The 57,671-nt window shown below is 46.9% G+C and carries 47 protein-coding genes (2 of these 47 only partly in view); 37 read left to right on the forward strand and 10 right to left on the reverse strand.

The genetic code is table 11. From position 1 onward, the window contains the following. Positions 1 to 245, forward strand: the final stretch of a protein-coding gene (locus JNUCC31_RS26215) for an alpha-galactosidase (protein ID WP_192266013.1). Its footprint begins 1,876 nt before the window's first position; the window shows 245 of its 2,121 coding nt (coding positions 1,877-2,121); the start codon falls outside the window, past its left edge; the stop codon is at positions 243 to 245. Positions 246 to 311: 66 nt separating this feature from the next. Here JNUCC31_RS26215 and JNUCC31_RS26220 read toward each other — a convergent pair whose 3' ends face one another. Then, the gene (locus tag JNUCC31_RS26220; RefSeq protein WP_228469253.1) at positions 312 to 2,039 is read right to left on the reverse strand and encodes a cache domain-containing sensor histidine kinase; all 1,728 of its coding nucleotides are present in this window, start codon (positions 2,037 to 2,039) and stop codon (positions 312 to 314) included. A gap of 254 nt (positions 2,040 to 2,293) precedes the next feature. Between JNUCC31_RS26220 and JNUCC31_RS26225 the strand changes: the two genes are divergently transcribed. The 3 genes from JNUCC31_RS26225 (at position 2,294) to JNUCC31_RS26235 (ending at position 5,906) form a co-directional block, all read left to right on the forward strand. After that, complete coding sequence (locus JNUCC31_RS26225; RefSeq protein WP_192266017.1) at positions 2,294 to 3,250, forward strand: ABC transporter permease; 957 nt, start codon at positions 2,294 to 2,296, stop codon at positions 3,248 to 3,250. A 28-nt stretch (positions 3,251 to 3,278) separates the two neighbouring features. Beyond that, positions 3,279 to 4,169 (forward strand): carbohydrate ABC transporter permease, encoded by an 891-nt coding sequence (locus tag JNUCC31_RS26230; RefSeq protein WP_029880772.1) that lies wholly within the window; start codon positions 3,279 to 3,281, stop codon positions 4,167 to 4,169. A 132-nt stretch (positions 4,170 to 4,301) separates the two neighbouring features. Then, positions 4,302 to 5,906, forward strand: coding sequence for an extracellular solute-binding protein (locus JNUCC31_RS26235; protein ID WP_192266019.1), 1,605 nt, complete (start codon positions 4,302 to 4,304; stop codon positions 5,904 to 5,906). A gap of 89 nt (positions 5,907 to 5,995) precedes the next feature. On the opposite strand, the gene JNUCC31_RS26240 is transcribed toward JNUCC31_RS26235, so the two are convergent. Continuing rightward, complete coding sequence (locus tag JNUCC31_RS26240) at positions 5,996 to 8,434, reverse strand: glycosyl hydrolase family 95 catalytic domain-containing protein (protein ID WP_192266021.1); 2,439 nt, start codon at positions 8,432 to 8,434, stop codon at positions 5,996 to 5,998. A gap of 208 nt (positions 8,435 to 8,642) precedes the next feature. On the opposite strand from JNUCC31_RS26240, the gene JNUCC31_RS26245 reads away from it, so the two are divergent. Next, the gene (locus JNUCC31_RS26245) at positions 8,643 to 9,530 is read left to right on the forward strand and encodes an AraC family transcriptional regulator (protein WP_192266023.1); all 888 of its coding nucleotides are present in this window, start codon (positions 8,643 to 8,645) and stop codon (positions 9,528 to 9,530) included. Between the two features lie 93 nt (positions 9,531 to 9,623). Continuing rightward, positions 9,624 to 10,511 carry a divergent polysaccharide deacetylase family protein gene (locus tag JNUCC31_RS26250; protein ID WP_228469254.1) on the forward strand — a complete coding sequence of 296 codons (888 nt, stop codon included), beginning with the start codon at positions 9,624 to 9,626 and terminating at the stop codon, positions 10,509 to 10,511. Here JNUCC31_RS26250 and JNUCC31_RS26255 read toward each other — a convergent pair. Next, complete coding sequence (locus JNUCC31_RS26255) at positions 10,486 to 11,244, reverse strand: N-acetylmuramoyl-L-alanine amidase (protein WP_192266025.1); 759 nt, start codon at positions 11,242 to 11,244, stop codon at positions 10,486 to 10,488. The two genes, JNUCC31_RS26250 and JNUCC31_RS26255, sit on opposite strands and share 26 nt — an antisense overlap. Before the next feature lie 195 nt (positions 11,245 to 11,439). Between JNUCC31_RS26255 and JNUCC31_RS26260 the strand changes: the two genes are divergently transcribed. Continuing rightward, positions 11,440 to 11,664: a YqzE family protein gene (locus tag JNUCC31_RS26260; protein WP_192266028.1), complete on the forward strand. Its 225-nt coding sequence runs from the start codon at positions 11,440 to 11,442 to the stop codon at positions 11,662 to 11,664. Between the two features lie 96 nt (positions 11,665 to 11,760). Here the strand turns inward: JNUCC31_RS26260 and JNUCC31_RS26265 are convergent, their stop codons facing one another. The 3 genes from JNUCC31_RS26265 to JNUCC31_RS26275 all read right to left on the reverse strand — a co-directional run bounded on the left by JNUCC31_RS26265 (position 11,761) and on the right by JNUCC31_RS26275 (position 15,985). Then, a complete protein-coding gene (locus JNUCC31_RS26265) occupies positions 11,761 to 12,816 on the reverse strand; it encodes a hypothetical protein (protein WP_192266030.1) in 1,056 nt (351 codons plus the stop codon). Positions 12,817 to 12,998: 182 nt separating this feature from the next. Further along, the gene (locus JNUCC31_RS26270) at positions 12,999 to 14,222 is read right to left on the reverse strand and encodes a YqhG family protein (RefSeq protein ID WP_228469255.1); all 1,224 of its coding nucleotides are present in this window, start codon (positions 14,220 to 14,222) and stop codon (positions 12,999 to 13,001) included. A 2-nt stretch (positions 14,223 to 14,224) separates the two neighbouring features. Next, entirely contained in the window at positions 14,225 to 15,985 is a 1,761-nt protein-coding gene (locus JNUCC31_RS26275) for a DEAD/DEAH box helicase (RefSeq protein ID WP_192266033.1), read from the reverse strand. Positions 15,986 to 16,420: 435 nt separating this feature from the next. Between JNUCC31_RS26275 and JNUCC31_RS26280 the strand changes: the two genes are divergently transcribed. The 21 genes from JNUCC31_RS26280 (at position 16,421) to JNUCC31_RS26380 (ending at position 41,065) form a co-directional block, all read left to right on the forward strand. After that, on the forward strand, positions 16,421 to 17,224 hold the full coding sequence (locus JNUCC31_RS26280; protein WP_192266035.1) for an inositol monophosphatase family protein: 804 nt from the start codon (positions 16,421 to 16,423) through the stop codon (positions 17,222 to 17,224). Positions 17,225 to 17,449: 225 nt separating this feature from the next. Next, positions 17,450 to 18,238, forward strand: coding sequence for a DeoR/GlpR family DNA-binding transcription regulator (locus tag JNUCC31_RS26285; RefSeq protein ID WP_192266038.1), 789 nt, complete (start codon positions 17,450 to 17,452; stop codon positions 18,236 to 18,238). 184 nt (positions 18,239 to 18,422) lie between these two features. After that, on the forward strand, positions 18,423 to 19,640 hold the full coding sequence (locus tag JNUCC31_RS26290) for a pyridoxal phosphate-dependent aminotransferase (protein WP_192266040.1): 1,218 nt from the start codon (positions 18,423 to 18,425) through the stop codon (positions 19,638 to 19,640). 103 nt (positions 19,641 to 19,743) lie between these two features. After that, positions 19,744 to 20,640: a carbohydrate ABC transporter permease gene (locus JNUCC31_RS26295; protein ID WP_228469256.1), complete on the forward strand. Its 897-nt coding sequence runs from the start codon at positions 19,744 to 19,746 to the stop codon at positions 20,638 to 20,640. Further along, positions 20,637 to 21,476: a carbohydrate ABC transporter permease gene (locus JNUCC31_RS26300; protein WP_228469257.1), complete on the forward strand. Its 840-nt coding sequence runs from the start codon at positions 20,637 to 20,639 to the stop codon at positions 21,474 to 21,476. Before JNUCC31_RS26295 ends, JNUCC31_RS26300 begins: the two co-directional genes overlap by 4 nt. Before the next feature lie 25 nt (positions 21,477 to 21,501). After that, positions 21,502 to 22,827, forward strand: coding sequence for an ABC transporter substrate-binding protein (locus tag JNUCC31_RS26305; RefSeq protein ID WP_228469258.1), 1,326 nt, complete (start codon positions 21,502 to 21,504; stop codon positions 22,825 to 22,827). 50 nt (positions 22,828 to 22,877) lie between these two features. Continuing rightward, positions 22,878 to 24,386 carry an alkaline phosphatase family protein gene (locus JNUCC31_RS26310; protein ID WP_192266046.1) on the forward strand — a complete coding sequence of 503 codons (1,509 nt, stop codon included), beginning with the start codon at positions 22,878 to 22,880 and terminating at the stop codon, positions 24,384 to 24,386. Positions 24,387 to 24,392: 6 nt separating this feature from the next. Beyond that, entirely contained in the window at positions 24,393 to 25,532 is a 1,140-nt protein-coding gene (locus JNUCC31_RS26315) for a M20 family metallopeptidase (protein ID WP_192266048.1), read from the forward strand. A 67-nt stretch (positions 25,533 to 25,599) separates the two neighbouring features. Continuing rightward, positions 25,600 to 26,346: an HpcH/HpaI aldolase family protein gene (locus JNUCC31_RS26320; protein ID WP_192273355.1), complete on the forward strand. Its 747-nt coding sequence runs from the start codon at positions 25,600 to 25,602 to the stop codon at positions 26,344 to 26,346. Between the two features lie 376 nt (positions 26,347 to 26,722). Further along, positions 26,723 to 27,853 carry an ROK family protein gene (locus JNUCC31_RS26325; RefSeq protein ID WP_192266051.1) on the forward strand — a complete coding sequence of 377 codons (1,131 nt, stop codon included), beginning with the start codon at positions 26,723 to 26,725 and terminating at the stop codon, positions 27,851 to 27,853. A gap of 12 nt (positions 27,854 to 27,865) precedes the next feature. After that, the gene (locus tag JNUCC31_RS26330; protein ID WP_192266053.1) at positions 27,866 to 28,576 is read left to right on the forward strand and encodes a 6-phosphogluconolactonase; all 711 of its coding nucleotides are present in this window, start codon (positions 27,866 to 27,868) and stop codon (positions 28,574 to 28,576) included. Between the two features lie 25 nt (positions 28,577 to 28,601). Then, positions 28,602 to 29,513 (forward strand): ROK family protein, encoded by a 912-nt coding sequence (locus JNUCC31_RS26335; RefSeq protein ID WP_192266055.1) that lies wholly within the window; start codon positions 28,602 to 28,604, stop codon positions 29,511 to 29,513. Positions 29,514 to 29,518: 5 nt separating this feature from the next. Then, positions 29,519 to 30,904 (forward strand): family 4 glycosyl hydrolase, encoded by a 1,386-nt coding sequence (locus tag JNUCC31_RS26340; protein WP_192266057.1) that lies wholly within the window; start codon positions 29,519 to 29,521, stop codon positions 30,902 to 30,904. Positions 30,905 to 30,914: 10 nt separating this feature from the next. Continuing rightward, the gene (locus tag JNUCC31_RS26345; protein ID WP_192266060.1) at positions 30,915 to 33,038 is read left to right on the forward strand and encodes a glycoside hydrolase family 3 N-terminal domain-containing protein; all 2,124 of its coding nucleotides are present in this window, start codon (positions 30,915 to 30,917) and stop codon (positions 33,036 to 33,038) included. A 191-nt stretch (positions 33,039 to 33,229) separates the two neighbouring features. After that, positions 33,230 to 34,141, forward strand: a complete 912-nt coding sequence (locus JNUCC31_RS26350) for an ABC transporter permease (RefSeq protein ID WP_192266062.1) — start codon at positions 33,230 to 33,232, stop codon at positions 34,139 to 34,141. A 15-nt stretch (positions 34,142 to 34,156) separates the two neighbouring features. Beyond that, a complete protein-coding gene (locus JNUCC31_RS26355; protein WP_192266064.1) occupies positions 34,157 to 35,029 on the forward strand; it encodes a carbohydrate ABC transporter permease in 873 nt (290 codons plus the stop codon). A 23-nt stretch (positions 35,030 to 35,052) separates the two neighbouring features. After that, on the forward strand, positions 35,053 to 36,675 hold the full coding sequence (locus JNUCC31_RS26360) for a type 2 periplasmic-binding domain-containing protein (RefSeq protein WP_228469259.1): 1,623 nt from the start codon (positions 35,053 to 35,055) through the stop codon (positions 36,673 to 36,675). Between the two features lie 310 nt (positions 36,676 to 36,985). After that, positions 36,986 to 38,524 carry a spore germination protein gene (locus JNUCC31_RS26365; RefSeq protein WP_228469260.1) on the forward strand — a complete coding sequence of 513 codons (1,539 nt, stop codon included), beginning with the start codon at positions 36,986 to 36,988 and terminating at the stop codon, positions 38,522 to 38,524. 33 nt (positions 38,525 to 38,557) lie between these two features. After that, the gene (locus JNUCC31_RS26370) at positions 38,558 to 39,715 is read left to right on the forward strand and encodes a Ger(x)C family spore germination protein (protein ID WP_228469261.1); all 1,158 of its coding nucleotides are present in this window, start codon (positions 38,558 to 38,560) and stop codon (positions 39,713 to 39,715) included. 18 nt (positions 39,716 to 39,733) lie between these two features. Beyond that, on the forward strand, positions 39,734 to 39,952 hold the full coding sequence (locus JNUCC31_RS26375; protein WP_192266068.1) for a hypothetical protein: 219 nt from the start codon (positions 39,734 to 39,736) through the stop codon (positions 39,950 to 39,952). Positions 39,953 to 39,970: 18 nt separating this feature from the next. Continuing rightward, on the forward strand, positions 39,971 to 41,065 hold the full coding sequence (locus tag JNUCC31_RS26380; protein ID WP_192266070.1) for a GerAB/ArcD/ProY family transporter: 1,095 nt from the start codon (positions 39,971 to 39,973) through the stop codon (positions 41,063 to 41,065). 105 nt (positions 41,066 to 41,170) lie between these two features. Here JNUCC31_RS26380 and catA read toward each other — a convergent pair whose 3' ends face one another. Beyond that, positions 41,171 to 41,821 (reverse strand): type A chloramphenicol O-acetyltransferase, encoded by a 651-nt coding sequence (gene catA / locus JNUCC31_RS26385; RefSeq protein ID WP_192266072.1) that lies wholly within the window; start codon positions 41,819 to 41,821, stop codon positions 41,171 to 41,173. Between the two features lie 255 nt (positions 41,822 to 42,076). On the opposite strand from catA, the gene JNUCC31_RS26390 reads away from it, so the two are divergent. From JNUCC31_RS26390 to JNUCC31_RS26425, 8 genes are all read left to right on the forward strand, one after another. Beyond that, on the forward strand, positions 42,077 to 42,637 hold the full coding sequence (locus JNUCC31_RS26390; protein WP_192266074.1) for a flavin reductase family protein: 561 nt from the start codon (positions 42,077 to 42,079) through the stop codon (positions 42,635 to 42,637). Between the two features lie 506 nt (positions 42,638 to 43,143). Then, positions 43,144 to 45,243, forward strand: coding sequence for an acyltransferase family protein (locus JNUCC31_RS26395; protein ID WP_192266076.1), 2,100 nt, complete (start codon positions 43,144 to 43,146; stop codon positions 45,241 to 45,243). A 191-nt stretch (positions 45,244 to 45,434) separates the two neighbouring features. Further along, positions 45,435 to 46,751, forward strand: coding sequence for an extracellular solute-binding protein (locus tag JNUCC31_RS26400; protein WP_192266078.1), 1,317 nt, complete (start codon positions 45,435 to 45,437; stop codon positions 46,749 to 46,751). A 162-nt stretch (positions 46,752 to 46,913) separates the two neighbouring features. After that, positions 46,914 to 47,792: a carbohydrate ABC transporter permease gene (locus JNUCC31_RS26405; RefSeq protein WP_062322023.1), complete on the forward strand. Its 879-nt coding sequence runs from the start codon at positions 46,914 to 46,916 to the stop codon at positions 47,790 to 47,792. Positions 47,793 to 47,831: 39 nt separating this feature from the next. After that, complete coding sequence (locus JNUCC31_RS26410) at positions 47,832 to 48,686, forward strand: carbohydrate ABC transporter permease (protein WP_062322288.1); 855 nt, start codon at positions 47,832 to 47,834, stop codon at positions 48,684 to 48,686. A gap of 30 nt (positions 48,687 to 48,716) precedes the next feature. Next, positions 48,717 to 50,522: a cache domain-containing sensor histidine kinase gene (locus JNUCC31_RS26415; RefSeq protein WP_192266083.1), complete on the forward strand. Its 1,806-nt coding sequence runs from the start codon at positions 48,717 to 48,719 to the stop codon at positions 50,520 to 50,522. After that, positions 50,519 to 52,096: a helix-turn-helix domain-containing protein gene (locus JNUCC31_RS26420; RefSeq protein ID WP_192266085.1), complete on the forward strand. Its 1,578-nt coding sequence runs from the start codon at positions 50,519 to 50,521 to the stop codon at positions 52,094 to 52,096. Before JNUCC31_RS26415 ends, JNUCC31_RS26420 begins: the two co-directional genes overlap by 4 nt. An 86-nt stretch (positions 52,097 to 52,182) precedes the next feature. After that, positions 52,183 to 54,759, forward strand: a complete 2,577-nt coding sequence (locus JNUCC31_RS26425) for a beta-mannosidase (protein ID WP_192266088.1) — start codon at positions 52,183 to 52,185, stop codon at positions 54,757 to 54,759. Positions 54,760 to 54,867: 108 nt separating this feature from the next. Here the strand turns inward: JNUCC31_RS26425 and JNUCC31_RS26430 are convergent, their stop codons facing one another. Beyond that, positions 54,868 to 55,974 (reverse strand): FAD-dependent monooxygenase, encoded by a 1,107-nt coding sequence (locus JNUCC31_RS26430; protein WP_192266091.1) that lies wholly within the window; start codon positions 55,972 to 55,974, stop codon positions 54,868 to 54,870. A 254-nt stretch (positions 55,975 to 56,228) separates the two neighbouring features. Further along, positions 56,229 to 56,753: an NAD(P)H-dependent oxidoreductase gene (locus JNUCC31_RS26435; protein ID WP_192266093.1), complete on the reverse strand. Its 525-nt coding sequence runs from the start codon at positions 56,751 to 56,753 to the stop codon at positions 56,229 to 56,231. Between the two features lie 189 nt (positions 56,754 to 56,942). On the opposite strand from JNUCC31_RS26435, the gene JNUCC31_RS26440 reads away from it, so the two are divergent. Beyond that, on the forward strand, positions 56,943 to 57,425 hold the full coding sequence (locus JNUCC31_RS26440) for a MarR family winged helix-turn-helix transcriptional regulator (protein WP_192266095.1): 483 nt from the start codon (positions 56,943 to 56,945) through the stop codon (positions 57,423 to 57,425). Positions 57,426 to 57,509: 84 nt separating this feature from the next. On the opposite strand, the gene JNUCC31_RS26445 is transcribed toward JNUCC31_RS26440, so the two are convergent. Then, positions 57,510 to 57,671, reverse strand: the 3' portion of a protein-coding gene (locus tag JNUCC31_RS26445) for a hypothetical protein (protein WP_192266097.1). 138 nt of this gene lie beyond the right edge of the window; only the last 162 of its 300 coding nucleotides appear in the window; its start codon lies off the right edge, out of view; the stop codon is at positions 57,510 to 57,512.

Raw genomic sequence — 57,671 nt, forward strand, 5'->3', positions numbered from 1 at the left:
TTACCGCTGTCCAGTACAGCGATGCAGCAGGAAGTGACCATGTGCTGTTCGCCTTTCTTCACTCGCAGAAGCTGGGTGAACCGTTGCCAAGACTCCGTTTGGCAGGTCTTCAGGCTGACAAGACCTATCTCATTGAAGAGTTGGGGTTATCGGTCAGTGGGCGTGCGTTAATGAACATCGGAGTGGAGTTGCCCCTACGCGGCGATTTCGACAGCCTGGTGTATCGCATCCGTGAGCAAGAATAACGTTCTGGAAGAACTGTTTAAAAGGAGTGCTTTGTAGGCCGATAACGGCTGCATCGCACTCCTTTTTTATTGAATCTCTTTTTGTGGCAGACGGATCTGGACCGTGGTTCCCATGCCTAGTTTGCTAAACACTTTGACACCGTAGTATTCACCAAATTTCAGCTTAATTCGCCGATCCACATTTGAAATGCCATAGCCTCGTCCTTCTTTTTCTTCAAACAAAGCCTCAAGCTTCTCTCGCCGCATGCCCATTCCATCGTCTATAACCGATAAGATGATACTATTGTTCTCGATGACACCCTTGATATGGATATTTAGGGGCCGATCCTGATTCCAAAGAGCGTGAATCACTGCATTCTCCACAAAAGGCTGTAACGCAAGCTTCACGGTCGAGTAGGGCAGGATGGACTGATCTATCGTATAGATGATGTTCAGCTTGCCCTTAAATCGAATAAGTTGAATAGCATTATAGCTCTGGGTTAGCTTCAACTCCTCATTGATGGTCAGGATACTCTTTCCTTTATTCAGGGAGATCCGATAAAACTTGGCCAGATGAAGGACCATATCCTGAATCTGGGGATCCTGATGCTTGACGGCCAGAGAGGAGATCGAGCCGAGTGTATTATACAGAAAATGAGGATTGATTTGAGCTTGAAGCAGGTCCAGTTCAGCTTCCTTGCTCTGCAGCTCTTTCTGGTAGACTTCGGTAACCAGACTTTTCAACCGGGTTGTCATCTGCTCAAATGCAAAGTGAAGCTGTCCGATCTCATCACTGCCCATTTGCTCCTCATGGGCAGGGTTGAAATCTCCCCGTTCAATGCGGCGAATCATTCGTATTAACGTCCTGATGCGTTTGCTGAACAGTGAAGCGGTAATATAGATGAGCAACAGCGCCACGCCGATGAAGCCCAGTGAAATTTTGATAATAAGCTGAGAGAGAGATTTGGCATCCTTGATAATACTGTCATACGGGAAGATGGATACCGTTTTCCAGCCATTTTTGAGCGTGTTATAAACGGCTAGAGCCTTCACGCCTTGATACGTTGTATCAAATCTTCCTGAAGCCGTATCGTCAAAATTTTGATGAAGAAGTTCGGGCAGGCTTGTATTAATTAACTGTTTGTCGGCGGAGGACAGAATCATACCTTTGTCATTTATGATGAAAATATCTTTGCCGCCTGCTTCCTTTTCCATTAAGGAATAGATGACAGACTCGGAGATTTGAAAGACCAGCATCCCATAAGGATACTGATTACTATTGTTGTTCAGCAGTCGTGCGAGCGTAAACATGGCAGGACCGTTCTCTGTCTGCGGCGATGAGAGATGAATGATGTTTCCATAGGATTGTTGCAGCTTGTGGAACAGCTCCGTGTTTTGAACTTCGGGTGTAATCGGCCGGATATAATAATTGTCTTTGGGCAGCGATGGATTGTCCGAATAAATGAAGGCGCTATCAAAATCAGGGTAGGCAGCCATCACGGTGTCGATACGATTGCCAATATAATTATAGACGTCCAGATACGATGGATCATCCTGATACTCGTTCGTCAAGTAATTGGCAAGTCGGTTATCCAAATAAATGGAGGCGGAAATATGTTCGTAGCTGTCCAGTTTGTTCTCCAGATTTTTAGTGATTTGAGCGGTTGAGTTCGTCATGTTGATATAGATCTGCTCGGTGAGTTTGATTTTGGTAAGTTCATAGGAAAAGTAAACCAACAGCATCATTGGAATGATGGTGACCAGAACAAATACCATAAACAGTTTGGAACGAAAGCTCAGATTAACAAAAGGCATATATAAGTATTTTCTATAAAATTGGCGCATCAGGAAGCCCTCTCTTGACTGAATATTCGTTGCACAGTTCATCATAGCAGAGTGAATATGGAAATCCAATCCTCTCTTTTACGCAGAAACATCTTTAAAAAGCGGTATCTTTCGGAGAATTCGACTATGGCGGGCAATCAGCGTCAAATTTATGATGAATAGGAGAGAAGTTGAATCCAGATATGGCCTACCATGCTGCTGTATAGAAAAAGGGAGGGTATTTAATGCATAAGGTAAGCGCTATCAAAACAGTCAGGAGCAATAATCTGATAAGCAGACTAAAAGAGCAAAAATGGTTATTCGTGCTTATGCTTCCTGCCTTCATTGCGACATTGCTATTTTCCTATGGTCCGATGTTTGGACTATATATGGCGTTTACGAATTATCAGCCGGGTGGGGGATCATTTTTTTACCAGTTCTTCCATGCTGAATTTGTAGGTTTCCAGTGGTTTGAGTATTTCTTTACTACAGGGGATTTCTATCGGGTTATGCGAAATACGCTTGCCACAAGTTTGCTGACATTGTTCTTTGGATTTCCTGCGCCGATCATTCTCGCGCTTGTACTAAATGAAGCAAGACAGGGATTTTTCAAACGTTTTGTACAGACGGTTTCCTATCTGCCGCATTTTATCTCATGGGTTATCGCAGCCAACATTGTAATTACGCTGCTGGCTTCCGATGGAATGCTTAACAATATTCTGGTTATGCTGGGCATGGTCAAGGAACCTGTCGCATTTTTGCAGAACGGGCCTCTATTCTGGTGGATTATCGCCCTGTCGAACATGTGGAAAGAAATGGGTTTTAGCGCCATAATGTATCTCGCTGCAATCGCCTCCATTAATCCGGAGCTCTACGAAGCGGCCAGGGTGGACGGAGCCAGCCGATTTAGGCAAATGTGGCATATTACGCTGCCATCCATGCGTCCTACCATTGTCATATTGGCTATTCTCGCGGTCGGAGGCATTTTGAATGCGGGATTTGAACAGCAATACCTGCTGCAAAATAATACCGTACTTGAATACTCCGAAGTAATTGATATTTATGCCTACAAATACGGACTGCAGAACAGCATGTTCTCTTACGGGGCTGCCGTGGGAATGTTCAAATCCGTTGTTGCCTTTATTCTTGTCCTCATCGTGAACCGGATTTCCAGAAAAGTGAACGACCAGGCGTTGTTCTAATTAGAAGAGACAGAGGGGAGCGCTTGTGATGATTCTGAACAGATTCGGGGATCGTATTTTCAAAATTATTGTGTATTTCATTCTTATTCTCGTATTACTGGTTACATTTCTTCCGTTTTGGAATATACTCGTTCTTTCATTGAACAGCGCGGAGGATACAGTACGAGGCGGCGTCTACCTGTGGCCCAGAGACCTGACCCTGGACAGCTATCAGCAGATTTTGAAGGATAGCGAGATTTTGAACGGGCTGTGGGTAACCGTCAAGCGGACTCTGATTGGTGCACCGCTGTCGGTTCTGGTCATTACGATGCTTGCGTATCCGCTAAGTCGGCGGAATCTGATTGGACGCAAAGGATGGAACCTGTACTTTATCTTTACCATGTATTTCAGTGGTGGACTCATTCCATTCTACATGGTGCTTAAGGCACTGAACATGATCGATACATTCTCGGTGTTCATTTTGCCAAGTTTGATGAATGTCTTCTATATGATTATTGTCCGTACCTTTATGGAGCAGCTGCCCCATGAGATTGAAGAATCGGCGAGGGTGGATGGGGCTAACGATCTGACGATTTTCTTCCGAATTGTGATGCCGCTGACAACACCTGTGCTTGCAACAGTGGGCCTCTTTCAAGCCATTGGACATTGGAATGCCTGGTTTGATTCCTATGCGTTCACCTACAGCTCGGACCTGAAAACTCTTCAAGCCGTGCTTGTCAAAATATTGAATCAATTTCAGACCGGCGGCATGATTTCACAAACGCAAATGCTGGCCAACTCGGCCAAGCGGAATGCCGTTTCAAGCGATACCATTCGAATGGCTGCTACCATGGTAGCGACCTTACCGATCGTTATGGTGTACCCGTTCCTGCAAAAATACTTTGTTAAAGGCATGACTTTGGGAGCGGTGAAGAGTTAATCTGTTTCATGATCCGGTTGCAGGGAAGGCTTGTCCGGTGGCCTCTCCTGAAAGGGGGTGGGCAAAGATCGTTTTGGAAATGCTCAATCTAGCACTGCAGGAATTTATTCATTGGGAGGAATTAGGGTGTCAATGACAAAGACAAAAAAATGGATGACCATGGGGATTACGGCTGCATTAGTCGTTGGTTTGCTGGCGGGCTGCTCCTCCAATGATGGGGAGAACAATACAGCAGGTAAAGACGGGGAACAAGGGCCGATTACGCTGACCTGGTTTGATGGCAATACCAAAGGAGAACCTTTTACCGATGCGGTTGCCCAGGAAATTACCAAAAAGACGGGCATAGAGATTTCCATCCAGCAGCCAACGGGTAATCCAACAGAAAAACTGAGCCTGATGCTGGCGAGTGGTGACTATCCCGATGTGGTGGTCATGAGCCGGGGAGATGCTTCCCTTGATAAGTACATTTCAAGCGGCGCATTCATTCCACTGGATGAGTTGATTGAGAAATATGGTTCTGATTTGAAAGAAATGTACGGCGAAACTTTGACCAAAACACGTTATACAGACAGCAAGAACTACTATCTGGCAAACTGGTACGGTCTCGACAGTGATCCGGTCTTCGGTATGCTGATGAGGCAGAGCCTGCTGGAAGAGTTTCTTCCAGACAAGGCAGATGGTTCAAAGCCACTCACAACGGACGAGTTTGAGACACTCCTGAAAAATTTCAAAGAAAAATACAACACGATTGATGGCAAAGAGTCCATTCCGATGACGATGAACGGTGAGAACATGGGCGCGAATCTGGGGACATTTAAAGGCATGTGGGGCTTAAAAACGTATTATGACAACAATGGACGTCTGCAATATGATGTCAAGGACCCCAAATATCGTGAAATGCTGTTATACATGAATCGATTATATAGAGAAGGTTTGATTGAGAAGGAATTTGCGATTAGTAAAACGCAAACATGGATTCAAAAGCTGACGACTGGCGCGGTATTCGCTACCCCAGGTGCATATTGGGACCCAGGTAACGGTAATGCGGCCCTGAAGAAGGATGGCGGAGAGAAGAATCAGTTATTTGCATATAAAGTTGTTGCTCCAGGTGTAGATCCGGCTCAAACGACATTTGGTCCAAGAAGTTCGCTTGGATGGGATGCGATCGCTATTACCAAAAATAACAAGCACCCGGAAGAGACAATGAAGCTCTTTAATTATCTGGCGAGTGATGAAGGACAGCATTTGCTGCTGTGGGGTAAGGAAGGCGAACAGTATACCATGGTAGATGGCAAGCGCCAACCGGACCCTGCGTTCCTGCAAAGCTTCAAGGATAACTGGGATGACACGGTGAAGAAAAGCGGCGTTCGCAAATGGTTATGGTTTATCAAAAATGGTCTGGACCCGAATGGACAGCCGTATGATATGGCGGTCAAATTCCAGCGCAGTGAAGTGGATGAACTGGCCATTAAGAGTCTTGGCGATTCCGTATGGGATACAGCGCAGTATGATAACCTGAATCCGGATGGGGGAACACCTCAAGCACTGACGGCCCAGAAGGTGAAGGATATTATGGATCAGAGCATTACGAGAGCTATTATCGCTCCAAGTGAAGCTGAGGCCAATTCCGTATTCGACAAGATGCTGGAGGATATGAAAAAAGCTGGCGATGAGAAAGTGGAGGATATTATCAACGAGAAATATGCTCAGCGTATGGAGCTGTGGTCTTCCAAATAACCTGAATGTTTATAACAAGATTGTATAACAGGAGCGTCCCGGGGTGATTCGGGACGCTCTTGGTTATATCTTTCTTTTGGTAAGATACGCTACACCTGCGCTTTAACCATGGTGATGATATCTCCTGCTACTGTCGAGATTTTTCCAACCTGACCAGATAACATACATTGTTCACCGGAAGGGAGGGTGCACAATGCCCCTTCTGTCCATGGGATATAGAAGGATAGTGAGGTACCAGCTTCACTCTCAATCTCGATCCAATCCGTCTCCCCATCTACAAAAGCCGCACTTACAAGGAAGCCTCCCACAGCACGGAGCGTATGGAATTCTGCCTTCTGTTCGTTCGGCCAGTTGGGGAAGAAGCGCAGGTTACCATTATAACTTTGAAGAAGGCATTCATTGATAACGGCAGGCAGGGAAAAATTTTCGAACCAGATGCCCATACGGGACATGAAATCGAAGTTCTCCGTGTCAGCATAGCGACCACCGCTCATTAGGACCCGATCTGTGCAAGTGCCGTTTGGTAGCAGACAATACTGAATCTGGCGCTTGAACCGTTCCAGATCCAGCAAACCAAGCCGGGCTCCTGCAAGATGATAGAACACGAGTTCATTCCCACCTTCGTTTCGATGGTTAAGGTAGGCGTTCACTGCGGTCCGGTATTCTTCTTCGGGTGAATGAAGCCCATGGTCTTCGCCTGGAAATATCGTCGTGATCGGAATCGGTACGTTATAGATTACATCGGGGTTCTCGCCCTCCACCGACACAAAGACTGGACCGTTCCGGGATTCGGCTATGGGATAAGAAGGAAAATGGTTCAAGATCTGCTCTACATTGTCCAGCAGCTTCTGCTCGGTTTCTACCATCTCAAGAATATCACAGGCCTGTGTGAAAGCATTGAACAGAAATCGCGTCAGTGTCAGGTCGATCAGGCTGTCTTTGTTTTTGGCAAAGCCGGGTGCAATCTCATATAACTCCGGCACAACCGTCGGAAAAATGTGATAATTGTCGTCTCCCCAGTGTTCACCCCGTGCTTCCGGACGTTTCATGTAATCGACCATGAACAGTACAGCTTCTTTCATGGGTTGAAATGCACGATTACGCAGAAACGTCTCGTCCATGGAATAGAGATAGTGCCACCATAGACTTTGCACCGTCCAAGGCGTCTCACAGATTTCCCATCCCCAGTGCGGGACAGGGTAGGGCATTATGGACATTTCAACAGGATAGGCGGAGTGTGGAAAATAAGCTCCACTCAGTCCGTAATAATCTCGCGCCCACGTCCGGCTGACAGGAAGTACATGATCAACCATATCCACGTAAGGAAGATGTTTATCGAGATGGTTGCTGGAGAATGCAACCCAGAACGGCTGCTGCGTGTTGTAATTCATGTGGTAATCCCCATGCCAGTCTGCACCGATGGTACGGTAGCTCCAATTGGCGAACAGGCCAGGACAGGTAACGCCTGCTCTCACGGCACAATTAAAAAAATACAGATTGTGATACCAGATACGCTCCAGGAACTCATCTTCCAGTGCGACGGAGGAGAGGCTCCAATAATCACGCCACATTGCCTTCGACTCTTCCTTAGCTTGATTAAAGTAAGATAGATCTGGCGGGTGGGCCTCATCATCGAGATCGCTATAAAAGCCTTCCCACAGCTCTGCGCATGCCAAAAAGCCGTGTTCATCTGTTCCCGGAGAATCGAAATTTACTTCTGAATTCTTCGTAAGGAGGGGGTGTTCTTCGTTCTTACCTATACCAGATACGCTTACAGCAAGCCGGAAAGCTTTATCTTTCACCTGAGTTATATAAGGTACAGACGGGTGTTCCACATGCGGCAAAATTTGTGTAAATGACTGTCCGCCCGTCACTGTGTTGGTCATAACTTCTGCGTGTGGGAATTCAGGTGGTGTTTCGGGATCTGGAATTAGCTTGATCTCCTCGAATAAGGGAACCAACGCACCTGTTGCAGCATCGCTTGCTTTCATCCAGACTCGTTCGTGTGATCCTTCCACAAATAGCTCGAATATGGCAGGTTTGCCATCCATCAGGAAATCAATCGTGCAAAGGCCATTTGCAATATCAATGGTATGGCCAATAACTTCGGCCTTTCGCCGATCATATCGCAGCAGCAGTGATCCGCAGGGCATGGGCTTTGGATAAGCTTTACTGTAATTTTGGCCGGCCAGCTCACAATATTGTTTGTACCATGGATGATCCGTTAATTGCACCAAATCAGCTGGCAGAGCAGCCAATCTTTCATAGACCTCTTGGAAAGTCAGTAGCTCGTCTTTGTGATCTTCAGCGAGACGAATATCCCAGACATTGTTATGTCCAAAATGGAGCATTACGGCATCCGGGCGGGTTGTTACGACAATACCCAGTCCTCCGTTGCCTAACAGTGCGCCTTCAAAAAAGTCCGGCGCAGGACCAGTGAAGGAAACGGGATGCTGCTTGGCACGTTCATAGCCTCTGTTCTTATTTATCTCGTGTCTTCTCTTCATTTGCTTATCATTCTTCTGCATAAATGTCCTCCTCGTGAAGTATGCGATGTACAGTTATTACTGTATTGGAACAGCAGTTTGCTGTATTTAGCAAGACGTCCACGATTTGCACGATAGTCAGATCAATTGGTGCTCTGCTGAGATGTACCTCTAGTCCCGAATTGTACCTTTCGACAATGGAGATGAATGGGTAACATCGAGAGAAACGGAGTCGGAAAGGAACCTTCCTATGAATTTTGCTTCCTTGCATCCCTATGTATATCTGGCGACACGATACCCATTTGTAAAAGGACAGTCGAGTTCTCAGCGAATTTGCTATACCAGCTCTATTTACTTGATCAGCGAAGGGTACGGGATATTGACTACAAATGGTCAGAGCAGCAGGCTGGGTCCGGGTTCGCTGGTCTATATCGCAGCAGGGCAACTGCATGAGTGGGTAGCTGATCTGAAGAACCCAATGGTACACCTATGTTGTTATTTCGATTGGCACTATGTGGAGAGGGGAACGGATTTTAATACAGTTTGTCCGATTTGTTATCCCCCGCAGGTGCTGCAGCAGGCATTTGTGGGCCCTTCTTTTCCTTACGCGCTTAGGGAAATTTCAAAGGTGGAGTCATTGCGGATTTGGCAGGATCTCTTCCGGGATTTTTATAAGAGTGGGGTGTTCATCAATGAACAGACGTTTATGCGCAGTTTGACGATTCAACGTAATTTCCAGACATTCATCGACTATTTTTTGAACTGTTGCATGCTGAGGGAGGATTTCATTCCAGATCAGCGAATAAGCCAAATGTTGCACATGATTGAGCAGGATTTGTTGCATGAAGCCCCCAAACCGCTGAAGGTCTATTACCAAAAGCTGAATATGAGCCGTGGTCATTTTTTTGAACTATTTAGAAAATCTACCGGATATTCTCCCATCCAATATATGAACCGATTACGCATAGGACTGGCTAAGGACGATCTGCTGCACACGACGCTAAGTATCACACAAATAGCGGAAAAATATCACTTTAGCTCCGTTCATTACTTCTCCAGGCTTTTTCATCGACTAACGGGTCAAACCCCGCGTCAATATCGCTTGTCTGCTTGTGCTAGTTCAATCCTGCAATCTTAAGTTTTTCATTGGAATGAACAGGCTTTTTTGGTCTACATATTCCCCCTTCATTGTTCAAATAATGATGGAACAGAACAAAGGAGGGAACGACGGATGAATAAGGCCGGGCGAAAAGGGTGGTCATGCTCTTGGAGAATGAAGATGTCATTGGTGTTAGTCGGCTCGATATTAATAGTCAATGGGGGAAACCTGCCTTCCAGTAGTGCGGATTCGCAACATGTACCACATCAGGTTTCTTCACATACTTCCGGAGACAAATCACAGCATAAACGAATGGCGATCATTATTGATGATGTTGGGAATAACATGAAAGGAACGGCAGAAATTTTGGCGACTCCTGTGAAGCTAACGGTGGCTGTAATGCCTTTTTTGCAAACGACAAAGAAAGATGCGATCGCAGCACATGAAAAAGGGATGGATGTGATTGTCCACATGCCCATGGAGCCCAAAAAAGGAAGGCCTGAATGGTTGGGTCCAGGTGCGATCACATCCAATCTGACGGACGAAGAAGTCCGTGACCGTGTAGAGAAAGCCATTGATGATGTCCCCTATGCGATTGGCATGAACAATCATATGGGATCCAAAATTACGTCCGATAAACGCATCATGTCTATTGTATTGGACGTTTGTCAAGAGCGTGGATTGTTTTTTGTCGATAGCCGGACCAACTTTCGCTCCGTGGTGGGCGAATTGGCAGTGACTAAAGGCATGCCTCCAGTCGGGAATGACATTTTTTTGGATGATCATAATTCCAAACAGCGTATTCGTAAACAGATGGATCTTGCGGCTCAGCGCGCTCTTGACAAAGATGTATGTGTCGTTATTGGGCATGTTGGACATACCGGAATGAACACATCAGCCGTAGTTCATGAATCCGTTTCCCGGCTCAAAGGTCAGATTGAGTTCGTCGGTATAGGCGATCTGGTTCGTGATGTGTGGCATTGGAAGCCTGAGCTTAAACTGCCGACAGATAATAAATAATGCCGCTTGCTATGGCCTGTGCGATCCGTTTCTGTTCTTTCGGATCGCTAATCATGGCACGATCACGGGCATTGCTTAGAAATCCGGTTTCGACGATTACAGCCGGTTGCTTTACATGATTCAACAGATAAAAGGGTTTACCCCATGCAACGTTATGTTTGGTCTCGTACAATTGATTAAGTTGACTCTGAATGGAGTCTGCGAGCAGATAGCTGCGTCCCTCGTTCTGATGTAAAACGACCGGACCTCGGGAGGTCGACCGTGGGCTCCAGTTGGCATGGATGCTGACAACGATATCGGTGCTTATCTCTTCGCTGAGGCTTTTGCGTTGAGCCAAATCCCTGAGGTGACGTGAGCGGCTGTTCAGCCAGCGATTTTCGTCACTAAGTGCATAATCGCCGAATCGGTTAATAATGACTGCATAACCCTTGCTGCGAAGCAGGAGGTACACCTTTTGGCTAATAGCAAGATTGATGTCTTTTTCCAGAACACCATGGTCCGTTGTTCCACCGTCAATGCCGCCGTGTCCCACATCCAACAGGATAACAGGTGCTGCAAACGCATGGTGGGAGGAGTGATAGGCATCCCCATCCGTTACCGGCAGCATGGATGAGCTTATGGGTGATTGTTTTGATTGGAGTGAAGCGAATTGCTCCGTGGCGACGTGAGAAGTCAGGGGGACGCAACTAATACTGATTAGCAATGCCATCGATGCGGCCAGCAGCTTATACATGAGAATACACGCTCCTTCTTGAAATCGGCTTCTATAAGCAATAGAGCCTGGATGGATACCTTTGGCATTAGACTGTGCATTCTTTTATTTTTCATACTCTTTGCAGCAAAAAAAATGTTTATCTCGGATCTCTTTTGCACACAATAGGGATAACACATAAGCCCCGGCTTTACCGGAGCTACGGGAGGCAAGATTATGGCCAAAAGTGACGAGTTGGTGAAATACATTACTGAGCGAGTCGTTCATTATATCGACACACCCAAAGATGAACGTAAAGGACGCACCAAGATCAAAGAGCCTTGGACGATGAAGTGGTTCGGAATGATTCCTTTTGCTGTATCCCTATGGGTTGGGAAAAAGGAAAAAGCAATGAATTCGCCGGAAAACAGGGAGAAACGAAGCTCTTCGGGTAAAGCATAATTATGGATCAGCTTTTATATCTGATCTCAACGTAAAAGACGCATTCCTAGGAAACCAGAGGAAGGCGTCTTATTTGTTTTGCACATCGGCCACTTCTTAACTGGGATGTTTAGGATTAAAGGCGTAGAAATGCCCATCCCGTATTAAGGTCTGCAGAGGAACAAATCGTCTTACCGAAGTATGACCACCAATAGCTACATATTGTAATAACGCTGTTCCACGATCATTACGCCAGATCTGATACCCGCTGACAGGCAGAGGGCCTCCATAGAAAACATTTTGATGATTTGCAGAGAAAACAATCGCTTTATAATCTTTCCATTGCTCATTCAACGACTTAACTCCAGTAATGGATACAGCCTTGGATGTGATCCATAACAGGTTATCCGCAGGATTAAACATGGGCTGCAGATACATGGAATCTACAGATCGCAGGGAACCTTGAGGTGAGACTGACGGGATGACAGCTGTTTGTCCAGACATTGTGGTCATTGAATGAGGGCGTTTCGTGTTCTGTGAGCCCACATCGAGTTCTTTCAGAACACCTTCTGGCAAGGTATCGCCGTTGGTTGCGTCAATATAGATTGCAGCAGCATGGGGTCTATCCACTTTCCAATAAGCGAGCAGGGGAGGAGCGTAACACCATTTTAGCTCTCCTCCTTCTGTACTAAGCTCTTGCAGGGTCAATTGATGTTTATCCAAAACTTGATTCAACAAGGAACTGCTGTATGGCCGTTGTCCTCCCTGACCATACTCACTGAGCTGTAATTGCCCCTGGTCGTTCTCTGAAATAATCATATAACCAACGGGGGACCCTTCAACATCAGCGTAAACAAGCCAACTGCGCGTGCCGGGACCGAGGGGGTAAAAGTCCAATTCAGCCTGTTTCCAACGTTTCCCGGTCGCTTCAGACCCAAGAATGAGCGCTTGTTCGTGTGCAAACTGTTGAACCGTATCTGGGGCCATTATATCTGAATAAAGCACAGCCGTACTTTGGGCAATGGTTAAGGGTTGCATCGATTCAGATGCATCTTGAATACCAGCACCTTCAGCTTGCAGTAAGGGGAGCAGGGTGATTACACACAGAAGGCACACAGCAATACCTGTAATTCGTCGTATTACGTTCCACGCAGGGTGGAAGGGTTGTTTCATGCGAACACCACCTCTTCTGGAGTACATATCATGACGAATTGGAGCTGTATTCGTTACATGATCGTTTCTAGTTTCATTCTAGAGGACAAGCTGTGCAAAGGTTGCTGCAACCTGTCGGGCTGCCACTCATGAATAAACACTACTTTTGCCGTCATTTGAGGGAAAAGTAGTGTCCTCGTCGTCTATCTCAAATGAAACATGCCGCTGCTAATGGCGGTCACCTTCACTTTAGGCTCATATTGCCAAATCATCTCGGTACGGCGTGTCTCGTATTGAAGCTTCATGGCCTCACGGTCCATCACTGCTTGTCGGGCTTTATCCTGTTCAGGGTCCGTTTCCGTGTCCGGTTCTGCCTGAACAGCAGATTCAGCTGCGAGTTCGACATCGGATCCGATCATCACGCCAGCAGGTTCAATGGGCTGTAAATGTACATTCTGGTTTCGAGAGGGCTCGGAGCGATCAGGCTGAATAGGGGTAGATGATCCCGCCTGATCCTTACCAGAAGCATTAACCTCTCTACTGGAATCAGAGAGCGTATCTACGTCGACCTCAGGAGTGTCTTCTCTAAGAACTGCTTCATAGTAGGTATCCACAACAGCGAGTTCCAGATCAAGCCGCTCTTTGGCTTTCTCAGCCCAGCTATAATCGAGTTCCAATAAGCGGTTCGTCAAATGAGATTCCAGAGCAGCCCCGGCATCGGCTAGCGATACTTTGGCGGTCTGTACGTGCATATTCTCTGCCAGTCTTGGACTGAGGTCACGTTTGTTCAGCTTGGAGCCGAATTTCTCGACAATCTCCCCTGTGCGAAGGGAGATTCCAATAAAATGCAGTTCCTCTCGCTTTAAATCACAGGCAAACTCCACTTTGAAGCAGACACCAAGCCATGGTTCATATACCGCTGGTGCGGTGGCGCGCAATTGCCGTTTGGCAGCCTGTTCGAACAGATTTACATATTCGCCACCTTCACGGGCTGCATTGAAAATCTGTTGTAACCTGCGGCTGCCATATACCACATCCTCTTTCAAAATCCGTCCTGGCCCTAGTTGAGGGAGAGAAGGGACAATGCCGAAGTACCGACCTAGAATGGTATCTTTGGGAGCCTCGGGGCTACCTGGATTTGCACCTGGTGAGGGTGGTGGGGCTAACTGTGCAGCTTTGGCTTCAGCAGCTTCCATTGCCTGCTGATGGGCGTCCGGATCAAATACAAACGTAAAGGACATTGTCTCCGCAGGTGCTCCGGTTCGCTCGACAAATCCCCAATAATACGGACGGTTGGTTAACGCCTTGTCGGCTTCTGGTGAAAGTTTAACGGTTACATGGGCAGGAGATCGCTCCATGATCTGACAATCGAGTGTTTCCAGGTAAGTGAGCACGTAAGCTTGCACTTCATGGGGCGACATGGTCATGATCAGAGACCTCCTTTGCGAAGATCAACCCCGGTCACGACCGGAGCCTGACTTGCAACTTCACGCTGAATGGAGTTCAGCGATTGTCCAAGTGAATCCATTTTACGGCGTATATCCTCTTCATTTTGGGACTCAAGCATAATTTTGTACAAACTTTTCTCAATGGATTCCTTCTTCTCCAGCCGTTCCAGAATGACATCCAGTCCACCAATGACCATCTCAAACATATTGATCTTTTCATGCAGCAGATTCAGAATGTGTTCTTCAATGGTACCCGTCGTCGACAGGTTGTAGATATTGACGTCATTTTGCTGTCCCAATCGGTGTACGCGGCCGATCCGCTGCTCTACACGCATGGGATTCCAGGGCAGATCGAAGTTGATCATGTGATGGCAGAATTGAAGATTGATTCCCTCACCGCCTGCTTCGGTTGCAATCATCGCCTGTACGCGGCCGCGGAAGAGGTCCATCATCCAGTCTTTTTTCCCCCGATTCATACCGCCTCGGTAAGGAACTGCGGTAAGACCGTTGTTGCGAAAATAATTGAGCAAGTACTCTTGTGTGGCACGGTATTCGGTGAAAATGATAACTTTCTCATTCATGTCACGAACGAGTTCCATCGTTTTCTCGGCTTTGGTATTTTCCTTGATCGCTTTAATGTGCGCAACCAGTTCCCATATCTTGTCCCGCAGCGGAGAGTCCAGTGGAAGTTTCTTTGACAGATTGACCAGTGTTACAAATACGGCATCCCGGCTGCTGCACACTTCACGCTGCAAGGTGACCAGGGAAAGCATGCTGCTCAGGTTGCCGCCCGCTTCCTGATACTGATCTTTCACAAAGGAAGTTACACCATCATATAGGGCCTGTTCTTCGGCCGATAGCTGCAAATTCACATTAGACACGTTCCGTTTGGTGAATTGAACAGGTCCTTCGCCGCGGCGGTTACGGATCATGACTTTGGATAACTCATCCTTGAGCTGCTCCTGATTTTTCGGAATACGTTTGTCCACTACAAAATTGGCCGCAAAATCACCTTGACGACCAAGCTGTCCCGGCTTGAGCAGGTTAATGAGATTAAACAGCTCGCTCATGTCATTCTGTACCGGCGTAGCCGTGAGCAAAAGGCAGTACTTTTTCCGCAACTTCAGCATGAATTGATAGTTGGTCGTTTTTTTATTTTTGAGCTTATGAGCCTCGTCGATAATAATCATGTCGTAATCCGTATTCAGCAGCATATCTTTATGCGGGTCACGCTTCGCTGTATCCATGGAGGCAACCACGATTTCATTTTGCCAGGAATAGGCTTTTTTCTGTGCAATCGCAGGGATGCCAAATTTGGAATTCAGTTCCCGGACCCATTGCAGTACAAGGGACGCAGGTACGAGAATCAGAACTTTGGATACGAGTCCACGGACCATATATTCTTTCAGAATCAGCCCAGCTTCAATTGTTTTACCTAGTCCAACCTCATCGGCTAGAATGGCACGGCCTGACATTTCAAATAATACTTTGCGTGCCGTATCCATCTGGTGTGGAAGCGGGGTGAGTCCCTGTAAATGCTTCAGGCACTGGATTTCATCAAAGTTGGGAATCAAATTCGTCTCTTCCGCTTGAATGGCAAGTTGAAAGAGTCTGTAATCACCCCATGGGCCGCCTTTATCGAGTCTGGACTCCAGTTGGGTCAGCCAACTACGGTCGAATTCAAGTGGAACGGGTAATTCTGCTGCAGGTTGATTGAGATGATGCGGGCTTTTCCGGTTCATGATGCTTCCTCCCCTGCCATACGTGATGACGTTTTATTCGTAGCTTATAGTATGGACGAATGAGAGGAAGTTCATAACCATGGTCGGAATTCGACGTGGTGATGCCAAGATGCCAAAAAAAGTTCACAGATTTCGTATGAGGGCCTGTGGTGGAAAAGCCATGTGGAGAGCAGTGCCCGGGAAAACGAGGCTAGTACAAGTGAAGATGAAGGAGGTTTTAACTATACAATATCGAATCGTATATTAACGCAAAAAAACACCTTGTATTGAAAATCGAAAGAAAAGCGATGGAATGGAAGGCTTCAAGAACCACAAAGTAACGGGGTAACCCTATGATTATGCTAACGGACTACGATAATGGAGAGGTTTGTAATCGTCGCAGTAAAATCTTGTAAGTGATATGTAGACCATCAGAACTTAAACGGAGGTATATAAATGTCTAATCAATACCTTAACGTTCTCAAAGAATGTGTCATCGAGACAGGAAAAAATAGTTTGCGGCACTTGGAAGGACATATTGATGCAGGTTCGAAAGCATCGCATAAAGAATTAGTTACATTCGTAGACCGCCAAAATGAGCAAATGGTAGTACAACGAATAAAGAAAGACTTTCCTCATCACAAAATTATGGGTGAGGAAAGTTATACAGGGGAAGTTTTTGAGCCGAATGACTTCATTTGGATTGTTGATCCCATCGACGGGACAACTAACTATGTGCATCAGAAACAATGTTTTGCGATTTCAATCGCTTTATACCAGAATGGACAAGGGATTTGTGGGGCCGTTTATAATCCTTCTAATGATGAACTCTTTTGGGCAGAGAAAGGTTCAGGTGCCTATCTGAACAATAAACGACTTTTGATGAATTCTTCATCAGTGGCATTAAGCAATTCATTAATTTCTACATACATTCGATATGATCAGAATGAAAAGAAACTTGGATTTGAAAGTTTTGTACAACATATAGCCAATGAGTCAAGAGGAATACGCATGATTGGATGCGGCTCTCTGGAATTGGCTTACGTGGCCTGCGGACGATTCAATGTGTATTTTAGTTCTCTTCAGAAACCGTGGGATTTTGCGGCAGGTAAATTGTTAGTCGAAGAAGCTGGCGGTAAAATTACTTGTTTGAACGGAGATCAGATTAATATACATCTTTCAGGTAGTAGTATTCTTGCTGCCAGTATGGAACTTCATCAGGAAATTTTAGATATTTCTAAGAGAATCTTATCCACATAACATTTAGTATATATATCGATCCTAATCTTATCCACTTTATAAAGGTTTGTGCACTAAAGGAGAACAATAGTTGAATGAATGAAACGGAAGCCCTTTTTGATATGTGGTTTTTATATTGTAAATGGCCAAAAACAAAGTTAAATATGTCATTTCCCCATGGATTCTTTGGTGTGATTCAGTTAAGATAAATGCAATAGAATGTCATACAGAGTATGGAGGGTAAGCATGCATTCTTCCTATAGCGAAGTGGAGAAAAGAAGGAAAGAGATATTGAAGGAACTGGAGGAGCACGACAAAGTTTATGTAAAAGAGCTTGCCGAAAAATTCGGCGTGACAACCGAGACGATTCGGCGAGATCTGGACAAATTAGAGAGTCTGAACAAACTAAAAAAAATATTTGGCGGAGCGATCAAAACGAGCCATCAAAAGCTGGAATGGATATATAACGATCGAGAGTCGATCAATCTGGAGGTTAAAAGAAAACTGGCTGTCGAGGCCGCAAATTGGGTGGAGGACAATGATATTATATTCCTTCAGGCAGGAAGCACTGTTGCCCAAATGCCGCCATTCTTAAGAGACAAAAAGGAGCTTACGGTGGTCAGCAATTCCGTTCCGATCATATTTGAATTCGCTCAATATAAGCGAAATGGCGAATTTGACGGGAGAGTGATTCAGATCGGCGGAGAGCTTCAAGTTTCTTCCATGGGGATGGGAGGGGTACTCGCTCAAGACATGTTAAGGGACATTACCGTAAACAAAGCTTTTTTTTCCTGCGGAGGCTTTACGCCTGAAAATATCAGTACGTTTCAAAGCGAGAGCGCGCAAATGACGAAAAGCCTTCTCACTCAAAGCCAAAAGAAAGTGCTGGTAGCGGATGCTTCAAAAATGGGCGTCAAGCATCTGTATAAAGTATCTTCCCTGCTTGAAGTGGACATGATTATTACGGATACGGACTTGCCAGAAGAATGGAAACCACACACTGATTTGTCCTCACTAAAATGGATTTCTATTTAAATTCAAGAGAATTGCTATAAAAACAACACCTCGTTTGGAAACAAACGAGGTGTTGTTTTTATTTTGGTTTATATTGGTTTTTATAAAATTTACAATAATAATATGTTGTTTTTACACCTATATTACATTTGGATGTTAAGATTCCATTGTAGAAACCACATGAAACGAAAGGGGAAGTCAACCATTGAATTATCAACTGAGTCATCGTGCCCGCACGCTAAATCCTTATATCGGAGCGGAATTAAGAGATAAAGTCGAAGCACTTCGCCGATCAGGCCGCAAGCTTATCGCTCTTAACGTGGGTGAACCGGATTTTCCCACACCGATCCATATCGCTTATGCAGGTATAGAAGCGATTATCAAAGGCGTAACGAAGTATACGCCCGTGCAGGGGACACATGATGTTCGGCAGGCTGTTTGCGACAAACTGAAGAGAGACAACGATCTTAGTTATAGCCCGGAGGAGGTGGTCATCACCACTGGAGCCAAACAAGCCGTGGCGAATGCGTTGCTCTCGATTTGCAACGAGGGCGACGAAGTTCTTTTACCGATACCCTGCTGGGGGAGTTACCCGGAAATGATCGCATACGCAGGGGCGGTCCCTGTGTTTGTTGAAACCGAACCGGAACAAGACTTTCAGCTCAACGTGGAGCGGCTTGCCAGTAAAATAACTTCCAGGACGCGGGCTATTTTGCTGACAAATCCCAATAATCCGACCGGAACGGTGCTTGATCAAGAAACGTTGTATGCCATCGGCATGATCGCTGTTCGACATGATCTTTACATTATTGCGGATGAAATCTATGAATATTTGAACTATGGCGAGAAAGTTCCCTTGATCGCTGCTTTGAGCGAGGAAATTAAAGCACGGACGATTACGATCAACGGGTTATCCAAGGCGTATGCCATGACGGGCTGGCGAATCGGTTACGCCTGCGGCCCATTGCCTGTGATTCGCGCCATGACGGTCATTCAAAGCTACACCACCTCCAATCCAAGCTCGATCGGTCAATATGCGGCGATTGCGGCGCTCAAAGATGAGGGGGATTCGGTTCAGGAAATGACAAAATCCTTTGATGAACGAAGGCAGTATCTGATTCGTGAAATTCAATCGATTCGGGGATTGTCATGTCCCAATGCGAGAGGCGCTTTTTACTTGATGGTGGATGTGTCCCATTACTTTGGTTCAGTTTATGAGGAGGGGACGATTGCTGATAGCAAGGACTTTGCCGAATATTTGCTGCATCAAGTAGGTGTCGTCGTAACGCCGGGGGACATGTTCCAGGCTCCCCAATTTATTCGGCTTTCCTATGCTACATCCCTGGCACAATTGCAGGAGGCTGTTGCCCTGATCAGGGCGGCATTGTCTCTATTGAAAATGAGAACGGAGAATCTGAAATGATTCCTAGTATGATTCAAATTTGTAAGCCATCAATCGATGCAAGGGAGTGCATATGGATAAACATCTGGTTTGGGAGAGGAAGAGGGGTTTGAGCGGGCAAACGGTGACAAACAAAACAAGCATAGCCAAATGGGTGTACACGAATTTAACTGCTTATGTATTGGTTTTTCCAGCCATTATTCTTCTTGTTGTATTTCATCTGTATCCGATGGGTATGACTTTTTTTCTGAGCCTGACAGACTGGAATCTGATTACCCCTGATTTTAATTGGATTTTCGCAGGCAATTATTCGCGGATGTTTACCTCGTCCGAATTTTGGAGTGTCGTAGGAAACACGTTTATATTTGGTATCTTCTCCGTTGGGTTTACGGTTTTGCTGGCTACTGTACTGGCTGTTGTACTGGACGAAAAACTGCGGGGAGTCAGGTTGTTTCGATCGGTCGTATTTTTGCCCTACATTACGCCTATGGCGGCTATAGGAACTCTATGGGTATGGATGTACAACCAGAATTTTGGTCTGATCAACTGGGTGCTAGATTTCTTCTCTATTCCTCCCGCTCCCTGGCTGGCAAAGCCGGGGTGGGCCATGGCTGCGCTAATCATTACGAAAGTCTGGAAGGTAGTCGGCTACTACATGGTGATTCTGCTGGCCGGCAAGCAAAATATAGCGGACTCCCTGTATGAAGCGGCCAAGATGGATGGAGCAGGAAGGCTGCAGTTGTTTACCCGGATTACGCTGCCGCTGCTCTCTCCGTATATCTTCTTTGTGCTGATCGTCGCGTTGATTGGCTCTTTTGAAGATTTCGATCTGCTGTTTACGATGACCCGTGGCGGGCCGGCAGAAAGCACAAATATGATCATTTATTACATTTACCAGCATGCCTTTGAATTTTTTGATATCGGTTATGCTTCCGCAGCCTCATCGGTGCTTTTTGTTATCCTTATGCTCATCACATTTATCCAGATGAAAGTCTCCAAAAGGTGGGTGCACTATCAATGAGATTGAAGCAATTTGCATTTAAATGGTTCGGATTCGCCCTTTTGAGTCTTTTTTCAATCGTTATATTATTTCCTTTTATATGGATGTTGAGCAGTTCATTAAAGAGTGCCGATCAAGTGTACGTGTTTCCTCCTACGTTGATCCCGGAAGTATTCCGCTGGGAAAACTACGTGGAAATATGGAAAATGGCTCCGCTGGCCCGGTATCTATTCAATAGCCTATTTACAGCAAGCGCCACGATCATGGTGCAACTGCTGTTGATCATCCCGGCTTCTTATGCTTTTGCCAGGCTGCGTTTTAAGGGAAGCGGTATTCTCTTTCTCTTGGTTCTCGCTACCATGATGATTCCGGACCAAGTTACGTTTATCCCTAATTTTTTGACGATCAAACAACTCGGTTGGGTGGATTCGTATATGGGCTTGATCGCGCCATTCACCGTAAAAGCCTTTGGCATATTTATGCTGAGGCAAGCCTTTATGCAAGTGCCGAAAGAGCTTGAGGAAGCCGCCATTCTCGATGGCTGCGGACACACCAGAATCATGCGCCATCTCATGATGCCTTTATCGGGAGCAGCAGTTGTGACGTATATTTTGTTGTCCTTTATCTGGAATTATAATGAATTGTTTTGGCCGCTCATTGTGACCAATAATGAAAATTTGCGGACCGTTCAGTTAGGACTGTCGCGATTTATGGAAGAAGGGGGCGGAGGGAGCGGAGGAACGCAGTGGAATCTGGTCATGGCCGCTGCTGCAGTTATTATCGCCCCATTAGCCGTATTATTCATTTCCATGCAGAAGTTTATTGTAAAAGGCGTGGCCACTACGGGTTTAAAGTAAGCGATATACCATTAAAAAAAACGAGGTGAAACCATTGAAAAGTAAATTCATTAAAAGTGTTCTCGTGGCATCAAGTTTGGTTATGGTACTTGCAGGTTGCGGGCAAGGAGCTTCGTCTTCCACTACATCACAGCAAAATAACAAGCAGGGAAATCCGGTGGAGATTGAGTTTTGGTACGGCAATAGCGGCGTGATCGGGGAAACTACCAAAGATCTGGTCGAACAATTTAATCAATCGCAAGATGAAGTGAAGGTTAATGCGGTGTTCCAGGAAAGTACGAATAATATCGGCAAGAAATTATTGACGGCAATTGTGGGCAATGCTGTACCGGATGTTGTTCAGTTGAACGCCAGATTCTGGCCGGCTTTTGCTTACAATAAAGCATTGCTGCCGCTTGACCCTTATATTCAAAATGATCCGGAGTTTAACTACAGCGATTTTGTGGACAGCTTTGTAGACAACACTTTAATCGAAGGAAAGACATACACCATTCCCTTCAACCGGAGTACACCGATCTTGTATTACAACAAAGATATCGTGAAGGAGATCGGGCTTGATCTGGAGCACCCGGTAACCACTTGGGATGAAATGATGGCCGCCGCGAAGAAAGCGACCGTCGTTAAAGATGGGAAGACAGAACGATTCGGCTATGCTTCATTGCTGCCGCCCCTCTACTACTACTCGTTGATGTGGTCCAATGGCGGAGATATTCTTAGCCCGGATCAAAAGGATGTTGTGATCGATCAAGCGCCAGCGATTCAAGGTCTGGAAATGTACCGGAAAATGATATATGACGATAAAATCATGATGCAGCCTCTCGGCGGGAATAGAGACGGCGATCAGGAAATGATCAATTTTCAAAACGGCAAGGTAGCTTTCTTGCTGGCCTCGACAGGAGACCTGAACCAGATCCAAAACAATGTCAAGTTTAAGCTTGGCGTCGATTTTGTGCCAAAGTTTAAAGAATATGCTGTTCCTTCGACTTCCGGGGGGAATCTCGCTATTGTGGCGAAGGCACCAAAGGAAAAGCAAGATGCGGCCTGGAAGTTCATCAAGTTCCTTACCGATAAGCAACAAACCATTTATTTTGCCCAGCATACCGGATATATGCCGATTCGAAAATCTGCCATTGAAGCGCCTGAAATGGTGAAGTTTTATGAAGAAAATCCGTTCTTCAAAACCACTGTCGACCAACTTCCGTACGGTAGGGGAATCCCGGTTGTGCCTGACTTCGAAAAGATTGAGACTGAAATTCAAAATGCGCTCGGAAAAACCTATGCCGAAAATGTTCCGGCCCAAGAATCAATGAAGGAAGCCGCCGACAAGATACGTGAGCTGTTGAAGAAATAGAGTGTAGCTAAAAAACGAATGACAATTTGATAAAAAAGGACTGAGAAACCATGGGGAAAACGGCTGAGAAGAAAAGTCCTTCGGGACGGCGGGTACTTATTATCGGAACGGACGGATTAAGGCCCGATCAGGTTAAAGCCGATACGATGCCTACGTATTGCCGGTTAATGCAAAGCGGCACGCTGTTCAAATCTTTTTATTCGGCTTTTCCATCGCTGACACGGGTGTGCATGGCCTCATTAACAACTGGATCCTATCCAGGGCAGCATGGTTTGATGGGCAATCTCATGTACGCGCCTCACTTTTCGGAAGACGGACTGCTGCAGACAGGTGACCATCGGGAAATATTGCAATTCCAGCAGCGAACGGGGGAAGAGCTGCTCTTGCGTCCGACGCTCGGGGACAGATTGGCCCAAGCGAACTTGCGCTTGACGGTTTCGGGCGGAAGTTCGCCCGGAGCTTCATTGCTCTGGAATTTTAATCATCCGCAGCATGTCATGAATCCGTCTACCGACTATGGTCTTCCAGAGCTTAGCGAAATGCATGCTGCGCGAGGCCCGGCCGCTGAGGAAACCGATGTTTCGATCCGCAAGAAAGAACGCACTTTATGGGCTGTTCGCACGCTCATTGAACAGCAATTGCCCGATGAACAGAATACCGTTATGGTGCTGTGGCTTCCCGAACCGGATGAAACGCAACATTATTGCGGCATTGGTTCGCAAGAGGCTAAACAAGCCCTAAGGCTAGTGGATCAATATTTGTCCGAGATTTTGGAGGCTGTCTCTCAACTTGGCCTCGAGAATGAATTGGATATCATGCTCATCAGCGATCACGGACATTCGACAGCGAACATGGTCGGTAGTCTGGAGCATTATGTGAATCAAGCCCGGAAAGAATTGAATAGAGAACTGAATTTTATCGCAGTGGACGCTTTTATTTATGGGGACGAGAATCAAGTCGAGGAATTGCAGGCGTTCGCTGACTGGTTATCCGCTCAACCTTGGTGCGGTATGCTATTGGCGAGAGAACCGCTTCATCAGCAACTGAACAATGCTCTGCCTTTGAGTGCAGTGATCGGAAGCATTACTCACGAGAGAGCCCCTCTGTTGGCCGTTGTTCCAGCGTGGACCGATGAAAAAAATCAGGATGGCATTCAAGGCGTTGTTCATTATTTAAACTCCAAGACGGAGAATAAAGCCTACCATGGCTCTATCCGAAATGAGGATATGCGACCGTTTTGCATGGGAATCGGCCCAAGCTTTAAAAAAGGTCATGTGACGGACATTCCGGCAGGCATTATTGACATTGCGCCAACGGCCTTGCATCTGGTTGGGGTCACGGGTGAAAGCGGCTTTACAGGAAGGGTTTTATTTGAAGGTCTGAAAGGTTGCGAAGAGCAGGCAGTTCAGCACGATGCTGTGAAGTATGAAGAATTATATGCGGATTCCGAACGAGTAAAAGGAATTCAGATCGCTAATGTGAATGGATCGACATATCTCACCGATTGTTTTTGTGAAAATACGAAAGAATCTCTTTTGAAAGCCGCAAAGAAAGGATGAGATACGATGTCGACAAATTTTTGGGATAACAAGGAAGCGGACATGCTTGACCTGATCGAGAAGATTGTCAATATCGATAGCGGGACGTTTTATAAAGCGGGTGTGGAGCAGGTGGGGGATGTGCTGGCTTCTGCTTATCAGGCTCTTGGATTTCAGGTTACGGTCGATCAGCAGTCTGAGCGGGGGGATCATTTGGTCATTGTTCATCCTGAGGAACAGCACCCGGACATCTTGATTATTGGACATATGGATACGGTATTTCCTGTGGGTACCGCACAAAGCCGGCCATTTTCACAAGATGAATCCTTTGCTTACGGTCCCGGCATATACGATATGAAGGCCAGCTTGGTCATGACGCTGTTTGCGATAAAATCATTGATTGAACGAGGCGACGAGAGCTTCAAGCGGGTCAAAATCATTCTGAATTCGGATGAAGAGCATGGTTCGATTTATTCCAGGGAATTGATTGAGCGTGAAGCGGCAAGCGTGAAGTATGCGTTGATCGTTGAACCGAGCGATATGACCGGGAGGCTTATAACCGGACGGCGCGGCGGGGGTAAATTCGAATTGCATGTAACCGGTAAGGCGGCGCATTCCGGGGAAGAACCGGAAAAGGGGCGAAGCGCCATTGGCGAACTTGCGCATAAAATTATTCAACTTCATGCGCTGACTGATCCAGGTGCAGGCGTACATGTCAATGTCGGGGTGATTAGCGGCGGAACGACGCCCAACACAATTGCTGCCCATGCCAAGGCTTCAATTGATGTACGAATGGAGACATTGGAACAGGCTATGGAGTTGGAGCGCAAAATCAGAGATATTTGCGGGGCGGCAACGACTGAAGGAACAACGTTAGTCTTGAAAGGCAGTATTACAAGACCGCCGATGATCAAAACTGTGAAATCTGAGCATTTATTGAAAATCGTGCAAGAAGAAGCGCTGCAGCTGGGAGAGTCGTTAACGGATATGAAAATCGGTTCAGGGTCGGACGGAAACCTGACTTCGGCAGTAGGGGTAGCTACGATTGATGCGCTAGGTCCGCGAGGCGGTAACGCGCATACGGCGGAGGAGTTTTTGGATATCGAAAGCTTGGTACCGAGAACAAGGCTGCTGGCTAACCTGATTAAACGATTAAGTCGTGAATAAATGATTAACTTGTATGGATTAAATAAAAATACGAATGTTTTAAGGGGGTACTGCTTTGCGAAACAAGATGAAGCAAAAACTTTTAGCAGGTAAAGCGGCGTTAGGGGTCTCCATTATGATCCCTTCTGTCCAGCTTGTAGAAATGGCCGGGAAACTAGGCTACGATTGGGTGCTGATTGATTGCGAGCATGGTTCCATCACCTTGGAAACCGTTGAATACATGGTCATGGCAGCCGAAGCGAGCAACATTACACCGATCATTAGACCGCAAAAAAACGATCCGGAGCTGATCGGGCAATACATGGATCGTGGTGTGATGGGGATACAAGCGCCCCACGTCAGCTCTGCGGCAGAGGCTCAGGAAATTATCAATGCTGTAAAATACCATCCGATCGGCAAACGAAGCTTGGCCGTGGGAACACGCTCTGCCAATTACGGATTTGGGATTTCGTTAACCGAATATGCCGAGCAGGCTAATGAAGATCTGTTGGTCTGCGTCCAAATTGAGGACAAGGATGCTGTGGATAACCTTGATTCTATCGCTAAAATTGAAGGAATTGATGTGTTGTTTATAGGTCCGTCCGACCTTTCTCAATCTCTTGGACATCCCGGAAATGCCGGGCATCCTGTGGTACAAAAGGTTATGGATGATGCTTTCTCCAAAATCATTAAATTGGGTATGGTAGCGGGTACGGCAGGGAATCTTGAAATAACGCCGAGACGTCTGGAGCATGGGGTTCAATATTACTATACGCATTTAACGACGCTGCTGGCTTATTCATCCTCCGTATTCTTAGGGAATGCCAAGGATTGAATTCTCGAGCTATACACATGAACGGATTTGAGAGGAGCAATATCGTGTCTAATATTATAAAAGCACTTATCCTCTTATTGTGCCGGCTTGGAAGTTGAAATTTACTTTTCCGATGTCAAATCGAGCAGCTGCCATGAATGTAGCAATCTCCAGTTTAATCAGTCGGAGCAATGTTCAGTCTGCTGCTCAAGCTACCATCTCGGCTGTTGATCGAGTTCCATATGTGTTCTGCTCACTTGTTCTTCGGCGAAAGTTATTGACACAGAGCCCAATATGTATATAATCATTCGTAAGGGTCGGATACGGCCTTTATATTTTTCTTTAATTATTAAACAACATTAATTAATTGAATTTAATAAAGGGGAGGAGTGACAGGATGAAGTCGTTTTTGCCAAATGACATTAAGGATGAGAATAGAAAGATCATCTTTGATATTGTGATGCAGAATCCGGAATTGGCGAAGGTCGAAATCGCCGAGAAGACGGCGATGAGCTTTGTAACCGTAAGCAAGATCATCAATTTCTTTGAAGAGATCGGATTGTTGACCGCTACTGGAGAAAGCAGGGAGGGCTCTGGCGGCTTGGGAAGAAAAAGAACGGTATACCGATTTAATGAGAACAGTTATGTAACCGTCGGCATTCAAATCATAGGCAACAGAATCACTGCTCTGCTTATCAATCTTTACAGCAAAATTATCGATTCGTACTCCATCGAGACGGATATTCCGTTTTATAGCGAACAGTTTATCTCGATTTTTGAAGACATGATTTCGGGGATGAAGAATGTAGCAAAAAAAACGAATAGCGTCGTCCTGGGCATCGGGATCGGGGTCGATGGGGCGATAAACACCAGGAAGAAAACGATCAGAATGCGGGTTCAAGACAACAAGGAGCAGGATTACAATTATGAGCTGATCATTGAGAATCTGATTAACCGGGTTGAATTGCCTATTTTCCTTGAAAACGATGTAAACGCTTCTACAGTAGCTGAATTCCGAAATCTGGAGAACTCCGGGGAAATGCTGTCTGATCTGGTCCATATCGCAGTAGGGGACGGGATCGGTGGCGGCCTGATTATCAATAAGGAGCTGCATAGGGGATTCAATGCAAGCGCGGGTGAACTGGAATATATGTGCTTTGACCCGGAGTACAGAAGAACACCGTCCTCCGTCGGCTGGCTCGAGAGCAAGCTGGGGATTCAGCATTTGTTGAGTAGCTATAATCTTAGTTCTGAATCAGACATCAAAGTGTGCGCAGATTATGTAGGCAAGCATCTTGCCCTGACGATGATTAATATCATCAGTCTGCTCGACATCGACCGGATTATTATTAGCGGCAAGACGGTAGCGCTGTTCCCCGAACGGATTCTAGAGAGAACAAGATATTATGTCGGGCAGTATGTAGAGTGGACTCCAACGATAACTTACAGTGATTCGCATCATTCAACAGCTGTCGGAGCTGCCGTACTCTCGCTTCAGCATGAGATGATAAAAGTAATTTCCGGATAGGAAGTGAACGTGATGATAAAAATTTTTGAGACTGAAGAGGATGTTGCAGATGCCATTGCCAGAGAGATGAAAGCGCATCTGGCAGATGAACATCCAGTGTTCTGCTTGGCGTCAGGCAGTACACCGCAGATGAGCTACATGAAATTTGCCGAAGACGACGAGATTCATGCAAGGGTTCAGCAGCTTAAAATTGTCAGCCTGGACGAGTGGGTCGGAATAAGCAGAGAGTCTGAGGGAAGCTGCTATCAAATGCTGAATCAGGATTTATTCTCGCTTGTCCATTTGGACGCCGGACAGATCGAATTTTTTGATGGGACTGCGCCGGATTTGGAGCAGGAATGTCAGAGAATCGACCACTTTATCAATCAGCATCCCATAACGTTCAGTTTGATGGGGGTTGGAATGAATGGACATATTGGCTTGAATGAGCCAGGCTGTCCGTTGCTGGATCACAGCAGTGTCGTAGATTTGTCGGAGACGACCAGAACCGTGGCCCAGAAATATTTCAATCAGCCTGCGGCATTGGACAAAGGAATCACCTTAGGTCTAAGTCAGGTGGCGGGCAGCAAGCGGGTGATTGTAGCGATGACCGGTGAACGCAAAGCCGGGATCGTCAAAGAAATATTTACAAATCCGGAAGCAAAGCTGCCTGCTCAGGAGCTGCTCGGTTATGAACATATTGATTTCTTCCTGGATTCGGAGGCAGCGAAATATATTAAATAGCAATAAAAACTGAGGAGTACACATTATGAGTAACAGTGTCATTGGAGTGGATATTGGAGGAACGAACATACGAGTCGGGTTAGTGAATGAACAGTTGGAATTGGTCCGAAAAGAGACGGCATTGACTAGCGATTTCAGAAGTGCCGATGAAATTTTTAAGTTTGTCAAGCGAGTGATCGAGAAAGTGGATCATCACAAGACGGCGGACAAGATAGGGATTGCCTTGCCTGTTCCTTGGAAGGAACGGACCGAGATTATATATGATGCGACCAACATTCCAAGCCTTGAAGGGACTAATACTGAATTTATAAAGCGTTTTTTTCCCGGTTATGAAGTTTATTTCGAGAATGATGTAAATGTCGTGACACTGCTTGAATCAGAGCATGGCGCGTCCCAGGCGTACGAACAATCGATCTATATTACAGTCAGTACAGGGATCGGCAGCGGAATCATTCTGAATAACCAGGTGCTCCACGGTGCGCATGGCTATGCCGGAGAGATTGGCAGCATGGTAATCGCTGATAACGGCAAGAGCCATTCGCCATTACATCCCGGCACGCTCGAAGCTCTGTGCAGTGGCAGAGCCCTGGAGAAAGAGAGCCAAAATCTGTACGGCAGCGAGGCTACTGCGCATTTATTGTTTGAGAAATACAGGCAGCATGACGAGAAGGCGGCAGGTGTCGTGAATACCTGGGTCGAGTACTTCTCGGGCGCGATTGCTTCATTAATGCAGACGATCGATCCGGATATATTTGTCATTGGAGGAGCAGTCATTCACAATAACCAATGGTTGATCGATAAAATTGTTGAAAGCGCTAAAACCAAAGTGTTTGAGCATTTAAGCGACAAAGTCAAGGTAGCTTTGCCTAAATTCGGCCCAGATGCAGGAGTGATTGGGGCAGGGTACATGGCGTTAAAAAACAATAAAGGAGCATGAACAATATGAAGAAAATGAAAGTTGCGTTAATTGGAGCCGGCAGTGTGTCCTTTGCTTTGGGGGCACTTCAGGATATGGTGCTGTCCGAGCGTTTGAAAACTCAGGCCCAGCTGGAGATTGCCCTGATGGACATTGAAGAAGAAAATGTGGCAAGAACCTATAAATATGCGACAGATATGTTTACCGCCTTCTCGCATCCGGCGAACATTTGGCAGACGACCAACCTGGAAGCAGCTCTGCAGGAGGCTGATTTCGTCATCGTGGCGATTGAGGTAAATCGCTACTTCTATTGGTCGCAGGATTTCCATATTCCTCGCCGCTTTGGAAGCAAGCAAATTTACGGTGAGAACGGCGGTCCTGGCTCGATGTTCCATACACTGCGAAACCTGGGTCCGATGCTGGAAATCGCCCGGACGATGGAACGAGTCTGCCCGGACGCCTGGTTCATTAACTATACGAATCCAGAAGCGAAATTGGTTGAGGCTATCTCGAAACTCACCTCGATCAAAGTCGTCGGTCTATGCCATGGACTGGATATGGGGATCGAGCAGCTCTCCCAATTCCTGGAGATGGATATCGCAGATATCGGAATGGAAGGCGGTGGCTTGAACCACTTCGGTTTCTTCACCAAGATCTGGAACAAGAAGACGGATGAGGATCTGTATCCTTTATTTGATGAGAAGGAGCGGAAGGCCAACCGTCTGGCGCAATTCGAACATGTCGCGCTATCCAGAACGATGTACCGCACTTATGGATATTACCCTTATCCAGGCACCAACCATGTGGGTGAATATATCTCTTATGCGGAGGATTTCTATGCTGGTTTGTCCTTGCAATACCGCTACGATCCAATTCGCGAGAAGTTATGGGAGAAGGATTCCAGAACCCCTGAATTCGTATACAGTGCAAGCGGCAACAATCTGGACCAAGGCTTGTTCTCGAAGGTTCAGACGCAGGAGCTATGGGTGGAAGAGGCCTATATTTTCGATAAGTCGAAGGTTTGCCGCAGCAATGAATATGCAGTTCCGATCATTGAAGCGATTTTCTTCGATGATGAGATTGAATTGAACGCAGTCAATTTACCGAACCACGGTGCAATCAAGGGACTTCCTGACGATATGGTTGTTGAGACCCAGGCGATCGTTAACGGAAGAGGAATTATGCTGAAGCCGATGACGGTAGAACTGCCGACGGCGATTATTGGAACGATTCATATTCAGGGTACGATCCATAAATTGTTGCTCGAGGCTTTTGTGGAGCGATCCAAGACGAAGCTGCTGCAGGCGATCCTGTTGGATCCTCAGTCCCCCACTTATTACCAGGCCTGTGCAATGATCGACGAGATGTGCAAATTGCAGCAAGATATTTTACCTAAGCTGGAATGGAAATAAAGGGGTTTATATGGACAACAAGAAAATCACCGAACTGCTTCAGGAGATGACACTCGCCGAGAAGATTGGACAGCTCTCCCAGACGACCGGGGAACATTACGTCGGCAAAATCGATAGCGAAATGGTTGAGACCGGCCCAGACTTCCCGGGCCATATGCTTGAGGGAGATACGCTATATACGATGGGAAGCATTATCGGCGTGTCGAGCGCCAAGTATACGAACCTGATTCAAAGTGAATATTTGCAGAAGTCACGGCTCAAGATCCCGTTGCTGTTCATGCACGATGCGATACATGGATACAGGACGATTTTTCCAATACCACTTGGACTCTCCTGTACCTGGGATGAGGGAATCGTACAGCAGGCAGCGGCGGATACCGCTTCGGAATTGCGGGCTGCGGGCATACATGTTAATTTCTCTCCGATGGTCGACCTTGTGCGCGACTCCAGATGGGGAAGAGTAATGGAATCCTTTGGCGAGGATCATCTGCTGTCAGGCCATCTTGGCCGGGCGATGATTAGAGGCTATCAGAAAGGCGAGGACGGAGAGATTGCCGAGTCAGGAGTAGCGGCCTGTCTAAAGCATTTTGCGGCGTATGGAGCTGGCATTGGTGGGAAGGACTACAACGCTGTCGATATGTCCTGGAGAGAATTCTATGCCTATTATGGCAAGCCTTATGAAATAGCGCTTCAAGAGAAGCCGAAATTTGTGATGAGTTCATTCAACACGTTCAACGGGGTTCCTGTAACTGCGAGTGAGCAGATGATGAAGGAAATCCTAAGAGGAGCCTATCAATTTGACGATATTGTAATCTCAGATTGGGGGGCAGTCGCCGAACTGCAGAATCACCGCGTTGCTGGCAATGGCAAGGAAGCTGCTGAATTGGCTTTAAAAGCGGGCATTGATATTGAAATGGTCTCGACTTTGTATCTTGAGCATTTTGAACAGATTCTAGAAGAAAATCCGGGGCTGCTCCAGGATATAGATACGGCCGTTCTGAAAATTTTGCAGCTTAAAAATGAAATGGGTTTATTTGAAAATCCTTATGTGGACGAAGCTCGTGAGGACGAAGTCATTCTGAATCCTCGCTTTCTGGATCATACTAAGGACGCTGCCAAGAGAAGCTGTGTGCTGCTGAAAAATGAACAAATGCTGCCTATACGCAAAGAATACAAAAAGATCATCATCGTCGGCCCTTTTGCTGGCAGCAATCAATTCCTGGGCAATTGGCCGTGCAAAGGAAGCTTTGATGATGTAGTTACCTTGGCGGAAGGGCTAAAGCAGGTGGATGATTCATTCAATCTGCAAGTCTATGAATCCCTGAAGGACTGCCCTCAAGCTGAGCTGGAGCAATGCGATTATATTGTTGTAGCGGTTGGGGAGGACTGGAAATTAAGCGGTGAAGGGCATAGCAGTGTGAATATCGAACTGGAGGCCAGCCAGCAGCAGCTGATCCGTGAAGTCAAGCAGACGAACAAACCGTATGCTTGCGTCTTTTTCTCGGGCCGGCCACTCGCGCTACAGAACATTATTGATGATATCCCTGCGCTCTTATGGTGCTGGTATCCGGGTACACAGGCCGGCAGTGCGATTGCTGAGCTGATTACAGGCCAAGCTACTCCGTCGGGCAAACTGACGATGTCGTTCCCGCGTCATTCGGCGCAAGCGCCGATCTATTACAATGAATACAGCACGGGTCGTCCGGCAAATGAATCAAGCTACAGCAGCAGATATCAGGACTGTGAGATCGGGCCTCTGTTCCCGTTCGGGCACGGGCTGACCTATAGCGGTGCGCAGTATTCTGACTTTACAATTTCGCGTGATCATCTGACAGCCGATCAGGAATTGACGATCTCTTTCCAGGTGAGCAATCCAAGCGGGTATAACTATTCTGAAATCGCTATCCTGTACATTGAGGATCTTGTCTCCAAGGCGGTACGTCCTGTGCGCGAGATGAAGAAGTATCAAGTCGTGGACCTACCAGAGCATCAGACCGTTACCGTACAGATGACGCTGGCCTTGGGTGATCTTCTATACTTGGATACCAGCCTGCAGCAAACGGTTGAACCGGGAAAATTCAATATTTATATCAATGATCTTGACTCTCCCGTGTTTACGATAGAATATCGATAAAATCTTGTGAATTCCATTTATCCGAGATGATCACTAGGCCCGCTCAATTATTTAATTAAATTAATTAATTGTGTAAAATTTATCCACCCCAAATTCATAATTTTTGAGGGGGCCTAGCAGATTTTGGAATACGCTTACATGATTCAGAAAGAACTGACAATGCTGTACCTGAAGAGTAAGGAGGCATACGGATGAAATCCAAATTTAAACAACAATTTCTATCCCAGTGGGAGCTTCAAGTGTTGGTCTGGCCGAGCATTATATTGATGATTGTGTTCTCTTTTGTCCCGATGCTCGGATTGATCATCGCCTTTCAGGATTATTCTCCGTTATCCGGTTTTACGGGCTCGGAATTTGTAGGATTGGATAATTTCAAAGCCTTTTTGGGGGACAAAGATTTCTACAATGTGCTGACGAACACGCTAGGCATCAGCCTGATGAAGTTGTTGATCGGTTTTCCGCTGGAGATCGTCCTGGCTATATTGATCAATGAACTCCGATTAGTATTCTTCAAGAAGTTTACGCAAACCATATCTTATTTACCGCACTTCCTGTCATGGGTTATTCTTGGCGGCATGATTACATCCTGGCTTGGTTCGTCGGGACTGGTGAACAGCTTCCTGCTGTCGACGCATCTCATAACTGAACCGATCTCCTTCCTGTCAAATGCGAATGCTTATTGGTGGATCGCGACGTTGTCGGATATTTGGAAAGAGGTTGGCTGGGGAACGATTCTCTATCTCGCTGCCATAACGGGAATTGATCCATCGTTGTATGAGGCGGCGAAGGTCGACGGGGCGAAAATATTGAAAAGAATTTGGTATATCACGATTCCCAGCATCAAAAATATTATCGTGCTGATGTTTTTGCTGCGTGTAGGCTCTATCCTGGGAGCGAATCTGGACCAGACTCTCGTCCTGCAAAATTCTTCGAACATGCTGCGCAGTGAAGTCATCGATTCTTATGTTTATCATTTGGGTCTGGCGCAAGGAGACTTCTCATTCGCGACTGCGGTCGGAATATTCTCGTCCGTCGTATCGGTCACACTGTTGCTGGTAGCCAATTTCTTAACCAAGAAGCTTAGCGATAGTTCAATTTTTTAGAAGGGAGGGAGCTATATGGGGCTGGATAGAGGCGAGAAGATATTTAACGTTTTTAACGTGATATTCATGCTGTTTTTTATTGCCATCATCGTATTACCCTTAATCAATATCATCGCCCTCTCGTTCAATGACGGGTATGACGCGATGAAAGGGGGAATTTATCTATTCCCGAGAGAATTTACGCTGGTAAACTATGAGACCATATTGAAGGATACGACCATTTACAGAGCGTTTGGAGTTACGATAGCCAAAACTGTAATCGGTGTCATCGGGCACTTGGTCATTACAGGGGCCGCAGCCTATGCTCTGAGCAAGTCTTATTTACTGGGAAGAAAGATATTCATCCGTATGGGCGTCATCACGATGTTCTTCAACGGCGGAATGATTCCGTCATTTCTGGTGGCCAAGTCGCTCGGTCTGACGAACAGCTTCTGGGTGTACATTATCCCCGTGCTATTCAGCTTTTACGACATGATCATCCTAATGAACTTCTTCCGAAGCTTGCCGGACTCGATTGAAGAATCAGCCAAGATTGACGGGGCCAGTGTATTACAGGTGTTCTTCAAAATTATTGTCCCGCTTTCTTTCCCGGTGCTGGCGACGATCGCTTTGTTTCACGGGGTATACCAGTGGAATGATTTCTTCGTGGCTAAGCTGTATGTAACGGATAAGTCACTGTATCCGATTCAATATTATTTGTATCAGCTGTTAACGAGCGCAGGCGCTGCGAATTCTGCCAAAGCAGGAGTGTATATTTCCAAGGCTTTTACGACTCAATCTTTACAGCAGGCTACGATGATCGTTACGACCCTTCCTATTATGCTGATTTACCCTTTCCTTCAGAAATACTTTATTAGCGGCATGCTGGTCGGAGGAGTTAAAGAATAATGATAAAAGCGAGGGAGAATGTTATGAAGAAATCGATCATCCTTCTGACTTTGGTTGCATTAGCAGTGTCGTTGACTGCCTGTGGCGGTAAGAAGACAAGTGAAAATTTGCCGGACTCGAAGATTGAAGTGGCCAAAGATACGCCGAGTTGGAAGAACGACAAGGCAAAGGCTGACCTTGACTGGTACATTAATTTCGATTGGTTCGCTCAAGTCTGGGGCAATGATGTGTCTTCCAAATATATTACGGCGGATACCGGAGTAAACATCACTTACTTGGGCGGCAGCGACGACAAGCTAAACACGATGATGGCCTCCGGAGATCTGCCGGATATCATTACTATGGATGGAAGCAACCCATTTGTTAAGGAAGCCGATAAATTTGCGATTCCGCTTGATGTGCTGGCCGAGAAGTATGACCCCTATTTCATGGAAAAAGCGGCCAAGCCGGAAACGCTCAAGTTCTTTACCAGGGACGACGGCCATATTTACGGGTATCCTAACTTCTCGAATACGAAATCGGATTATGAGAAAGGCGGTATCTATGCCAATCAGGGATTTCTGGTGCGGAAAGATATGTATGAACAGCTCGGCAAGCCTGATATGACCACGCCGGAAGGATTTATTTCGGCATTGGAAGCTGCGCAGAAGGTGGGCGTGAAGGATGAACTGGGAAAAACGATTATTCCGATCGGGGTGACTCCTTTTACGGGAGATAGCTCTGAGAAGAACGGGGTATTCAATAGAACGCTTGCCGATTTTATCGGAGTCCCTATGTTGACGCAAGACAGCAAATATTATGACCGTTATACAGATGCAGATTTTCAGAAATGGCTTAAAGTGTTCGTCGATGCCCGGCAGAAGGGGCTGGCAGACCGGGACATGACTACGATGACCAAAGATGACAAGGATGCACGGCTAACGAATGGCAGCTACTTCGCCTATTTTGCTGCGGACCTGAACAGTGAGACGGATACGATGACCGTTTGGGCGAATGAGCACCCTGGCAAGGAGTACATTGCCGTTAACGGGCCAACTTCTACGACAGGCAAGAAAACGGCATTGCCGGGCACTTCCATTGAAGGCTGGACACAAACCTTTATTACCAAGGATGCCAAGGATCCGCAAAAGGCGATGGAGCTCCTGACTTATCTGGTTAGTGAGGAGGGCAACAATGTCATGAACTTTGGCCGTGAGGGCGAAACCTACACCATCAAGGACGGTAATCCTGTCTTGAATCCGGATCTGCTGGAGTTCAAGCAGACTGACCCTGCCGGCTTCGAGAAGAAGGTCGGCTTGACCACTCATCTGTGGCTGCAGGATAGTGCTCTGCTCTCCCGGCAAATGGGAATTTCTCAGTTCCCGAAGGCTTTGCAGCAGGCTAAGCAATGGACTCAGGATTACGTGGTGCCGCAATTCGAATTAGCGAGTCTGGATGTATATTTATCTAAAGAATCTTCCAGAAATAAAGAGAAGATTGATCAGAACTGGTCGCAGACGATCGCCAAGATCTTGGATGCCAAATCGGAGAGTGAAGTCGATCAGGCGATGAATGACTTTGTCCAATACCGCAAGGATAATGGCTACGATAAATTGGTGGAAGAAAGAAATAATCAAATCGCAGCTAATAAGAAGAAGCTGGAGTAAGCTTAAGATTACAAGGGGAGGACTCTCCTAACCGAGAGTCCTCTTTGCTAATAGCATATTCTTGATATGCGGCCAATTGCGCCGTTTTGTTCAAGGCCGTCTCGTCATAGAAGGCGCAGCGGATCAGCACGTGCTCATGAACAACCACCGCAGACCAAATTTCAGGTCGTAGGTGGTTGTTTTTTTGTTTCTGGTATATCGAGCAGAGTGGCTGGCGAAAGATGGGATAATATATCACCCATATGGTTAGAATAACGGTACTTTAACAAAGGTGAACTACTATAACCAGTATTGGCGATAGGAGGAGGTGATGATGCAGACACGTTCTACTTCGAATGGCAACATCGAATTTAAAGATCGCACTGCTCTGGTTACTGAGTTAGATCTCAATATAAAGGCTCTCAAAGGAGTATTAGGTGAAGCCGATGACGTTTCGTTTCGCTCGTTTTTGATCGGCGGAACGATCAGGGCCGAACTCGTCAATATTCCTAGCATGTCGAATAGGCAGGAGATCGACAATAACGTCTTGAAGCCTCTCATGCAATCTGGGGATGTGTTAAGCAACGATTTGAAATCTGTCAAAATGCGCCTCCTACCCGTCATGTCTGCCGATGAGGCTGCGACTGTTGAGGAATGTGCTGGGCTATTGATCAAAGGATATCCCGCACTCCTTGTTGACGGTTGTACCGGGGCTTTACTTTTAGGACTCGTTCAATGGGAAAAGCGCGGTATAGAAGAGCCTCAGACTGAAACATCGTTGAGGGGGCCGCGCGAAGGCTTCACCGAATCGATCACGACCAATCTCTCGCAGTTACGACGGAGAATCCAGAGTGTGAAGCTGCAAGTAAAATCGCACAGCATTGGCAGCTATACGGGGACTGAGGTCTGCATTGCTTATATTGACGGCTTGGCTAAACCTTCCTTATTACATGAAGTACAAAGCAGGCTCGAGCGTATCGATATTGACAGTGTATTAGAGACTGGGTACATAGAAGAGCTGACAGAAGACAACCCATATTCGCCGTTTCCCCAGCAGCAATTTACGGAACGAGTTGATGTTGTTACAGCGAGCTTGCTCGAAGGCCGCATCGCTCTCTTGGTCGATGGCACGCCGGATGTGCTTATCGTTCCCGCGACGCTGGCAACGCTTCTGCAGGCTGCAGACGATTATTACAACCGTGCAGTATACTCCAGCTTTTTACGGTTTTTGCGGTACTGGACGCTTTTATTATCCATGATACTTCCGGCAGTGTACGTCGCGATATTAAATTTTCATCATGAAATGGTCCCAGGTAAGTTGTTGGTAAGCATTGCCTCAGCGCGTGAGGAAATCCCGTTCCCGACTTTCGTAGAAGTTATAATGATGCAACTCGCGTTCGAGGTGCTGCGTGAAGCCGGGCTCCGTCTTCCGCGGCAAATCGGTTCAGCTGTTACGATCGTCGGTGCGCTAGTCGTAGGAGAAGCCGCTGTGTCGGCCGGGCTCGTGTCGGCACCAATCGTCATTATTATTGCGTTCACGGGCATTGCGGGGTTTACGGCTCCCCATTATTCTCTGGAGTTCGCCATTCGTCTATTGAGGCTGCCACTTATCATACTTGGGGGGACGCTGGGCTTGCTCGGTGTGTCGTTTGGCCTTATCGCCATTGCGACTCATCTGTGTATGCTTCGCTCTTACGGTGTCCCCTTCTTGTCTCCTTTCGCGCCTTTTGTGCCAAATGAAATGAAGGATACCATGATTCGAGCTCCTCGATGGAAAATGTCAAGGCGTCCCGGTTTTACGAGTTTGAAAAACCGCCATCGACTTGCTCGAGGGCAGAAGCCGGGCTCAGACAGAGGAGGCGGGAACTGACGGATTATGGAGAGAAGATTATCAATCATCTGGATGAATGCTTGTAAGAGTGTATTACTCATCATGGCAACAGCCGTTTTACTGTTTTCGACGGGCTGCTGGGATCGAAAGGAAGTTAATGATCTGGCGATTGTAAGGACTGCTGGTTTGGACCTAAAGAACAATGGGGAGATTGAATTGTCACTGGAGATTGTGATTCCTAAGGAGGGAGGGGGAAAAACACAACAGGGCATGAGCAACTCTAAAAGTAGCGGTTCGACTTTGATTTGGTCCGCTTCAGGAGCAACTGCGGCGGATGCTGCTTCTGAGCTGCAGATTAAGCTGTCCCGCACTGTTTATTGGGGGCAGCTTGAAATATTGGTCGTCGGAGAGGCGTTGTCTCGCAGCCAGCTTAGGGAACAATTGGATTATCTTGTCCGCGACAGCAATGTTCGTCTGCGGGTTCAGCCATTCGTCTGCAAGGGGACAGCACGCGATTTTCTCGCTTCCGCCCCCCCGCTCGAAAAAACTAGAGCGGATTTTCTAGGTGGTGAATCCGAGCAGCTCTTTCGTAGACCCATAACACTTAATAACCTTGTACAGAATCTCGGAAATACCTCAAATGAGGCATTTTTACCTTACGTCGATACTACGCAAGACGGCGGGAAAAGCGTCCCCTATGTGAAAGGTTATGCTGCCTTTTCTAGTTACCGTATGGCCGGATTGATTCAAGGAGAGTCCTACTCTGGAGCTAAATGGATATTGGAACAAGTGAGCGGCGACGTTGAGACGGTGAAGCTGGATAGGCCCTCTTCTCCGCTCATTTCACTTGGAGTCCTTTTTTCCAGCACCCGGATCGATCCTAAACTTGTGGGAGAAATACCGCGTATGGACATTGTGATTGAAGCCGAAATGAGCCTCATGCAGAATACGACTCGCTTTAAAACAATGGATTCGAAATTTATTCGCAATGTCGAAGAGGCGGCGGTCGACAAAATCCGCCAAAAGGCGGAGACAACGATCAAGCAAGCCCAAAAGATGAGGGCTGACATTTTCGGCTTCGGCGAAGAGATCGAACGCCACAATCCACGGAAATGGAAACATATCCATGACCAATGGGAGCGAATTTATCCTTCGATACAAGCCAACGTGCAGGTTAAGGTGAGAATCCGTCAAATTGGGATGAACAGTGTGCCCGTCGGCAAATCCTGAAAAGAGGTGTGGAGGCAAGTGACTTGGGTGAAGGTGGCGGGAACAACCTTTGCAACCGCCTTGATGGTTTGGGCTGAATGGCGTTGTCTGGGAATTAAGCAAAAAAGAGAGCGGGTGTCGTTGATCGCCGTCACAGGTATCGCGTGGCTCATGGCTGTGCTCGTACTTCTATTTCCCAATATGCCTGGACCGATCGATATGCTTAACAGTATTTTTAAGCGGTTGACTTCGGGTTGAAGTGAGGAGCGTTTTCTGATGATAGAGAAAGGTAAGATTTCCGCGGCGCAGCTAGGTCTTCTTTTTTATTCGATAGTGGCCTACGACGGAATCCTGTATATTCCGAAAATAACGGGAAAGGAAGCTGGGCACGATTTGTGGTTATCACCGATCTGGGCTCATCTGCTCGGTTTGCTATTTATACTAGCGATGCTTCGGCTCAGCAGTATGTTTCCGAAGGAAACCATCATTCAGTACAGCGAGCGGCTGCTTGGACCTTGGCTGGGCAAAGTCGTGGGGGTTGTAGTCATACTATATGGTATTAATCTGACGTCTGTTGTATTAAGGGAATTTGGTGACTTTATTTCGGCCGTCTTTTTACGAAAAACACCACCCTTTATCGCCATTGGGGGGATTGTCTTACTTGTAACCTACGCCGTTAGAGGAGGTCTGGAGGTTTTAGGACGGCTAGCACAATTGTTCCTGCCGCTAACTTTCTTGGTGTTCGGACTGCTGATCATCTTGTCAATTCCGGAATGGGAAGTAAATAATATCTTGCCAATTATGGGCAAAGGGATCGTACCTTCCCTTAAGGGGGCCATTACTCCTTTGAGTTGGTTCGCCGGATATATAATGCTCGGACTTTATTTTCCGTTCGTATCGAACCAGAGAAAAACGACAGCGTATGCAATATTAACCTGGTTTGGGATTATGGTTACATTGTCTGTCTCTGGACTCATATCCGTTTTTCTCTTTGGCAAGCATGTCAGCACATTGAATTATCCATTTATTGAGGTCGTTCGATATATAGGGTTTGGTAAATTTATCCAGCATGTCGATGCTCTACTGCTGATCGTTTGGCTCCCCGGCACGTTCATCCAGTTAACCTCCTATCTGTACACGGCATCGCTGGGGGCGAGTCAGTTGCTTGGACTCACACAATATCGCCAGCTTGTGTTTCCAATAGGTTTGATTACACTGGTGATGAGTATGTGGCGAACTTCCGGCATTGACAAATTCGAAACCTATTTGGGAACAAGCCAAGTCATATTTGATTTCTTCTACATCGCTCTGGGGCTTCTTCTTTTCCTAGCGGCATTGATTCGAAAGCGAGTAAAGCGGATGTTACGTTAATCGACCAAACTGAAAGATCAAAAGGCATTCCGTGACTTCAAAATGAAGCCGGAAATGCCTTTTTGTGCATAAGCTAATGGGATGGTTTAACAAACTATGTTGAATTTAACAACACCATTCATGACAGCGATCAGCCAGTGACTGTAACTCATTAAACATTACACCGGCATGGTAGCCGTCGCACACGGCGTGGTGTAATTGGACGGATAAGGGAAGCCCTATTTTATTGTCTTGCTGTACATATTTTCCCATAGTGAAAATGGGTAACAAATAGGTACCTTCATTGTAAATATTCAGATTAAACCCAGTAAAGTTCACCCAGGGAATACTGGAAACAGGAAAAGTATTGGGCGGTTCATTGGATTTGGCGACAAACTGCTTATTGTTTTTGTATTGATCCATATCCGCCAGATAACGATTGTGGAACACCTGGAAATTTCTATGATATTCCGTCCACAATGTTGAGAATGTCTTCTCATCCTCATGAAAAATGGTGTAGCTGGGGGACATGCTGTCCCAATAACCCACAATGCCTTCGGCATCCAAACAGGTGCGGAATTCCCTGTGTGTGTTGACCACGGTAGTGATCATGTGAATAAGAGCAGGATACAGCTTCATCCCTTTAAGCTTAAGTTCAGCGTGCAGTAGGGTGATATCAAGGTTTGCCGTCATACTGTAAGTGCATCTGACCCGATTCAAATAATGTTCAAAATAAGGCGTTCTATCCCACTGATTTAACACAATTGGATTAAACATAAGTTTATTACCTCCTAAATGAGAGTAGTTCTTCGTTTAGGAGGCTTGTTTGACTGATTTGACCATATCCTATCACAATCCCGGCGCAGTATTTGTAAATCTGATTCCTGTACTAGTATAACATAAGGATGTACAGGGCTGTTATTTGCATTCCGTGAATGGCTCCTATATGAAGCATGAAAAAAACTTTTTCAACCTGTTCCTTTACTGTATAATTATGGATGAGACTAAACGGAAAATGGAGAGGTGGATTCAATGCGGAAACCGATAGATGAACCGTTATTTTATTCGTATCCTGGAATGGTGGCGGTGGTCACATCCCGTCATGAGGGGGTGCAAAATGTAATGGCCTCAGGCTGGCATACCTATATTGGCTCGTCTCCCGGGATATACGGCATATCGCTGCGAAAGGAGACGTATTCTTACCATTTGATCGAGCAGAGCAAGGCGTTTGGGGTCCATTTTCTACCGGGCCATCGATCCGAGTGGATACAGGCAGCAGGTACATACAGTGGAAGAGATACGGATAAATTTTCAAAGTTCGGCATTATATATGAGGATGGGATCAAGGTAGATGTACCCATACTGACCGATGCTTATTTTGCTTATGAGTGCAAGGTGATGGACATAACAACGTACGGAGATCATGAATGGATCGCGGGCGAAGTGATGCAGCGGTATCAGGACCCCGATTATTTCTTGGAAAATGGGATGGTGGATTTGCACAAATTGCAGATTCCCATGTACATCGGACGTTCCGCTTATCGAATACTTGATGCTGGCGCGGAAGAGAAAACACATCCATTTTACTTCTAGAGTCCTAGGCACCAAGAAGCAATTATGAGCAAGACTTTCAATCCCACAAGAGATAGGTTTATAATGGTTATTGGCTGCTGAGCAAGTCGGCAGCCTTTTGCAATTGGTCGAAGCGCACATTTTCAGAATCCAAAGAGATCTGTTTATAAACAAAATGAGGCTAGGTAATATTAGCCATTCCATGAAAAATGCTGTATTTCACGACCAAATTAGAGTATGATTTTACAGCTGTATATGCTTGGAAGGAAAGGTTACATCGGTTCATGTGATTGTAACTATTATTGTAATTTGTGAAGATCCTTTCGGGCGTATAATGCTAAACGGGAGATCTAGAAAATATAAAGAACATCGTAAACAACAATATGTTTTAGAAATACGTCTTCTTTATGTTGTAAATGAATGATGGAAGGTGCAATACGTATGTCAATGACAACCAGAACCACAAGGAGTTATCAAACGCCCCGGACACCAATGATGTCTACCTACCGTAACAAGGAGGGGCATGCATGTCACAATCATTGAAAAGCAAGCGGCATATGAACGGACTGGATGGCTTGCGAGCCATCGCTGTGCTTGCAGTAATAGGGTATCATTTGAATTTGAGTTTTATCCCGGGCGGTCTGCTCGGTGTAGGCATTTTCTTTGTTCTCTCAGGTTATTTGATCACAGACATCCTCTTGACACAATGGCAGGAGCAAGGCCGGATATCGCTGGGTGATTTCTGGATTCGAAGAGTTAGGCGCCTGTTACCCGGGATGCTCACCATGACTGCAGCGGTAATGATCTGGCTGTTATGCACGGACCCTTCCCGGCTCGCTGCTCTGCGCGGTGACATTGTCTCGGGCGTATTATACATAAGTAATTGGTGGTACATCTTTCATCACGTTTCCTATTTCGAAAGTTTCGGCCCGCCTTCACCCTTTGGACATTTCTGGTCGCTGGCGGTGGAAGAACAATTCTATATCGTATGGCCTCTTTTACTGGTTGCGGCCATCCTTTTGTTCAAACGAAAGGGATGGCTGGTCGTTTTTATTGTCGTGGCAGCCGAATTGTCAGCAGGGGCAATGGCCATCATGTATAATCCGGATCTGGACCCGAGCCGTGTTTATTATGGAACAGACACAAGAGCATTTGCTCTCCTGGCAGGTGCTGCACTGGCCGTGGTATGGCCGAGTCGCAAGCTGTCGTCGTCCCTTGCCAGCGTCCATCGGAACGTTCTGGACCTATCAGGGGTAGCTGCGCTGACTCTGTTAATCTACATGATGCTGAATAGCAGTGAGTATGATCCTTCATTATATCAAGGAGGAATGGTGCTTCAGGCCATAGCGACGACATTGCTCGTAGCTGTATTGGCCCATCCTTCATCCTTACTTGCGCGATTCATTGGCGCTAAGCCAATGCGCTGGATCGGTGAACGGTCCTATGGATTATACTTGTGGCACTATCCTGTCATTATTCTAACAAGTCCAGCGGTAGACACGGGCGGAGCACATCCTGTTCGAATGGTTTTGCAGGTTGCAGCAACGGTTGCGCTTGCCTCCTTGTCACTTAGATATATTGAAAATCCAATTCGTTATAACGGATTCCGTGCTTCCTGGTCCCGATTATGGGGAAGAGGAAAAGCAACGGGTATCCGTAATGTATGGTGGAAGCGAGCCGGATTACTGATGAGCATTCTGCTGATGTCATTTACCGTGTCACAGATGATGATCACTTCTGCGGCGAACTCCGATTCCCATTCGGTATCGATGTCTACCGCCCTGAATGGAGACCATTCCGTTGTGGAGGAAAGAGGGCAGGATGTTCTCCCGGCAGCAGTGAATACGCCGGTTTCCGTCAACAAACCTGAACCGCAGAAAAACGATAAACCTGCGGAGAATGCTGGAGATTCATCAGGCAAAGGGGAGCAGCAACCAACGAAGCCCGATAAAACTCCAGAGCCAGAAGAACCGAAATCAGGCGAGGAGAAAGGGAACGCCCCTGACGACTCGAACAACACAGCGGGTCAAGCCAAAGGTACCAACGATCAACGTGATCCAACTGATAATTCGGATGGGAGCAGTAACCAACAACCCGAAGATCCTGTCAATACGTCTGAATCGTCCAAAGACGAAGGGGAAACAGCCCCTCCATCCAAAGACGGAAAGGTTCATTACACAGTCATTGGAGACTCGGTTATTCTGGACGCGAAACCTTATCTCGAACAAAATATATCGGGAGTTTATGTGGACGGTCACATCGGACGTCAGATGTGGGAGGCTGCCGATGTTCTGAATGGTCTGGAGAGAAACAACCAATTGGGCAGCCGGGTTGTGCTGGAGCTGGGAACGAACGGTTCATTTAATTCGAAAAGCCTGAATTCCGTACTGGATAATTTGAAGGATGAAAAACATGTGTATTTGGTTACCGTACGGGTACCTCGTCCGTGGGAAAGAGCAGTCAATAAAGCGTTGAATGAAGCATCTTCCGACTACAGTAACGTTTCACTGATTGATTGGCACAGTGCAAGCGAGGGACATGACGAATATTTTGAAAAAGATGGTGTACATCTAACCACGGAAGGTTCAGAAGCTTTTGCAGCACTCGTGAAAGAAAGTTTGGAATAATTCAGCACTTATCTATTCATTTATCGGGGAGCTCTCATCGTGAGGGCTCTTTTTATATGGAAGTAAAGATGGCTTAATCAACTAAGGTATCCGATATTTTTCACCCCTGCATCCGTGGATCGTCACCTTACAGAATGTTAGCGTTACCATTTACAATAAGTGTAATCAAATCACCAAGGGGGATTCAAGTGATGTGGAAAAAATGGCTTTCGGGAATAATGGCTATGGCGTTGTTTTCCATCGTTCTGGCTGGTTGCGGCGGCGGTGACAGCTCAGAAGGTAGCGGCAGCAAGGATAAAGTAACCGTCACACTCTGGCACAATTGGACCGGGCAGGATGCCAAAGCGGTAGCGATGCGTAAAATTATTGATGACTTCCGTGCGTCACATCCGGATATCGAAGTCGTGGATGAAGGTCTGCCTACAGATGGCCTCAAAACCAGACTCCGGACCGTGGCGGCGGCTAATGAAATGCCGGATTTGTTTGTTATGTGGCCGGATGCGATGACCAAGGAATTTGTAAAAGGGGATCTGCTGCAGCCGATCAATGCCGAGTTGGACGCAAAGCCGGAGTGGAAGGACAATTTTATACCTAACGCGCTGGACGGATATACCGTGGACGGGAATATCTACTCTGTGCCGATGAATCTGGCACCAAGTTCCTTCATCTATTACAACGAGGCGCTGTTCAAACAGTATAACGTGAAAGTGCCTGAGACATGGGCCGAGCTGGAACAGGCGATTGCTACGTTCAATGAAAACAAGGTCATACCAATGGCGCTGGGCAACAAGGCGAATTGGGTAGCTCAATCGACCATCTTCAGTACGCTGGCTGATCGGATTACGGGTACAGACTGGTTTCTGAAAGCAGCAGCACAGGATGGCGCGAGCTTCACCGATCCGCAGTTTGTTGAAGCACTGAACAAAATGCAGGAACTTGGCAACAGCAAGGCATTCCAGGACGGATTCAACAGTATCGACGAGACTCAAATGATGCAGCTGTACTTCCAGGGCAAAGCGGCCATGGTCATGAACGGTGGGTGGGCGCTGGCGAACCTGGTGAATAACGCACCTGAAGATGTGTTGAAAAACACGCACATTACAATTCTTCCCCCAGTGGATGGAGGTCAGGGTGAGCCGAGAACAACATCCGGTGTTGTAGGAACCGGGCTGGGTGTGAGCAAAAAGCTGGAAGGCGCCCAAAAGGATGCAGCCATGGAGCTGTTCTACGCCTTGGCAGGACCTGATGGTCAGAAGGCCACACTGGACAGCAGTACGCTGGTCAGTTACAAGATCGATCTGGACAAATCCAAGGCACATCCATTGTTCGTTGAATTGTACGATCTGATGCAGGAAGTGAAAATTAATCCGGTTTACGATTCCAAGCTGGGATCGGCAACGGTTGAAGTCATTAATAACGGATTGCAGGAGCTGCTCATGGGCGGGAAAGCCGAAGATATTGCGGCTAAAATTCAGGCTGCTCAGGCGAACGCGGTTGGTAATGAATAATCGATAGATAGGCCATGGATTGAATCATGAAAGTGAGTAGACCAATAACTATGATCGATGAGGATTGATTTGTTCGTGCCCCTTCCCGGCAGGGGAGGGGTTTTCATTTACAAGAATGGAGTGCACAGGTTGGAAAGGCATTTATGAAGGGAAGTGAGCAGAATGAACGCACTGCGCAGTCGGCGTTTTATTATGCTGGGGCTTGCCCCGGCAGTCATTATTTATGCGTTGTTTGTATTTGTGCCAGTTGTGTGGTCAGCGTATTATGGCTTCTTCAACTGGTCCGGTATCGGAGAATCGAAATATATTGGTCTGGATAACTATGTGGAAATATGGCATGATCCCGTATTTTGGCGGGCACTGAAAAATAACGTTATTTTTGTTCTCGCGTCGGTATTTGGACAAATTCCGTTGGCGCTGATGCTCGCGGTCATTTTACACAAAAGCAATCCATTACAGCGCTTCCTGCGCTCAGCCGTATTTCTGCCGATGGTATTGTCCACGGTCGTCATTGGCATGATCTGGCAATATATCTATCATCCGCAGATCGGGATACTGAACTTCCTGCTGGACGCACTCGGGCTGGAGAGTTGGAAGCTGCAATGGCTGTCCGATGACAAAATCGCGATTTTCTCGCTGGTGCCGCCGCTGCTCTGGAGCTTTGTCGGCTTGTATCTGATTATCTTCATCTCGGCACTGCAAAACATTCCAGGCGAGATTCATGATGCCGCCAAGATTGACGGTGCATCGGGACTTCGCAAGCTGGTATCCATTTCTTTGCCCATGATTTGGGGAACGGTGCAGGTGGCAATCATTCTGTGCATCTCGGGCAGTCTGAAGTCCTTCGACCTGGTGTACATCATGACCAAAGGTGGACCGGCTCATGCAACGGAGCTGCTTGCTACGTATATGTATAATTCAACCTTTACCACGTACCGTTATGGCTTCGGTAGTGCCATCTCAACGACCATCGTGCTGATTTCCCTGCTGCTTATTGGAACAAGCCAGTGGGTAACCAGTCGCAAACGAAAAGAGAACTAAAGGAGAGGGGGAACTGTAATGAATGTGACACCGGTATCAATGCCATCGCCTGGACGTACGACAGGTTATTCGGCTCACCGCTTGCGCAGCGGAATTGTTTGGACGCTGCTGACGGTCTATGGTATTTTAACATTGTATCCGTTTTACTGGCTTGTGATCAGTGCGTTCAAGACGAATGAAGATTTCTACAGCAGGCCCTTTGGTCTCCCGGAGAAATGGAACTTCGAGAACTTCAGCAATGCCTGGGAAAGTTCCAGGTTGGGCACGGCATTTGGCAATTCACTGATTGTGTCCGTTGGTTCACTTATTTTGACGCTGTTTATCGCAGCACTTTCTTCATTTATATTGGCACGCTTCCAATTTCGCTGGAAAGGGCTGATCATGACCTTTTTTGTTGTGGGCATGCTGATTCCCATTCATAGTACGCTCGTTCCATTGTTCATTCTGATGAAACAGATGTCCCTGCTAAATACGTATTGGGCGCTGATCCTGCCGTATACGGCGTTTGCATTGCCAACCGCAATTTTTGTGCTTACTGCCTATTTGACAAGTGTACCGCGTGACATTGAAGAGGCTGCATTTATCGATGGAACAGGTCTTTGGGGATTGTTCACCCGCATCATGCTTCCGATGTCAGTTCCTGCCTTGTCAACGGTCACGATTCTGAGTTTCCTGCATGCGTGGAATGACTTTTCATTTGCACTCGTGTTTATTAACAAAACCGGATTGAAAACGTTACCGCTGGCTATTGCGAACTTTGCTGACGGTTATCAGACGGATTACGGATTGACGCTTGCCGCCATGACGCTGTCGGTGATTCCGACCATTATTCTGTACCTTGTATTCCAGGAGCAGGTCATGAAAGGCATGACAGCGGGAGCTGTCAAAGGTTAAACGAACGCGCATCCAGAGGAGGGAAAAGGTTTGGGACGCTGGCTCACATCTTCATTGCAGAGGAAGCTCTCGGTTGTTGTGACGGCTTCCATGATTGTGCCGCTGCTGGTGCTGGGTCTGTTCGCCTTCCTGATCTCTTCCCGCATCACAGAACAAAAAACCAAGTTGTCTGGCATGGATACGCTAAAGCAAGTAGAAGCGAATCTTCGTTACATGCTTCAGGACGCAGAGAACCTGTCGATTTTCCTGATCGGGGAACGGGATATCCAGCAGTATCTGAGCCGTAATGAGGACCATGAGCTGGACCGTGTCGATATCCTGGGCAGGATGACCAATCTGGCTGCCTCCAAAAAATATATTGCCAACATTGCAATCTATCCGGACCGTTTCGATGCAACACTGACTACGGCTACATGGTATGAATCATCCAATGTAGCTTATCCTCCTGCTCCACATGGAGATGCGGTCAAAGCGTGGACAGGTGTCTATCCGGTTCAGAATTATGCGGGTATCCAAAATGTAATCACATTGGTTCGGCCCATTCGCAGTATCCATGACTATCGGCCGATTGGATGGCTGGCGATCAGCCTGGATGAAAAGGCGATCTCCAAAGACTGGGCCGCGCTGGGGCTGGGCAGAGGAGAAGGGCGGCTTGAGCTGATTGGACCAACTGGAGAGATTTTGTCTTCCATGGACAAATCCCGTCTTGGAAAGTCACTGGATCAGATTGAACCGGGTGTACAGACGCTGATTCAGCAAGGGGGTAGCGGAACGACCACATATGGCAGCGGAGAGGATAAACGTACTTTGCTCTATTACCCGGAACAGCTGACAGGGTGGACGTTAACCGGAACAGTACCTTATGACCAATACAAGTCGGAAAATGGCTATATCCTTATTCTCACTGCGGTTGCTGTTACCATGTCTGCTGCGATCAGTGCCGGGCTTGTCTGGTTTACCGTACGCCGTGTGACAAGACCGCTCCGGGTACTGACCCGACATCTGTCCCGGATCGATCCGGATCGGCCGCTGCCTTTGTTCCGGGCCGAAAGTGATGATGAGATTGGACGGCTAGGAGAGAGTTATAATCTGCTCGGCGCACATATCGAAAGCCTGAAGGAAGAGGTTATACGCGGGGAGGCTCGCAAGAAGGAAGCTGATCTTAGAGCCCTACAGGCGCAGATCAATCCTCATTTCCTGTATAACACCCTTTCGTCCATCCACTGGATTGCCTTGATGTCGGAAGAGAAAAAAATTGCAGATATGGTCGAGGGCTTGAGTGATTTCCTGCGTATCAGTTTGAATCAGGGTAAGGAATACTGCCCAGTAGGACAAGAGATTGCTCATATTCGTCACTATGTCCGCGTGCAATCCATCCGTTTTCCCGACAAGTTCGCTGTGCATTATATTGTTGATCCGGCACTTGAACAGCGGATGATGCTGAAATTGCTGCTCCAGCCGCTTGTAGAGAATGCGATGATTCATGGCATTCAGCCGAAAGAAGGCATGGGAACGATTACGATTATGATCCGCCAGGACGAGGAACGGCTGAATGTGCTGGTCCTGGATGACGGTGCGGGCATGGAGCCGGACAGGCTGGATCAGATTAGACGTAGTCTTGTGCCATCAGATGAGCAAGAGCAGCATCATTCAAACCGCCTTTGGACGGAAAAGGAGCCAATACAGCAAGTTTCCCAAGGTGGTTACGGACTCCGCAATGTGAACGAGAGACTACTGCTTCATTATGGAGCTGAGGCACAGCTTGAAGTGGACAGCCGGGTCGGTGGTGGAACCCGGATTTCATTTTCCATTCCAATCCTGGAGGAATCGCCATGAGATTACTGATTGTTGACGATGAAGTGATTATCCGCACAGGGCTCGCCAGTGTAATCACCTGGCATGAACTGGGGATTGAGATTCTCCCGCCAGCAGCATCGGCAGAAGAGGCGTTAACACGCATGGCTGATGAGAGGCCGCATATTCTAATGACGGATATTCGGATGACGGGCAGGACGGGGCTTGAACTGGCAGAGGAAGGGCTGAAGTTACTGCCGGAACTAGAGGTTATTATTTTATCGGGATACGATGACTTCTCTTACGCTCAGCAGGCAATTCGGCAAGGTGTGACGGATTACCTGCTCAAGACGAGCAAGCCGGAGGAAATTATCAAGACAGTGCTTCAGGCCAAACAACGGATTACCGAACGATGGGCTGAAAAATCAAGAGAAGGACAGCTGCTTCGTGAGAACAGACAGCGTCTGTTCACTGAATGGATCATTAATGGAGACGTTGAATCCGGCCCATGTCCTGTATTTCTCCAACAGGGGATGAATGTACAATCGGATTGTTATTCTGGCAAAGAGCAGATACAGAGGCAAGTTCTGATCTTGAAAGCGGCAGGCTGGAGTCGTTCATCGGCTGCATTACTCAACTTTGCCGTGCAAAATATGCTGGAAGATGTTCTGCCAGGTGCAATTGCTCACATGCAGAAGAACCGGATCATCTGTGTAGTACAGTTACCGCTGAACAAGCAGGAATTCCAATTTACGCTGGGCATTGCATTAAACCGGATTGAGCAGCTGTTGAAATGTACACTGCGTGCAGCAGTAGGCCTACCCTGCCGGGAGATCGATCATCTGCATGAGAGCTACCGGACAGCTTCAATGGCGTACCGTTACCATGGGCTGCTCGAAGACAAGATATGGAAATATGAAGACGTCATGCACCGTAAGGGCGGCAAAACGGTTCTTCATCACGAGGAAGAAACCACCTTGGGGACCATATTACTGGATAACGACTCGATTATGCTCACCACATGGATACAAGAACTGATAGCCGAGCTGATGCTGGACCCGGAAGTTACACCAGAGTCCTTCGATGCCTGTTTGCATTCCGTGGTCAATGCTGGACAGCGCTGGCTGATTCGTACGATGCGTGCCATCGGTAGAGAAGATCTGGAACGGTTCGAACCGTGGATGCCAGACCCGGATGCAGTGGTTGGTGAGCTTCGGGACCTGCTATTTCATCATTTATATGGTCTGATGTATGCATACCATAGTCAAATGGGGCAGGGGCGGACTACGCATGTACAGAAGGCGATTGCTTATATGGAATCCGGCTTGGCACAGGATATTAGCCTGCAACATGTCGCAGGTCAGGTTCATCTGCATCCGGGACATCTCAGTGAGCTGTTTAAGAAAGAAACAGGTGTCACTTTTGGTGATTTTGTAACAGAGATGCGAATTCGGCGGGCGATGGACATGTTAGTGGTATCTCCAGCGAAAGTAAGTGAAGTCGCTGCCATCAGCGGTTATGAGGACGTTAAGTATTTTAGCAGACTGTTCAAAAAACACACAGGCAAGACTCCGAGTGAATACCGTGAGGAGGCATTGTCGTACAAGCCTTCCTGAAGTTAAACGTGGACAAAATACGAATGAAGTCATGTAGTTATGCAAACGTTTTCGTTAACTAAAGGATCTGGGGAGCGAGGCAAAGGATGAAGATGAATAGTTCAAATCAGGAATTATCAGGACAGTGGAAGATTCAACATTTCGAGGTAGGAGAGAAGCGGGCCATGGATGTTGCAGCGGCTGCGCTGGACGATCGATTCTGGATCGGAGCAGAGGTGCCAGGGGATGTGCACTCCGCGTTGGTGGAACGCAGCATTATTGATCCGCCCTACTACGGGCATAACGATGCCAAGAGCCGTTGGATCGAACAGAAGGAATGGTGGTATCGCACCAGTTTCAATCTGGTGAAGGTTGGGGAGACGGAGGAGTCCTTCGAGTTGGTCTTCGACGGGCTGGATACGTTCGCCACCGTTTATGTAAACGGGCATGAAGTTGGGAAAACGGCCAATATGCTCATGTCCCACATTTTTGATGTCACGACACTCGTTCGTCATGGCTGGAATGTTATTGCTGTGAAGTTGGATCCCCTTTATCTGCATCACCAGGACAAGGAGACGTTCGATTGGTCTTCGTATACGAAGGAACGGCCATGGTTGCGCAAAGCAGCGATGAATTTTGGCTGGGACTGGGGTCCGCGGATGGTTACCGTAGGAATCTGGGGCGGGGTGCGGCTGGAGAGACGAACGATCGCGAAACTGGAAAACGTATTTGCCCGTACTGAATCAGCCAGCAAACAGCAGGCGGTTGTCCATGTCACTGCTGACGTGAAGTCCGTATTGTCTTTCCGCAGCAGACAGAAACGTGAAAAAGCTGTAGCAATGTCATGTGATATACGGTTACTGGATGCGGCTGGACAGGAAGTAGCACGGACTGCCGATATTGTTGTGAAAGATGGTCTCGCAGATACAACACTGGAATTGGATTCACCGCAATTATGGTGGACGCATGACCTGGGTGAACCTTACTTGTACAGGCTGGAAGTTACGCTATATGCGGATGGGGTGGAAGTAGACCGCTACAATGAGTCCTTTGGGGTACGCACCATTGAGCTGGCCCTTCATAATGAACAGGGTGAGGATGCCTTTACGTTTATCCTGAACGGAATTCGTGTATATGCCAAAGGAGCTAACTGGATTCCGGCCGACCATTTGATTGGTGCAATCCCTGCCTCCCGGTATCGTGAACTTGTCGAGTTGGCCGTGGAAGGACATATGAATATGCTGCGTGTCTGGGCAGGAGGCATATATGAGAAGGATGTCTTCTACGATGAATGTGATCGGCAAGGCGTACTGGTATGGCAGGACTTTGCTTTTGCCAACGCCTTATTCCCGGACTTCAATCGTGACTTTATGAACAATGTACGGGATGAAGTTGAAAATAATGTCCTGCGCCTGCGCAACCGTGCTTCGCTTGCACTCTGGTGTGGCAATAACGAAATTGACTGGCTCTATGACATGAAGTCTGCCAGTGGAGATATCACCAGCCCATTCTATGGGGAATTGATCTACCATGATCTGATCCCGGAAGTGTTGGAGCGTCTGGATTCGTCGCGTCCATACTGGCCGTCTTCACCGTTCGGAGACAGCAACGGCAAGGATGCCAACGACCCGGATGTAGGTGACCGGCATAATTGGCAGGTATGGCATGGTTCGGTCTATCCGCGAAAACACGGCGAGCCGCCACTGCTGGATTACAGTATTCAAGGAGTGACATTCAAAAATTACAAAAAGGACAATGCCCTGTTTAGCAGCGAATTCGGCATGCATGCCTCGGCCAACCGTTACACGTTGGAGAAAAATATGCCCGCAGGACAGTTCTATTGGGGAAGCCCCGAAATGGCCTATCGGAATAAGGATACCAATCATCAGAAAGGCATTCTCCTGATGGAAGGATATACGGGTATTCCGCAAAATGTTGAAGAGTATATGAATTTTTCCATGCTGACACAGGCGGAAGGATTACGATATGGCATTGAGCATTTCCGGCGGATCAATCATCGCAATAGTGGAGCACTCGTGTGGCAGCTCAATGACAGCTGGCCTGGCACAAGTTGGTCCATGATTGACTATGAGCTGCTGCCGAAAGCGTCTTTTTATTACGGGAAAATATTCTTTCATCCCATTCTGTTGTCGTTGGAACATGAACCGGGTGAACCGCTTAGACTATGGGTTGTGAATGATACACGGGAGAATCTGAACGGTGAGCTTCATCTCAATGTCTATGATTTGAATGGGGAGAAAGTGTATTGCAGTTTGCATCATGTGGAGACAGGTGCACAATCCTCCGCTCGTATTGCAGAGCTGAGCGAAGTGGAAGTATTGGGAGGCAGATCAGCAGAAGAAGTGATGGTTGAATTGGTAGCTGAAGGTTTCACAGCACCACTCAATCGATATTTCTTACGTGATCCGAAGGATGTTAAGCTGCCTCAATCCCAGCTCAGTGTGCACGTGAACGAAGAAGAGCAGTCCGTATCGGTCACCGCCATTGGAGCAATTGCCAGGTTGGTGAAGCTCGAACTGCCCTATGGACGCGTTCGTTTCAGTGATAATTATTTCGATCTGCTCCCTGGGGAGAGCCGTACGGTACAGCTGCGTCATCCCGACAAGCAGTCTTTACCTATGACAGAGCTACGGGTAAGCGCCATGAATGGCAGTGAAAGCTGATTCTGTTTCGTATTTGTTATCCGTCAATAAAAAGAAAACAGCCGATTGTTCCCAATAGGGAGTCATCGGCTGTTTGTTGGTAAACGCTGTACGTGAATACAAGCTCCGTTATTGAAAAGATTCGTACCGCTGCTGAAATGAAGACTCCATTTCGAGTTGACGGGCCAGCTGTTGTTTTACTTTTTCTCCACGGACGGCTTGCAGCTTCTGCAATTGTTCTGTGGACTTGAATTGATCAACTGACATGGCAATAAGCAATTCGGAGAGCACATCAGCATCTTCCAGTGCTGCGTTTAATCCAAATGCGCCCGTCGGAGTCATCGTATGTGCAGCATCGCCGATCAGTACTACATTGTCCTGCGCCCACGATTCGGCGAAACTGCTCTCTACGGATAACAAAACAAAATCACTCCAGGTCCGGATATGTTCGGCAACCGAATCAGCGAGACAGGGGAAGGCTGCCACAAGTTTTTGCACAAACGGAGCGAAAGGCTGTTCGCGCAACTTGGTGAATGCCCCTTGCGGTATGTTCCATCCGATCTGCACATATCCTCCGAATTGGGAGAATAACGCCAGCTGCTGACCATCCATGCTGGCCATTCGAACAGCGGGTTCCCAGCCTGCCGGAGCAGGAATTCGAGCCCATAACAGGTCGTATCCATGTTTACGGATATCGGGGGTTAGACCCGCTTGTCTGCGTACAGCTGAATATCTGCCATCTGCACCAACAATAACAGCTGCTTCAATGGAAGCAGGCCTTCCTTCCTGCCGAATGTTGATGCCAACCGTCTTGTTTGCTTTATTGTGCAACAGTCCAGTCATCACGGTATTGAAAAGAATATGTTCGTTCTCCAGTGTCCGCGATTGTGACACTATGACTTCCAGCAGATGATCCTGCGGTACATGAATGCCTACATGCGATTGCTGCTCATCTGGGGTAATCGTGTGGATAATCTGACCATTCTCCCAGTACTGAATCTGCTCCAGAGGCAGAACACCTCGCTTCGCAACCAAAGAATATAATCCGTGCTTCTTCAATAAATCCTCGCCATCCTGATTAAGTACTTCCCCGCGAAATGACTTGAGCAGATGCGGCTGGCGCTCGATCAGAATGGTCGATATTCCCTGCCGGTTCAGCAGAAATGAAAGCAGCGCTCCACCTGGCCCGGCTCCCACAATACAAACGTCAGTTTTCAAGTGTGTGTTCTGATTCATGTGTAAAATTCCCTTGCAATATAATGGATTCGAAATCGTATTACTTTATAATAACAAATTAATAAAAATCATTAAGTAACTAAAAGTAACTTTAATGATATACGTTATTATAAACAAACGAATTAACATATTGCAATAGATGGTTTTAAATTCCCCATTTGGAGAAAGTTCAAGCCTGCGTACCCCTCTTCTTTTGCAGAATGAGCGCAGGCTTGATATAAAGTGTGGTTTTGTCAAAAAGAATCGTTTGAATTCTATGTGATCAGTCGGTTGGTTATACGCGCCACTCGCTCTCCCAGAGCTTTACCCAAGGCAGTACCCTGCTCACTCAGCAGATCATCACTATCAACGGGACAAGTCACACCAACACCATAATAGGAGCCATATAAGGCATTATCTGCAAAGTTACCGGGCAATCCAGTGATAATCATGCCCTGATGAAGCATGGGTGTCAGCAAATGAATCAGAGTTGATTCCAGTCCCCCATGCTCTGTGGCGATGGTGCAGAATACTGCACCAACTTTGTCTACCAGCTTGCCTTCCGCCCAAAGGTAGCCCAGCTTGTCGATCCACTTTTTCAAACCGGAGCTGATGGATCCAAAATGACCCGGACAACCCCAGATGATGGCGTCCATCTCCACCAGCTTGTAAATGTCGGCTTCTTCTGTGGAATGCAGATGAATGGTTGCGCCGTGTACACTGGCAGCGCCTGCCGCAATCGACTCGGCAAGTGCGCGGGTATGTCCGCCCTCACTATCGAAAACAATATAGATGTTCACTGCTTGATCCCTCCCTGAGTGGTTATCTGTTCATGCTATTAGCTAGCTTGTCACATGAAACCCTAAAATAAGCATGAGGTTTACAGACAAGTAAAGGGTTTTGGGTAACAAGCGCATTTTTCACAAACAAAATAGTGCAAATATGTTACAATATAAGGTAGGTTATGACCAAAGGCAGGAGGAACGTTTATGAGCCCGGATACGGAGCGAAACTCTCAATTGGCAAATGTCGATCAATTGTTGGAGGCCTTCTTTAGATATAAAAATAAAGTATTGGATCAGCAGCAGAAGAATGAAACAAACTGCAAACTGAATCCGACGAAAAGTCATATATTGGGCATGATTTTACGTGAAGAACGCTGTATGGCTGTTGATGTGGCAAGACAACTCAGTTTATCTTCAGGAGCAACCACAATTGTGCTAAATCAACTGGAGAGCGAAGGTCTGATCCAGCGGGTGCGCAGTGAAGAGGATCGAAGAATTGTATGGCTGTCCTTAACGGAAGATGGGGAGAAGCTTGCAAAAACATTGATTAACAATCGCGGTCGGATGACGTGGGAGCTTTTGCAGGCGCTTACGGAGGAAGAACAGCTTCAGATGTTTGGCATGCTCAAAAAGATTGAGTTGAAACTGCTGGAGAAAATGAAAGCATTGGAGCAAACACATCGTTAAATGATGTCATATTGGAGAGGCGCCAGCCTTTAAGATTTCATTCCCACTGAGGGACATGAACCTTGAAGGTTGGCGCTTTTTTAATCAAAGATGGAATCGCTGAATATGCTCGGTCAGACCTTCCTGTATCAAAATTTCCTTCTGTTTCTCGCCAAGCAGATCAAAATGAGGAAAAGGCTGACGCCGATGAATGTAACGTGGGTTCAACTCATGTTCCCTGCACCAGTCTTCAAGCCGTCTCAGATC

Origin of the sequence: Paenibacillus sp. JNUCC-31 (genome assembly GCF_014844075.1) — a bacterium.
Taxonomy (GTDB): Bacteria; Bacillota; Bacilli; order Paenibacillales; family Paenibacillaceae; genus Paenibacillus.

What these genes read in the sequence shown, in the direction of transcription:
- JNUCC31_RS26220 (WP_228469253.1), bottom strand. Translation starts at nt 2,039, where the DNA reads ATGCCTTTTGTTAATCTGAGCTTTCGTTCCAAACTGTTTATGGTATTT.
- JNUCC31_RS26225 (WP_192266017.1), top strand. Translation starts at nt 2,294, where the DNA reads ATGCATAAGGTAAGCGCTATCAAAACAGTCAGGAGCAATAATCTGATA.
- JNUCC31_RS26230 (WP_029880772.1), top strand. Translation starts at nt 3,279, where the DNA reads ATGATTCTGAACAGATTCGGGGATCGTATTTTCAAAATTATTGTGTAT.
- JNUCC31_RS26235 (WP_192266019.1), top strand. Translation starts at nt 4,302, where the DNA reads ATGACAAAGACAAAAAAATGGATGACCATGGGGATTACGGCTGCATTA.
- JNUCC31_RS26240 (WP_192266021.1), bottom strand. Translation starts at nt 8,434, where the DNA reads ATGCAGAAGAATGATAAGCAAATGAAGAGAAGACACGAGATAAATAAG.
- JNUCC31_RS26245 (WP_192266023.1), top strand. Translation starts at nt 8,643, where the DNA reads ATGAATTTTGCTTCCTTGCATCCCTATGTATATCTGGCGACACGATAC.
- JNUCC31_RS26250 (WP_228469254.1), top strand. Translation starts at nt 9,624, where the DNA reads ATGAATAAGGCCGGGCGAAAAGGGTGGTCATGCTCTTGGAGAATGAAG.
- JNUCC31_RS26255 (WP_192266025.1), bottom strand. Translation starts at nt 11,244, where the DNA reads ATGTATAAGCTGCTGGCCGCATCGATGGCATTGCTAATCAGTATTAGT.
- JNUCC31_RS26260 (WP_192266028.1), top strand. Translation starts at nt 11,440, where the DNA reads ATGGCCAAAAGTGACGAGTTGGTGAAATACATTACTGAGCGAGTCGTT.
- JNUCC31_RS26265 (WP_192266030.1), bottom strand. Translation starts at nt 12,816, where the DNA reads ATGAAACAACCCTTCCACCCTGCGTGGAACGTAATACGACGAATTACA.
- JNUCC31_RS26270 (WP_228469255.1), bottom strand. Translation starts at nt 14,222, where the DNA reads ATGACCATGTCGCCCCATGAAGTGCAAGCTTACGTGCTCACTTACCTG.
- JNUCC31_RS26275 (WP_192266033.1), bottom strand. Translation starts at nt 15,985, where the DNA reads ATGAACCGGAAAAGCCCGCATCATCTCAATCAACCTGCAGCAGAATTA.
- JNUCC31_RS26280 (WP_192266035.1), top strand. Translation starts at nt 16,421, where the DNA reads ATGTCTAATCAATACCTTAACGTTCTCAAAGAATGTGTCATCGAGACA.
- JNUCC31_RS26285 (WP_192266038.1), top strand. Translation starts at nt 17,450, where the DNA reads ATGCATTCTTCCTATAGCGAAGTGGAGAAAAGAAGGAAAGAGATATTG.
- JNUCC31_RS26300 (WP_228469257.1), top strand. Translation starts at nt 20,637, where the DNA reads ATGAGATTGAAGCAATTTGCATTTAAATGGTTCGGATTCGCCCTTTTG.
- JNUCC31_RS26310 (WP_192266046.1), top strand. Translation starts at nt 22,878, where the DNA reads ATGGGGAAAACGGCTGAGAAGAAAAGTCCTTCGGGACGGCGGGTACTT.
- JNUCC31_RS26315 (WP_192266048.1), top strand. Translation starts at nt 24,393, where the DNA reads ATGTCGACAAATTTTTGGGATAACAAGGAAGCGGACATGCTTGACCTG.
- JNUCC31_RS26320 (WP_192273355.1), top strand. Translation starts at nt 25,600, where the DNA reads ATGAAGCAAAAACTTTTAGCAGGTAAAGCGGCGTTAGGGGTCTCCATT.
- JNUCC31_RS26325 (WP_192266051.1), top strand. Translation starts at nt 26,723, where the DNA reads ATGAAGTCGTTTTTGCCAAATGACATTAAGGATGAGAATAGAAAGATC.
- JNUCC31_RS26330 (WP_192266053.1), top strand. Translation starts at nt 27,866, where the DNA reads ATGATAAAAATTTTTGAGACTGAAGAGGATGTTGCAGATGCCATTGCC.
- JNUCC31_RS26335 (WP_192266055.1), top strand. Translation starts at nt 28,602, where the DNA reads ATGAGTAACAGTGTCATTGGAGTGGATATTGGAGGAACGAACATACGA.
- JNUCC31_RS26340 (WP_192266057.1), top strand. Translation starts at nt 29,519, where the DNA reads ATGAAGAAAATGAAAGTTGCGTTAATTGGAGCCGGCAGTGTGTCCTTT.
- JNUCC31_RS26345 (WP_192266060.1), top strand. Translation starts at nt 30,915, where the DNA reads ATGGACAACAAGAAAATCACCGAACTGCTTCAGGAGATGACACTCGCC.
- JNUCC31_RS26350 (WP_192266062.1), top strand. Translation starts at nt 33,230, where the DNA reads ATGAAATCCAAATTTAAACAACAATTTCTATCCCAGTGGGAGCTTCAA.
- JNUCC31_RS26355 (WP_192266064.1), top strand. Translation starts at nt 34,157, where the DNA reads ATGGGGCTGGATAGAGGCGAGAAGATATTTAACGTTTTTAACGTGATA.
- JNUCC31_RS26360 (WP_228469259.1), top strand. Translation starts at nt 35,053, where the DNA reads ATGAAGAAATCGATCATCCTTCTGACTTTGGTTGCATTAGCAGTGTCG.
- JNUCC31_RS26365 (WP_228469260.1), top strand. Translation starts at nt 36,986, where the DNA reads ATGATGCAGACACGTTCTACTTCGAATGGCAACATCGAATTTAAAGAT.
- JNUCC31_RS26370 (WP_228469261.1), top strand. Translation starts at nt 38,558, where the DNA reads ATGAATGCTTGTAAGAGTGTATTACTCATCATGGCAACAGCCGTTTTA.
- JNUCC31_RS26380 (WP_192266070.1), top strand. Translation starts at nt 39,971, where the DNA reads ATGATAGAGAAAGGTAAGATTTCCGCGGCGCAGCTAGGTCTTCTTTTT.
- catA (WP_192266072.1), bottom strand. Translation starts at nt 41,821, where the DNA reads ATGTTTAATCCAATTGTGTTAAATCAGTGGGATAGAACGCCTTATTTT.
- JNUCC31_RS26390 (WP_192266074.1), top strand. Translation starts at nt 42,077, where the DNA reads ATGCGGAAACCGATAGATGAACCGTTATTTTATTCGTATCCTGGAATG.
- JNUCC31_RS26395 (WP_192266076.1), top strand. Translation starts at nt 43,144, where the DNA reads ATGTCACAATCATTGAAAAGCAAGCGGCATATGAACGGACTGGATGGC.
- JNUCC31_RS26400 (WP_192266078.1), top strand. Translation starts at nt 45,435, where the DNA reads ATGTGGAAAAAATGGCTTTCGGGAATAATGGCTATGGCGTTGTTTTCC.
- JNUCC31_RS26405 (WP_062322023.1), top strand. Translation starts at nt 46,914, where the DNA reads ATGAACGCACTGCGCAGTCGGCGTTTTATTATGCTGGGGCTTGCCCCG.
- JNUCC31_RS26410 (WP_062322288.1), top strand. Translation starts at nt 47,832, where the DNA reads ATGCCATCGCCTGGACGTACGACAGGTTATTCGGCTCACCGCTTGCGC.
- JNUCC31_RS26420 (WP_192266085.1), top strand. Translation starts at nt 50,519, where the DNA reads ATGAGATTACTGATTGTTGACGATGAAGTGATTATCCGCACAGGGCTC.
- JNUCC31_RS26425 (WP_192266088.1), top strand. Translation starts at nt 52,183, where the DNA reads ATGAAGATGAATAGTTCAAATCAGGAATTATCAGGACAGTGGAAGATT.
- JNUCC31_RS26430 (WP_192266091.1), bottom strand. Translation starts at nt 55,974, where the DNA reads ATGAATCAGAACACACACTTGAAAACTGACGTTTGTATTGTGGGAGCC.
- JNUCC31_RS26440 (WP_192266095.1), top strand. Translation starts at nt 56,943, where the DNA reads ATGAGCCCGGATACGGAGCGAAACTCTCAATTGGCAAATGTCGATCAA.